This window comes from Olivibacter sp. EAT-5, from assembly GCF_044784325.1.
In the GTDB taxonomy this organism is placed as follows: Bacteria; Bacteroidota; Bacteroidia; order Sphingobacteriales; family Sphingobacteriaceae; genus Olivibacter; species Olivibacter oleidegradans.
This window is the reverse complement of record NZ_CP173028.1, coordinates 634,387-692,057: the sequence shown is the minus strand read 5'-3', so window position 1 is coordinate 692,057 and position 57,671 is coordinate 634,387. Positions and strand designations below refer to the sequence as shown.

At 40.2% G+C, this 57,671-nt stretch carries 47 protein-coding genes and 1 tRNA gene (1 of these 48 running past the window's edge); 17 read left to right on the top strand and 31 right to left on the bottom strand.

The features are described from left to right. Positions 1-53: 53 nt before the first annotated feature. Positions 54-719 (top strand): endonuclease III, encoded by a 666-nt coding sequence (gene nth / locus ACH11B_RS02880; protein WP_013663881.1) that lies wholly within the window; start codon positions 54-56, stop codon positions 717-719. Between the two features lie 71 nt (positions 720-790). Beyond that, positions 791-1,807: a recombinase RecA gene (recA, locus tag ACH11B_RS02875; protein ID WP_130858237.1), complete on the top strand. Its 1,017-nt coding sequence runs from the start codon at positions 791-793 to the stop codon at positions 1,805-1,807. 85 nt (positions 1,808-1,892) lie between these two features. Here the strand turns inward: recA and ACH11B_RS02870 are convergent, their stop codons facing one another. Together ACH11B_RS02870 and tsaD are read right to left on the bottom strand one after the other, a co-directional pair. Beyond that, positions 1,893-2,096, bottom strand: coding sequence for a hypothetical protein (locus tag ACH11B_RS02870; RefSeq protein ID WP_377613093.1), 204 nt, complete (start codon positions 2,094-2,096; stop codon positions 1,893-1,895). Positions 2,097-2,121: 25 nt separating this feature from the next. Further along, positions 2,122-3,126, bottom strand: a complete 1,005-nt coding sequence (gene tsaD / locus ACH11B_RS02865) for a tRNA (adenosine(37)-N6)-threonylcarbamoyltransferase complex transferase subunit TsaD (protein ID WP_130858235.1) — start codon at positions 3,124-3,126, stop codon at positions 2,122-2,124. Between the two features lie 160 nt (positions 3,127-3,286). Between tsaD and ACH11B_RS02860 the strand changes: the two genes are divergently transcribed. Next, positions 3,287-7,570 (top strand): translocation/assembly module TamB domain-containing protein, encoded by a 4,284-nt coding sequence (locus ACH11B_RS02860; protein WP_377613091.1) that lies wholly within the window; start codon positions 3,287-3,289, stop codon positions 7,568-7,570. Between the two features lie 53 nt (positions 7,571-7,623). On the opposite strand, the gene ACH11B_RS02855 is transcribed toward ACH11B_RS02860, so the two are convergent. From ACH11B_RS02855 to ACH11B_RS02845, 3 genes are all read right to left on the bottom strand, one after another. Continuing rightward, positions 7,624-8,838, bottom strand: coding sequence for a bifunctional 3,4-dihydroxy-2-butanone-4-phosphate synthase/GTP cyclohydrolase II (locus ACH11B_RS02855; RefSeq protein ID WP_013663876.1), 1,215 nt, complete (start codon positions 8,836-8,838; stop codon positions 7,624-7,626). A gap of 75 nt (positions 8,839-8,913) precedes the next feature. After that, the gene (locus ACH11B_RS02850; RefSeq protein WP_041387880.1) at positions 8,914-10,389 is read right to left on the bottom strand and encodes an LptF/LptG family permease; all 1,476 of its coding nucleotides are present in this window, start codon (positions 10,387-10,389) and stop codon (positions 8,914-8,916) included. 150 nt (positions 10,390-10,539) lie between these two features. Next, on the bottom strand, positions 10,540-10,917 hold the full coding sequence (locus tag ACH11B_RS02845) for an START-like domain-containing protein (RefSeq protein ID WP_013663874.1): 378 nt from the start codon (positions 10,915-10,917) through the stop codon (positions 10,540-10,542). A gap of 106 nt (positions 10,918-11,023) precedes the next feature. On the opposite strand from ACH11B_RS02845, the gene ACH11B_RS02840 reads away from it, so the two are divergent. Further along, positions 11,024-11,097: transfer RNA gene (locus ACH11B_RS02840), tRNA-Met, on the top strand. 106 nt (positions 11,098-11,203) lie between these two features. Here ACH11B_RS02840 and ACH11B_RS02835 read toward each other — a convergent pair. Together ACH11B_RS02835 and ACH11B_RS02830 are read right to left on the bottom strand one after the other, a co-directional pair. Then, positions 11,204-12,562 (bottom strand): Gfo/Idh/MocA family protein, encoded by a 1,359-nt coding sequence (locus ACH11B_RS02835; RefSeq protein ID WP_013663873.1) that lies wholly within the window; start codon positions 12,560-12,562, stop codon positions 11,204-11,206. Between the two features lie 169 nt (positions 12,563-12,731). Next, entirely contained in the window at positions 12,732-13,634 is a 903-nt protein-coding gene (locus tag ACH11B_RS02830) for a diacylglycerol/lipid kinase family protein (RefSeq protein WP_377613088.1), read from the bottom strand. Between the two features lie 53 nt (positions 13,635-13,687). Here ACH11B_RS02830 and ACH11B_RS02825 point away from each other — a divergent pair, with 53 nt between their 5' ends. Then, positions 13,688-14,692, top strand: a complete 1,005-nt coding sequence (locus tag ACH11B_RS02825; RefSeq protein WP_377613086.1) for an App1 family protein — start codon at positions 13,688-13,690, stop codon at positions 14,690-14,692. Here the strand turns inward: ACH11B_RS02825 and ACH11B_RS02820 are convergent. Beyond that, positions 14,678-15,265: an RNA polymerase sigma factor gene (locus ACH11B_RS02820; RefSeq protein ID WP_013663870.1), complete on the bottom strand. Its 588-nt coding sequence runs from the start codon at positions 15,263-15,265 to the stop codon at positions 14,678-14,680. The genes ACH11B_RS02825 and ACH11B_RS02820 overlap by 15 nt on opposite strands. Positions 15,266-15,534: 269 nt before the next feature. On the opposite strand from ACH11B_RS02820, the gene uvrA reads away from it, so the two are divergent. From uvrA to ACH11B_RS02790, 6 genes are all read left to right on the top strand, one after another. After that, positions 15,535-18,330 (top strand): excinuclease ABC subunit UvrA, encoded by a 2,796-nt coding sequence (uvrA, locus tag ACH11B_RS02815; RefSeq protein WP_377613084.1) that lies wholly within the window; start codon positions 15,535-15,537, stop codon positions 18,328-18,330. Between the two features lie 70 nt (positions 18,331-18,400). Next, positions 18,401-18,838, top strand: a complete 438-nt coding sequence (locus ACH11B_RS02810; RefSeq protein WP_013663868.1) for an Rrf2 family transcriptional regulator — start codon at positions 18,401-18,403, stop codon at positions 18,836-18,838. A gap of 253 nt (positions 18,839-19,091) precedes the next feature. Further along, positions 19,092-19,901, top strand: coding sequence for a uroporphyrinogen-III C-methyltransferase (cobA, locus tag ACH11B_RS02805; RefSeq protein ID WP_130858231.1), 810 nt, complete (start codon positions 19,092-19,094; stop codon positions 19,899-19,901). Between the two features lie 168 nt (positions 19,902-20,069). Further along, positions 20,070-21,239 (top strand): trans-sulfuration enzyme family protein, encoded by a 1,170-nt coding sequence (locus tag ACH11B_RS02800; RefSeq protein WP_377613082.1) that lies wholly within the window; start codon positions 20,070-20,072, stop codon positions 21,237-21,239. 172 nt (positions 21,240-21,411) lie between these two features. Further along, positions 21,412-21,834: an OsmC family protein gene (locus tag ACH11B_RS02795; protein ID WP_013663865.1), complete on the top strand. Its 423-nt coding sequence runs from the start codon at positions 21,412-21,414 to the stop codon at positions 21,832-21,834. Positions 21,835-21,894: 60 nt separating this feature from the next. Beyond that, positions 21,895-22,425: a YceI family protein gene (locus ACH11B_RS02790; RefSeq protein ID WP_013663864.1), complete on the top strand. Its 531-nt coding sequence runs from the start codon at positions 21,895-21,897 to the stop codon at positions 22,423-22,425. Here ACH11B_RS02790 and ACH11B_RS02785 read toward each other — a convergent pair. The 6 genes from ACH11B_RS02785 to ACH11B_RS02760 form a co-directional block, all read right to left on the bottom strand. Continuing rightward, positions 22,420-23,487 (bottom strand): DUF2157 domain-containing protein, encoded by a 1,068-nt coding sequence (locus tag ACH11B_RS02785; RefSeq protein ID WP_377613080.1) that lies wholly within the window; start codon positions 23,485-23,487, stop codon positions 22,420-22,422. The genes ACH11B_RS02790 and ACH11B_RS02785 overlap by 6 nt on opposite strands. 23 nt (positions 23,488-23,510) lie before the next feature. Further along, positions 23,511-24,482: a bifunctional riboflavin kinase/FAD synthetase gene (locus tag ACH11B_RS02780; protein ID WP_013663862.1), complete on the bottom strand. Its 972-nt coding sequence runs from the start codon at positions 24,480-24,482 to the stop codon at positions 23,511-23,513. A gap of 242 nt (positions 24,483-24,724) precedes the next feature. Next, entirely contained in the window at positions 24,725-25,474 is a 750-nt protein-coding gene (gene truB / locus ACH11B_RS02775; RefSeq protein WP_130858227.1) for a tRNA pseudouridine(55) synthase TruB, read from the bottom strand. Then, positions 25,474-26,268, bottom strand: coding sequence for an undecaprenyl-diphosphate phosphatase (locus ACH11B_RS02770; protein WP_013663860.1), 795 nt, complete (start codon positions 26,266-26,268; stop codon positions 25,474-25,476). The genes truB and ACH11B_RS02770 overlap by 1 nt, the downstream gene beginning before the upstream one ends. A 9-nt stretch (positions 26,269-26,277) precedes the next feature. Then, a complete protein-coding gene (locus ACH11B_RS02765; RefSeq protein ID WP_013663859.1) occupies positions 26,278-26,511 on the bottom strand; it encodes a DUF3098 domain-containing protein in 234 nt (77 codons plus the stop codon). A gap of 29 nt (positions 26,512-26,540) precedes the next feature. After that, positions 26,541-27,419: an ABC transporter permease gene (locus ACH11B_RS02760; protein ID WP_013663858.1), complete on the bottom strand. Its 879-nt coding sequence runs from the start codon at positions 27,417-27,419 to the stop codon at positions 26,541-26,543. A 102-nt stretch (positions 27,420-27,521) separates the two neighbouring features. Here ACH11B_RS02760 and leuS point away from each other — a divergent pair, with 102 nt between their 5' ends. Next, positions 27,522-30,305: a leucine--tRNA ligase gene (gene leuS, locus ACH11B_RS02755; protein ID WP_377613078.1), complete on the top strand. Its 2,784-nt coding sequence runs from the start codon at positions 27,522-27,524 to the stop codon at positions 30,303-30,305. Positions 30,306-30,379: 74 nt separating this feature from the next. On the opposite strand, the gene ACH11B_RS02750 is transcribed toward leuS, so the two are convergent. The 6 genes from ACH11B_RS02750 to ACH11B_RS02725 form a co-directional block, all read right to left on the bottom strand. Then, positions 30,380-31,282, bottom strand: a complete 903-nt coding sequence (locus tag ACH11B_RS02750; protein WP_377613076.1) for a DUF1338 domain-containing protein — start codon at positions 31,280-31,282, stop codon at positions 30,380-30,382. A gap of 47 nt (positions 31,283-31,329) precedes the next feature. Then, on the bottom strand, positions 31,330-31,827 hold the full coding sequence (locus tag ACH11B_RS02745; protein ID WP_013663855.1) for a GNAT family N-acetyltransferase: 498 nt from the start codon (positions 31,825-31,827) through the stop codon (positions 31,330-31,332). A 3-nt stretch (positions 31,828-31,830) separates the two neighbouring features. Continuing rightward, positions 31,831-32,319 carry a MarR family transcriptional regulator gene (locus ACH11B_RS02740; protein ID WP_013663854.1) on the bottom strand — a complete coding sequence of 163 codons (489 nt, stop codon included), beginning with the start codon at positions 32,317-32,319 and terminating at the stop codon, positions 31,831-31,833. Further along, positions 32,303-32,812 (bottom strand): GNAT family N-acetyltransferase, encoded by a 510-nt coding sequence (locus tag ACH11B_RS02735; RefSeq protein WP_130858224.1) that lies wholly within the window; start codon positions 32,810-32,812, stop codon positions 32,303-32,305. Before ACH11B_RS02735 ends, ACH11B_RS02740 begins: the two co-directional genes overlap by 17 nt. A gap of 69 nt (positions 32,813-32,881) precedes the next feature. Continuing rightward, positions 32,882-34,015, bottom strand: coding sequence for a redoxin family protein (locus ACH11B_RS02730; protein WP_130858223.1), 1,134 nt, complete (start codon positions 34,013-34,015; stop codon positions 32,882-32,884). A gap of 133 nt (positions 34,016-34,148) precedes the next feature. After that, the gene (locus ACH11B_RS02725) at positions 34,149-34,589 is read right to left on the bottom strand and encodes a carboxymuconolactone decarboxylase family protein (protein ID WP_013663851.1); all 441 of its coding nucleotides are present in this window, start codon (positions 34,587-34,589) and stop codon (positions 34,149-34,151) included. Positions 34,590-34,737: 148 nt separating this feature from the next. Between ACH11B_RS02725 and ACH11B_RS02720 the strand changes: the two genes are divergently transcribed. Further along, positions 34,738-36,171, top strand: a complete 1,434-nt coding sequence (locus tag ACH11B_RS02720; protein WP_165447073.1) for a PLP-dependent aminotransferase family protein — start codon at positions 34,738-34,740, stop codon at positions 36,169-36,171. On the opposite strand, the gene ACH11B_RS02715 is transcribed toward ACH11B_RS02720, so the two are convergent. Then, positions 36,168-37,949: an ABC transporter ATP-binding protein gene (locus ACH11B_RS02715; RefSeq protein ID WP_130858221.1), complete on the bottom strand. Its 1,782-nt coding sequence runs from the start codon at positions 37,947-37,949 to the stop codon at positions 36,168-36,170. The two genes, ACH11B_RS02720 and ACH11B_RS02715, sit on opposite strands and share 4 nt — an antisense overlap. A gap of 223 nt (positions 37,950-38,172) precedes the next feature. Here ACH11B_RS02715 and ACH11B_RS02710 point away from each other — a divergent pair, with 223 nt between their 5' ends. Continuing rightward, the gene (locus ACH11B_RS02710; protein WP_013663847.1) at positions 38,173-39,018 is read left to right on the top strand and encodes a phosphatase PAP2 family protein; all 846 of its coding nucleotides are present in this window, start codon (positions 38,173-38,175) and stop codon (positions 39,016-39,018) included. A 3-nt stretch (positions 39,019-39,021) separates the two neighbouring features. On the opposite strand, the gene ACH11B_RS02705 is transcribed toward ACH11B_RS02710, so the two are convergent. The 5 genes from ACH11B_RS02705 to ACH11B_RS02685 all read right to left on the bottom strand — a co-directional run bounded on the left by ACH11B_RS02705 (position 39,022) and on the right by ACH11B_RS02685 (position 49,193). Then, the gene (locus ACH11B_RS02705) at positions 39,022-41,361 is read right to left on the bottom strand and encodes a GAF domain-containing protein (protein WP_377613073.1); all 2,340 of its coding nucleotides are present in this window, start codon (positions 41,359-41,361) and stop codon (positions 39,022-39,024) included. Between the two features lie 22 nt (positions 41,362-41,383). Next, positions 41,384-45,004 carry a metallophosphoesterase gene (locus ACH11B_RS02700; protein ID WP_377613071.1) on the bottom strand — a complete coding sequence of 1,207 codons (3,621 nt, stop codon included), beginning with the start codon at positions 45,002-45,004 and terminating at the stop codon, positions 41,384-41,386. Between the two features lie 77 nt (positions 45,005-45,081). Further along, positions 45,082-45,930: an SdiA-regulated domain-containing protein gene (locus ACH11B_RS02695; RefSeq protein ID WP_130858217.1), complete on the bottom strand. Its 849-nt coding sequence runs from the start codon at positions 45,928-45,930 to the stop codon at positions 45,082-45,084. A 28-nt stretch (positions 45,931-45,958) separates the two neighbouring features. Beyond that, complete coding sequence (gene ppk1, locus ACH11B_RS02690) at positions 45,959-48,004, bottom strand: polyphosphate kinase 1 (protein WP_377613069.1); 2,046 nt, start codon at positions 48,002-48,004, stop codon at positions 45,959-45,961. A gap of 7 nt (positions 48,005-48,011) precedes the next feature. Then, positions 48,012-49,193 (bottom strand): Pycsar system effector family protein, encoded by a 1,182-nt coding sequence (locus ACH11B_RS02685; protein ID WP_377613067.1) that lies wholly within the window; start codon positions 49,191-49,193, stop codon positions 48,012-48,014. A gap of 325 nt (positions 49,194-49,518) precedes the next feature. Between ACH11B_RS02685 and ACH11B_RS02680 the strand changes: the two genes are divergently transcribed. Further along, positions 49,519-50,046 carry a DinB family protein gene (locus ACH11B_RS02680; protein WP_377613065.1) on the top strand — a complete coding sequence of 176 codons (528 nt, stop codon included), beginning with the start codon at positions 49,519-49,521 and terminating at the stop codon, positions 50,044-50,046. A gap of 8 nt (positions 50,047-50,054) precedes the next feature. On the opposite strand, the gene ACH11B_RS02675 is transcribed toward ACH11B_RS02680, so the two are convergent. Next, entirely contained in the window at positions 50,055-51,011 is a 957-nt protein-coding gene (locus tag ACH11B_RS02675) for an EamA family transporter (RefSeq protein ID WP_013663840.1), read from the bottom strand. Then, positions 50,998-51,486, bottom strand: a complete 489-nt coding sequence (locus tag ACH11B_RS02670; protein ID WP_013663839.1) for an Lrp/AsnC family transcriptional regulator — start codon at positions 51,484-51,486, stop codon at positions 50,998-51,000. The genes ACH11B_RS02675 and ACH11B_RS02670 overlap by 14 nt, the downstream gene beginning before the upstream one ends. 199 nt (positions 51,487-51,685) lie before the next feature. Between ACH11B_RS02670 and ACH11B_RS02665 the strand changes: the two genes are divergently transcribed. Then, entirely contained in the window at positions 51,686-52,729 is a 1,044-nt protein-coding gene (locus tag ACH11B_RS02665) for an isoaspartyl peptidase/L-asparaginase family protein (protein ID WP_377613062.1), read from the top strand. Here ACH11B_RS02665 and ACH11B_RS02660 read toward each other — a convergent pair. Genes ACH11B_RS02660 through ACH11B_RS02650 form a run of 3 tightly spaced genes read right to left on the bottom strand, consistent with a single transcriptional unit; the run spans position 52,726 to position 54,435 of the window. After that, positions 52,726-53,283: an acyl-CoA thioesterase gene (locus ACH11B_RS02660; RefSeq protein WP_013663837.1), complete on the bottom strand. Its 558-nt coding sequence runs from the start codon at positions 53,281-53,283 to the stop codon at positions 52,726-52,728. The genes ACH11B_RS02665 and ACH11B_RS02660 overlap by 4 nt on opposite strands. Positions 53,284-53,286: 3 nt before the next feature. Further along, entirely contained in the window at positions 53,287-53,820 is a 534-nt protein-coding gene (locus ACH11B_RS02655) for a YceI family protein (protein WP_013663836.1), read from the bottom strand. 18 nt (positions 53,821-53,838) lie between these two features. Continuing rightward, a complete protein-coding gene (locus ACH11B_RS02650) occupies positions 53,839-54,435 on the bottom strand; it encodes a short chain dehydrogenase (protein ID WP_013663835.1) in 597 nt (198 codons plus the stop codon). 221 nt (positions 54,436-54,656) lie between these two features. Between ACH11B_RS02650 and ACH11B_RS02645 the strand changes: the two genes are divergently transcribed. Further along, positions 54,657-57,671 carry the 5' portion of a DEAD/DEAH box helicase gene (locus ACH11B_RS02645; protein ID WP_149106281.1) on the top strand. The gene runs 351 nt beyond the window's last position, so only the first 3,015 of its 3,366 coding nucleotides appear in the window; its start codon is at positions 54,657-54,659; its stop codon lies off the right edge, out of view.

Here is a 57,671-nt window from a genome sequence, read left to right as displayed (position 1 = left end):
TCAAAAACCATTTTGGGAATTGGTTAAATGAGGATTTTGTTATAGGTTTGCTTATGCTTAAAAAAGATCGTTTTCGAGAATTCGTTGCCTATTTTTCGTCACACAATCCTGACGCGCAAACTGAACTTCACTATAGCAATGCCTTTGAATTGTTGGTCGCGGTTATTCTATCCGCTCAATGTACGGATAAACGGATTAATCAGATTACACCCAAATTATTTGAACGCTTTCCTGATGCCGAAACATTGGCTGCTGCTTCTGTAGAAGAAGTATTCACTTATATTCGAAGTGTAAGTTACCCAAACAACAAGGCAAAGCACCTCGTTGGAATGGCAAAGATGCTTCTCGAGAAATTTGAAGGCACTATTCCATCGGATATTAACGATTTACAAAAATTACCGGGCGTGGGAAGAAAAACAGCTAACGTCATTGCTTCGGTAGTATATGATGCTCCTGCAATTGCCGTGGATACACATGTTTTCAGGGTATCCAATCGCATTGGCCTAACGAATAACGCTAAAACTCCCTTGGCTGTGGAAAAGCAGTTGGTTCATTATTTGCCCAAAAACACACTTGCTGTTGCACATCATTGGTTGATATTACATGGGCGTTATATTTGCGTAGCAAGAAGACCTAAATGCGACGAATGTCCCATTACCTACCTCTGCAAATATTATGAAAAAGTATATCTGAAGGGCTTGAAGGCAATAAGTGAATAAAAATTGCAAGATATGCTAACATATTTAGTATTTTAGAAATAATATATCTATATTTGATTAAAATTTTGGAGATGAGTAATCAAGATAAACTAAAAGCTTTACAGCTAACGCTGGATAAATTAGAAAAATCATACGGTAAAGGAACGATCATGAAATTGGGTGATTCCGCAGTGGAACCGATTGACTCAATTTCAACAGGTTCCTTAGGTTTGGATATAGCTTTAGGAATTGGTGGTGTACCTAAAGGCAGGGTCATTGAAATTTATGGGCCGGAATCTTCGGGTAAAACAACTTTAGCGACGCATATCATAGCTGAGGCGCAAAAAAAAGGAGGAATTGCCGCTATTATTGACGCTGAGCACGCATTTGATAAATATTATGCACGGAAGCTGGGTGTGGATATTGAAAATTTGTTGATATCGCAGCCGGACAATGGCGAGCAGGCATTGGAAATCGCTGATAACCTTATTCGTTCAGGAGCAATTGATGTAATTGTTATCGACTCGGTAGCTGCTTTAGTTCCAAAGGGTGAGATTGAAGGCGAAATGGGCGATTCCAAGATGGGATTACAAGCTCGACTTATGTCTCAAGCGCTTCGAAAATTAACAGGAACTATTTCTAAAACGAATTGTTGCTGTATATTTATTAACCAATTGCGTGAGAAAATCGGTGTTATGTTCGGAAATCCGGAAACGACAACCGGAGGTAATGCATTAAAATTTTATGCATCCGTGCGCCTAGATATTCGTAGAACCTCTCAGATTAAAGATGCTGATGAAGTGTCGGGAAATAGAGTGAAAGTTAAAATTGTTAAAAATAAAGTGGCACCTCCTTTCAGGGTGGCAGAGTTTGATATTATGTTTGGAGAAGGTATCTCCAAGGTTGGTGAAATTATCGACTTAGGTGTAGACTTTAATGTGATCAAGAAATCAGGATCTTGGTTTAGTTATGGTGATACCAAACTAGGACAAGGGCGCGACGCTGTAAAGAACCTGCTATTAGATAACCCCGACTTGATGGAGGAACTTGAAGCTAAAATTAAAGACATGGTGTCTCCGGAAAAACTGGAAGAGCACAATGCTAATTAATGTTTAATCTATAGAATATGAAAGGTGATGTGGAGACTTTCCTCATCACCTTTTTTGTGTCTTTATAAAATGAAGGCTTGAACTTTTAGCGATCTATTTCTTCATATTTTTGCCTATCCAATTCACTCTTACTCGCTTTTAACGAGGCTGCAATAGCGAAAACAACGAGTATGATCAAAACAATAATACCAAAAATGCCTTTCCTTTTATCCTTTCGCATCAGCCATATGAGAAAAGCGAAAAGAGGAATGGCGAAAATGCCGAAAAAAAATAAACTTGGTGCTCCCATTGTGAACAGTATAATGAGAAATGGCCTAATTACTTACACTCCAGCGAGCAAGTGGGGCAATTTCTTGTGAAACAAAATCGTTATTAAGGTATTTATAATATCCGGCGATTGCAATCATAGCTGCATTATCTGTGCAATATTCAAATTTCGGAATATATACATTCCAATGTTCTTGCTCAGCAAGCGATACTAATGCGCTTCTGAGTCCCGAGTTAGCTGATACACCGCCGGCGATAGCTACATCAACGATCTCAAGCTGATTAGCGGCTAATTTTAGTTTCTTTAATAAGATGCTGATGATGCGATCTTGCACAGAAGCGCAAATATCATTTATGTTTTCTTGTAAAAAATTTGGGTTCTCTTTTGTGTTTTGCTGAACGAAATATAAGATGGCTGTTTTTAAACCACTGAAGCTAAAGTCAAAGTCCTTAATTTGAGGTTCAGGAAATTTGAAACGCGGATTGCCTTCCTTTGCAAGCTTATCTATTAGCGGTCCCCCCGGATAGGGAAGATTTAAGATTTTGGCAGTTTTGTCAAAAGCTTCTCCTGCGGCATCGTCAATTGTTTGACCAACCAATTCCATATCAAAATAATTTTTGACAAGAACAATTTGCGTATGACCTCCTGACACCGTTAAACACAAAAACGGAAACTTCGGTTTGGGATCTTCAATAAAGTGCGCCAGTATATGCCCTTGCATATGGTTAACTTCGATAAGCGGAATATTCCGAGCAAGTGCGAAGGCCTTTGCGAAGGACGTCCCCACAAGTAATGATCCAAGCAGGCCAGGACCTCTTGTAAAAGCTATGGCATCTATCTCATTTTTATGTATTTTTGCCACACGTATAGCTTCGCTAACGGTTGGTATGATATTTTGTTGATGGGCCCTCGAGGCTAATTCCGGAATAACACCACCGAATTTTTCATGTACGGTTTGATTCGAAATAATATTTGATCGTATTTCTCCGTCTATACAAATAGAGGCCGAAGTTTCATCACAGGAGGATTCGATGCCGAGAATGGTTGCCAAAGCACAGATTGTTTAATGTTTTAAATGCAAATTTATTAAAAAAGTAGCAAAAATAGTACTTTATATTTGCACCGGTATATTTGCATTGCTGGTAGGTATATTGTTTGCCTTGCAATTTAGGTCAGTTCAAACTTATGTTGCACGGCAAGTCGCTTCTTATTTGTCCAATGAACTTCATACAAAGATCGAGATTGAAGAAGTATACCTAAAACCCTTTTCTTCTCTATCCCTTCGAAACCTTTATATAGAAGATTTGTCACACGACACTTTGCTGTTTGCACAAGAGCTTAGGGCCGGTATAGATTTGGAGAGTATACGATCAAAGGAGATTACAATAAAAGATTTAACACTGTCGAATAGCCGCTTTTATTTGAAAAAAAAGGCCGATTCGGTTAATAACCTCACTTTTATTTTAGACTACTTCAGTGCACCTAAGCAGCCAAAAAGAAAAAGCTCTTTTATAGTAAACCTGAACAGTCTAAAACTTAATAACATTCATTTCAGGTACAAGAATGAATTAGTGAAGCGTCATACGGCGGGTGTTAACTTTAATGATATAGACATTTTAGGGTTACATGGAGATTTTTCAACGATCGATTTCAAAAACTTTTTGTTAAAAGCCGATATAAAAGGATTGAAGTTTAAAGAAAAAAGTGGTTTTGAACTTAAACGACTTGATGCTTCTTTTAAAATGGATAGCACGTCTATGAATTTCGAAAACCTTTCCGTGCAAACAAATAGAAGCAAATTGGGAAAACAACTCCGGTTTAAATATGCTACTTTGGCAGATTTTGCCAACTTTATCGAGAAGGTAGAAATTTATGCCGAAACAGAGGATACTCGAGTAGATTCTAGAGATATTGCGTTCTTTGCACCCGGTATGAATCAAGTTGCCTTTAATGTTGGTTTAAGTGGAAAACTAAAAGGTACGGTGAGACACTTCAAAGGTGAGCGCTTATTGCTGAAAACGGGAAAAGCAACCTACTTGCGAGGCAATATAAGCGTTGCGGGGCTCCCTGATATTGAGAAAACAATATTTGATCTGGATCTGGAGCAGTTTGCCACAATTAAAACGGATTTGGAACCCTCTATTGCCGGCTTTAGCGGTCAAAAGGATTTTAAATTACCTGCAATATTAACATCCCTGGGTCATGTTAACTATACGGGTAAAGCGAGGGGATTTTATAATGATTTTCAGCTCGACGGGAGTTTAAAGACAGTACTGGGACAGGTCGATGCCAGAGTAGCCATTAACTTGAAGGATGAAAATTCATATGAAGGAAGCCTAAAGGCCGAGCGTTTTAATATTAGCGGCCTGCTTGACAACCGACAAGTCGGGTCGGTTTCTTTGCAGGCGGACATACAGGGTACCGGCTTTTCTTTGAATGAATTGAATGCTAACATAAAGAGCCAGATCGCTTCGGTTATTTACAAGGGTAAAAACTACAGAAACATTCGGTTAGATGGAACTGTCGATGCTCGGGTCTTACATGCTCAAGTCGATGTGAACGATCGGAATTTAAAACTGCAGGGAGAAGCTGCTGTCGACTTTCGTAGCTCGGAAACTTCCTATGATTTTTCGACTATCGTAGAAAAAGCTAATCTCCTGGAGATGGGGCTAATTAAGGACTCCCTCCAGCTGGAAGGCCAGGTGACAGGCAAATTCCAGGGGAATACTATTAATAACATAGTAGGTAATGCGCGTTTGCATCATATTGTTTTGCGGAAGCCATCTTCCTCGATCTCCATTGATTCTATTGTGTTTTTAGCGGAAGGAGAACGGTCGAATCGAAAGATCGCCGTGCAATCCGATATGCTTGATGCGACGATGAATGGAGAGATTGATCTAGCTTCTTTTCCATCCTACTTTAAATCGGTTGCCAAACGATATTTGCCGTCGTGGGAAATTGAGCAAAAATCCAGTAAACAAGTGTTTGACTTTGCTCTTAAGTTAAAACGATCTGAACCGCTGTTGTTGCTTTTCGCACCTTTTATTACGATTCCAGACACCATGTTTGTGAATGGAAAATTCTCTACAGTGGATAGCACGGCCAATTTAAACGCCTATATTCCGATGGTAGAGGTTGGAAAAATCAAAGTCACAGATATTATTGTTGATGGAGTAGCCATGGACGAATCACTTAACTTGACAGTCACAGCCGATCAATTAAACATAACCGATAGCCTTTATGTAAAAAATATCAACATAGCTAATATCCTGAGTGATGATAGTTTGCGTTTTAATATGAAATTATCGGATGTGGATGCGAAAAATCAATTGGATTTGAACGGGTTAGTTGAATTTAATGAAAAGGAGGCAGCAATTCTAAGCTTGTTGCCTTCAAATGTGATCATAAACCGTGAAGATTGGAAACTTGAAGAAAAGGTGAATTTTGACTTTCACGGCGGTAATATACATGTTAATGACTTTGAACTCGCAAATGGCGAACAGCATGTTAAAATTGACGGGTTGATTTCTAAAGATGAAGAAGATGTGTTAAACGTGTCCTTTGATAAATTTAATTTGGTGACGCTTGCAGGAATAATGAATCCACTTGGAATCGAATTGGAGGGTAAATTAAATGGGAATTTCCAACTCTTCTCCTTATTGAAGAATCCCTATATTTCAGCCGACATCAATTCTTCGGATATTTATTATAATGGAAGGGAAATTGGTGATATGACCCTTACCGCAAAAATGGACCCGGCGAGTGATTTAGTCGGAATGAATATGGAGGTGAATCGGCAAGGAACTAAAACCTTACGGATAACGGGATCATACGATGCAAAGGCATCTGAAAACAGCTTGGATTTAATAGCCAATTTGGAAGATAGTGAAATCGTGCTTTTTGAACCATTTCTGAAGAAGCTAGTCTCTGATTTAACAGGGACAGTGTCTGCAGCCATTAGCATCAAGGGAACCCCTTGGAGCCCAATTATAAGTGGAGATTGTGAATTTAGAAATGCTAGCTTCACCGTAAACTATCTTAAAACGCGCTATACCATCAATGATCGAGTTGGTGTAAACAATAGTTCCATTGAGCTGAAAGATTTGGATATCCTCGATAAAAATAACAATAAGGCCGTAGCAAATGGCTCAGTGGATATGAGTAACCCATTAGATCCGGTTATTGATGTTCAGATTAATGCCAAAAAATTCATGGTGTTGAATACAACGGCAAAAGACAATCCGCTTTATTATGGCATCGGCATAGGTACCGGCGATTTTGTGTTTAAGGGACCGACCAGCAATATGGATATTGACATTAAAGCAGCGACAGAAGAGGGGACCAGCTTTAATATACCCCTAAACGCGTCCGGAACGGTGAGCGAGAATGATTTTATCACTTTTGTGTCCAAAGATTCTACCTTCAGCGAAACCAGGGGCTCATATTTTGATGGTTTAACGCTACACATTGATCTGGATATCAGTAGGAATGCACAAGCAACCATCATTACAGACCTTGGCAAATTGTCGGGTGTAGGAAACGGTAATATAACCATGAATATAACCAGTTTGGGCGATTTCGAGATGTTTGGCGAGTATGTGATTCTGCAAGGGAAGTTTACTTTCACTGCACAGGATTTTATTAATAAGATCTTTGAGATCAATCGCGGTGGAACTATTCGTTGGACCGGGAATCCCGCAGAAGCGCTTATCAATTTAACCGCCATGTATGAAGTAAGGACAAGTGTCAGACCGCTCTATACGGCAGCGGGAAGGCAAGGGACAGATCAACGGGTTGTAGCGCAGGCCGAAATGATTTTAGCAGGGAACCTTCTTCATCCTGACATAAGCTTTGCTATTGATTTTCCGGTTGATTCGTATGTAAAAGATGAACTGCAGAGCTACCTTAGCGATGCGAACAACGTAAATCAACAAGCCTTGAGCTTGATTGTTAGAAGAAGCTTTGCTCCCGGAACAGGAACGGATTTGACTACAGAGTTGAATAGTACATTCCTGAGTGCGGGTACTGAACTGGCATTCAATCAGTTGAATAACATTATTTCACAATCGTTGAATTTAAATTTCGTCGATTTTAACATTCGTTCGCTGAATGAAGCCAGTGCTTCCATTCGATTATTGAACAATAGACTTATATTGACTGGAGGGATAACCGATCGCCGTAGCCAGCTAAACGACCTAAACGTATTTGGAAATCAAGTTGCTAGTGATGTTGAAGCATTATACCTGATCCGAAAAAATGGTAATTTATTGTTCAGAGCTTCAAATCGACTGAACAATCGAAATTTTTTGAATCCAACAGATGAATATGTAAGTGCTTTTGGATTGGTATATAGGCAGGATTTCGATACCTTCGGTGAGTTCTTTAAACGGATGTTCATGCTAACCCGTAAGAAGAAAGAAGAGGAAGAAGAAAATCCGAAACCAATTCAGGAAAAAGAGGAAAGTACTTCGGTCAAAGGTTCAAAAGTAAACTAGAACAAAAGATTCAGCTCATTTATTCCAGTTTACTTTGGCGATAATTCGCTCTATTAGGTGTTTTTCATAATCGTATGGCCCATTTTATCTCTTTTAGTACGGAGATAAAGCTCGTTATGCTTATTAGATTGTATTTCTAATGCAACATTTTCAACAACCTCGAGGCCGTAACCAACCAAACCAGCCCGTTTTGTGGGATTGTTTGACATAAGGCGCATTTTAGTGACCCCTAAGTTGCGAAGGATTTGTGCTCCGATGCCATAATCCCTTAAGTCTGGGCTGAAACCAAGTTTAATATTTGCATCGACTGTGTCTAGTCCATTTTCTTGGAGATTGTAAGCATGCAGCTTATTGATCAAGCCGATGCCGCGTCCCTCTTGGTTCATATATACAATAACCCCTTTGCCTTCTTGCTCAATCATTTCCATGGCTTTATGTAACTGGGGCCCGCAATCACAACGACACGATCCGAAAATATCACCTGTTAGACAAGAGCTATGTACTCTAACAAGAATGGGTTCGTCAGGTTCCCAAGAACCTTTAACAAGGGCTAAATGTTGTTCACCTGTATTTTTTTGTTTGTAGGCTACTAAGTTAAAATCCCCCCACTCAGTGGGAAGCTTAACAGATACCTCTTTGTTAATTAAAGAGTCTTTTGTTAAGCGATACTCGATCAAATCTTCTATGGAAATGATCTTTAAATCAAATTTTTTGGCAACTTCTATCAGATCCGGAAGTCTAGCCATCTCGCCATCTTCTTTTAGGATTTCAACCAAAACACCGGCAGGCTCAAGGCCAGCCAATCGGGCCAGATCAACAGCTGCTTCCGTGTGGCCTGTTCTTCGCAAAACGCCACCGTCTTTTGCTATCAATGGAAAGATGTGTCCAGGACGCCCTAATTCTTCCGGTTTAATGTCAGGATTGATTAAAGCTTGAATTGTTTTCGAACGATCAGACGCTGAAATTCCTGTTGTACATCCATATCCCTGAAGGTCGACTGATACGGTAAAATTAGTTTCGTATACCGCCGTGTTTTGCCCTACCATTGGTTTTAATTCAAGCTCTTGACACCGCTGCTCAGTTAAGGGGACGCAGACCAAGCCTCTTCCGTGTGTAATCATAAAGTTGATAACTTCGGGTGTTGCTTTACTTGCCGCGGCTATAAAATCGCCTTCATTCTCGCGGTCTTCGTCGTCTACAACAATGATGACCTTACCGGCTTTAATATCTTCAATCGCTTCTTCGATTGTGTTTAGATGAAAATCCATTCGTGTATTGTAATGTTACGTAATGCAAAGATAAGTGTGTTCATGTACACCTCTATAATTATAGCGTCATGTCTTTTAAGAATGCTGTTTTCGGCCAAATCTTTTTTTGAATAGCTCGCCCATTTTTCCGAAAAATCTGTTGATCGCTAATTTATAGCTTTCTATGTCAAAAATAGATGAGTCGGTTGCCGCTTTGTAGGTTAAAAATATGCCAAGCGGTGTTAAAGCAATAATTGCGGTCCAAGTTCCTAAAACCGGATCGATATTTCCTTCTTTGGCTGATTTTTCTGCAACGGTTGAAATAATGTGATAGATAAGAAAAAATATTATAGCCATTACTACAGGGAGGCCTAATCCGCCTTTTCTGATAATTGCTCCAAGTGGGGCGCCGATCGAAAACAAAAGTAGACAAGAAACCGCTAAGGTAAATTTTTTATGATATTCCAGGATGTATCGAACGATGGAAAGGTCAAAATCCTTGTCAGACTTTGCCTTCATATCCAGTACCTCTTTGATATACCGAATATCATTGAGGGAATTATTAACCGCTACAACACGTTTATCAACAGGAATTATCTCTTCAAACGATTTGTTATAATTTTTTAAAGCTCCAGCGGCCTCAACCGGTTTGTTTTGAGCTGCTTGATAACTATTGAATATTTTATAATTCGACTTGATCTCATTGAAAATCTTGCCTCGTATGCTGTCGAGGATCTTCGTCGTTGAATCGGTATAATAACGAAGCTGCTTTAGATTAAGCATCATCGAGTGGCTTTTGAAGAGATCTTCATCGGTCCTTTTCATCTGAAAGGTGGACATATCAAACTTTTGTTCTGTTTGATCAAAATAGTAGCGGGTAAACTGTTGTCTTGGATTATAAGAGCGATCACCTGCAGTTGTTTCTTCATACCGAACGCCATCTTTTAATTTCAGAATCATATAGTTATTATCGCGGGAATTGTACATGACACCTTCCTTCGCTAACAATACGTTCGTTCCTCGGGAAATATTACCGTGCTGGTATATAATTAAATTATATAATACGGTACCGTCCTTGCTTTTATTTTTTGCACGTATGGAATAGCCCGGTATGCTGTTGTTAAAAATTCCATCCTTAATTAGAAAGTCAGCTTTTTTATTTCTTACGTCATACAAAAGCGAACCCATTTTCAGGTTCGTTACAGGGAGGATATAATCACTAAAGAAGAAGGATCCGATGCTGATAAGACTGACCAGAATAATGAGGGGCATCATTGCTTTACGTAAGGAGATACCTGCCGCCTTTATGGCCACTAATTCGTAGCTTTCACCGAGATTTCCAAAGGTCATAATGGAGGATAAAAGCATAGCCAAGGGCATGGCCATTGAAATTTGAGCGGCTGAAGCATACCATAAAAGCTCTAATATTACATACCACTCAAAGCCTTTACCAATCAGGTCGTCAATGTACTTAAATAGAAATAACATTAACAACACAAACATCACAATGAAAAATGTAACTATAAAAGGTTTAAAAAAAGCCTTTAATACCAGTACATGAACTTTTTTCATTGAACAAAATAGTTTTTCCGGCTTTACCATCTCCAAACAACATTCCTTTCAATTAAAGCGTTTGTTGAATGAGTTAAAAGCCAATAATCTTTCTCCATCTATGCTCGCTCTCGTTAGATTGAAGCGAAACCTTTCACAAAGGTACGAAATTTATGCGCCAAGCACACTTAAAAGATATTTAATCTGATTGTTCCAGATTAGTTTTCTTTCAGCTTCATTCTCCTCGGCAGCGAAGTCGGTAATGGCGAGCGCCACATCGTTTGTTAATTCATCCTGTAAAATCTCTAATTCAAGGTAATAGGGGGAGTCATCCAACCAAGCGAATTTTACGCTTTTGTTTTCGCGAGCTGCCAACAGCTTGGCCGGGTGCGTTTCGTCATCCCATACAAAATGATATTTGTTATCTCGATATATAACGTCGTCGGCAAACCATTGCGCTAATCCATTTGGCTCACTTATAAATGAGTATAATATTTTAGGAGAAGACTTTATTTCATACTCTAACTGCATTTTCCTTTTTTCTGCCATAATGGTTTAGGATAATAATTGTGTTCCAAAATACTTTTTTAACTTTTTTTCTAAAGAAAAGGAAAATAAACTATATTTGCAAACCCAAACGAGAAAGGGTAAAAATGGCGGGGTAGCTCAGATGGTTAGAGCGCAGGATTCATAACCCTGAGGTCGGCAGTTCGATCCTGCTCCCCGCTACTGAAGGAAACACCGTAATGTGGTCGTTTCCTTTTTTTATGTCATTTACGCCTGCATACCGATAGATGGTTGCCCTTTATCTGGTAAATACAATTTGCAGGATCGTTTAAATGTAAGGGTGTTGCCAGGGGCTTCGGTACGGTCTTCTCAGCAATTTTGTCGCTTCCGGATCGTTAACACATATCCTCTTTTGTGGATCGTATGTCAATGGCCGATTCAAATGCATGGAAAGATTAGCTAATATGCAACTGGCGGTTGATATGTGCCCTTCTTCAATATCTGCAACCGGCAGATGGTCGTTTTCAATAGCCGATAGGAGATTCAGCATGTGCCGCCTGGTAGCTGGCGCTGTGTGCAATTCAATGCGAGGCTCATTTAAGTCTGCCGGAAACTCTTCCTTTTCGTAAACCACGTCTTTTACAATGCGATCGCCCGTACCGGTTGGAATAAACTCATACTTCATAACGCTTCCCTTGAGGGTGCCTTTGTCACCATAAATAACAAATGCCCAAGGATATTCGGGGTCAGCTGGATTTCCCCAGGTGCGATGTTGCCATATACAGTTCAATTCATCGTATTCAAAAATAGCCGTTTGCGTATCTGCAATGTTTGACTTTCCCTCTTTTTGAACGTAAATTCCCCCTGTTGCACTGATGCGTTTCGGCCACCTAAGTTGTAATAGCCAACGAACCGTATCAAACATATGAACGCACATATCTCCTGTAATTCCATTTCCATACTCCATAAAGGTTCTCCACCAGCTTCCATGCGGCAAACCGTCATATGGACGTAAAGGAGCCGGGCCCGTCCACATTTCGTAATCGAGGAAATCGGGAACGGGCTCTAACGGTGGATTCCCGTTCTTTCGCATATGATAATAGCAACACATCTCTACGTGAGATATCTTGCCAAGCAAGCCTTTATTGATTACATTCTCTTTCGCATCAATCAAATGAGGAGTGCTTCTTCGCTGTGTGCCTATCTGTACTTTTCTGTTATATTTTCTTGCAGCACTCAGTATTGCCTCCCCTTCAAGTACATCAACGCTAACAGGCTTTTGTAAATAGAGATGCGCGCCTGACATCATCGCATCAATAGCTTGTCGGGCATGCCAGTGATCAGGTGAACCAATAAGAACTAAATCCAATTTATGATCTGCTAACATCTTCCTATAATCGCGGTACAATGCGGGAACCTTCTTAGAAGTCTGCCTTAAACTTATCAATTTACCGGCTTCTTTTAAATGATTGCTGTCCACATCGCATATGGCAACAACGTTAATGTCGCTTACTTGAATGAGTCTGAAGAGATCACTTTTTCCATACCAACCTGCTCCAATTAAACCAACCTGCATCTTATTGGCAGTACCTGCAAAAGTTAGCCCTTTAGCTTGTAATGCAGACAATGTTAAAACAGCGCCAGCGCCTTGAATGAATTCTCTACGATTCAGATTCGAGTTAGCCATAATCTTCGGTTTATTGTTTCTAATGAGGAAAGGAGTGAAGTTAATGTTTTTTAACTAGTTCTCATCAAAGAATTGGTAAAATCTGTGTATCGTAATAGGACGTTTATCATCAGGAGCTTCAGACAACTGTTCCGGAAAGAAACATCAATGCGCCCGAATATTTGTTTGTTTAGGCGTATTCTGATTTGAATTTTTCGTTATTGCAGACGAGAAGTACAGCATCAGTTATAAGTTGAACCTCTACCTGTTTAACCTTCCCAATATATTCGCCGTCTACCTGTAGAGACGTATTTTCTCTTATAGTTAAATTCGCATAGTTGGTAGGTATAATTTCGGTTTTAAAAGGATTAAATTGAGTCTTGAAGCTAAAGCACATTTTTAGTAGTTCCAAAACGGAAAACCACTTGACAATAACAATCTCGAATTGGTCGTCAAATAGGGAACCGGTTTTGTTTATTTTTACACCTGTTCCATAGCTCGTGCCGTTTGCTATTACCACCATTTCGGCTTTTCGCGATTTACTTTTCCCTTGAGCGTTAACGGTAACATGCATTTTTTTGTGTCTTTTGATAGCCTGCCATGCAGCCTTGGCATAGCCTATCATGCCTCGTTCATCCAAGGATTGGAATTTTTTGACAATGCGTGCATTAATGCCTATATCCGCCAAGTGAATGCTAAATTCCCCATTGACCCTTAAAGCATGAATAAGTTTTGGAGTACCGTTTACGGCTAATTCGAGTGCTGCTTTGATGTTGTTTTTGAGGTTGATCTCTTTAGCCATGCCGTTCGCGGAGCCGGTTGGTATAATGGCGAGCGGAATATCTGTTTCGAGCAGACATTCGGCTGCCAACTTAACCGTTCCATCACCACCTACTGCAAGAACCCGATGAGGGCCAAACGCAATTATATCTTGACGAATCTCTTCCACGGAAGATGTTTTTGAAAGCGTGAAGAAATGTAGTACATGCGTACCGCGGTAGAAATCCCGAATAACTTCCTCGAAGTCGTTTTGCTGATTACCGGATCCTCTATTGATAAGGACATATAGTTTTAAGGAAGCAGTTATGTTCATTCATATTTGTGTTGACAACTATAAAACCAATAACTGTTTTATATGTTTGATGGATGATGGGTACATCAGTTGAAATAAAAATATACAATGGATATGGCCATAGTAAAAACTTAGTGGTTTATGGACATGTCCTTAAGCGTAAACCAAAAAAGGCGAGTGATTTTTCAAAGGATGGTTGGAAGCATACCCTTAGTTTATTGAAGCTGTTTTTCGTACGCCCGGTAGGTAGTGTTCGTTTAAGATTGCATTTTTATGATCAAGTAATCGAAACGATAGCGGAACCGGATGGCTTTTTTAAGTTTAAATGGGCCTCAGACATCCATTTAGATCCCGGACTACATGACCTGAAAATTGGATTAGTCGGTAAGGAGGAATTGCATGGCTTTACACAGGGCAAGGTTTATGTGCCGCATTCGACACAGTACGTATTTGTTTCGGATATCGATGATACCGTACTCATATCGCATTCGGCGACTGTGTTAAGGCGTCTTCGTGAACTACTGATTAAGAATGCCCATCGAAGAAAACTCTTTTCAGATCATGTCCTTTGGTACAATTTATTGTCTCGATCAGGAACTGAAATGCGTCACTTAAATCCTTTTTTTTATGTATCAAGCAGTGAATGGAATTTATATGATTATCTCCAAAGTATTTTTGCTCACAATAAACTGCCACATGGCTCCTTTTTGCTAAGCCATTTTAAGCGTTGGTTCGATTTTTTTAAAACAGGAAAAACAGGGCATGATGATAAATACAGAAGAATCAGTAGGCTGCTTCGCGTTTTTCCTAAGCAGAAATTTGTATTAATCGGCGACAATTCACAAAGAGATCCAATCATATATGCCGCACTCGCTAAAGATCTTCCTGATCGAATAGCCGCTATTTATATAAGGAACATAAAACCTAAAAAAGCCGCAATAACATTGCAGCTTTTTAAAAATCTTCAAGAAACAGAAATTCAAACCTGTCTATTTAATACCAATCGAGAGGCTATAAAACATGCTGTTTCCATCGGTTTAATATGCCAAACCGATATGGAAGAATTAACCGGTTTTTAACGCGACCTCAGATGTTGATATCATCTTGCGGAGGTTGTTTAACGCATAACGCATGCGCCCTAATGCCGTGTTTATACTAACATCCGTTACTTCTGCAATCTCTTTAAAACTCATATCTCCGTAATGGCGCATAATCAGCACCTCTTTTTGATCATCAGGCAATAATTGGATCATCTTCCTAAGATCCTTATGTGTTTGCTGTCTGATAATACGCTCTTCAGTACTTTCATCGTAGAACGGCAATACGTCGAATATATCAAATCCATCACTATTGGCGATAAGGGGCGTACGCTTCTCTTTACGATAATAGTCAATCACCAAGTTATGCGCGATTCGCATGGCCCAGGGGAGAAATTTGCCTTCATCATTATATCTCCCAGCTTGCAGCGTACTGATAACTTTGATGAAAGTATCCTGAAAAAGGTCCTCCGCTAAATAAGGATCTTTTACCAATAAGTAAATGGAAGTGTAAATTTTTGATTTATATCGATGTACTAACTCTTCAATTGCAGCCTCATTTCCGGCTAAATACAAATGAATTAGTTGTCGGTCAGTTTTCTTTTGCAGTGTCATGCTATGCTACTTCGTCTTTTTTTTGTTATAAAAAAGTATGTTAAGTAGTTTTTTCCTCTATAGCAGTCCTCCTAAATTTAAGTAAGCCATTGGTTTAACCCAATCGATACATTAATAAATTTTTTCAAAGCAAAACATTTTTTTTAGAAAAACAAAGAAAAAATATGAAAATCGTTTGTTGTTTCTTTATTCTGTATTTTTGTACGCTCGATTTACGTAGGTAACGACGAGGCGGAAATCGTTTAAAAAAAGCAAATTACGAGGTATACATGGCACAAAAGGTTGATTCAAACGCAAAATCTCATATACTTATCAAAGGCGCACGCGTCCATAATTTAAAAAACATTGATGTAACCATACCGAAAAACAGGTTGGTAGTTATCACAGGTATGTCGGGCTCAGGAAAATCATCCCTAGCTTTTGATACACTTTATGCAGAGGGGCAACGCCGGTATGTAGAAAGCTTATCTTCCTACGCTAGACAGTTTATGGGGCGTATGAATAAACCGGAGGTAGATTACATCAAAGGAATTGCCCCGGCAATTGCCATTGAGCAAAAAGTAATTACAAGTAATCCGAGGTCTACAGTGGGAACATCAACAGAAATTTATGACTATTTGAAGTTATTGTTTGCCCGTATAGGAAAGACCATCTCGCCCATATCAGGAAAAGAAGTGCGAAAAGACAGCGTTACAGATGTAGTAAATTTTGTGTCCTCACTGCCTAGTGATACACAAATAACGATTTTAAGCCCCCTTCATCCTCATAATCAGCGGAAACTAAAAGAAGAATTAGCCGTCTTGCTTCAAAAGGGTTTTGTTCGAGTGGAGTACTTAGGCCGAATTGAGAAAATCGAGTCCCTAATCGAAGATAAAAAGGTTGCTAATAGCAGTGTCAACTTAGGTGATTTACGAATCGTTATTGACCGTATTCGTGTGAATCAAGAAGACGAAACTTTAAGTAGAATTGCTGATTCAGTCCAGACGGCCTTCTTTGAGGGAAAGGGGGACTGTTATATTGATGATGGAGAAAAGGAACATTTTTTCTGTGATCGATTTGAGTTAGACGGTATGGCATTTGAAGAACCGACTCCTAACTTTTTCAGCTTTAATAATCCCTATGGAGCTTGTAGCAGGTGTGAAGGGTATGGGAAAGTGATCGGGATAGATCCCGACTTAGTAGTGCCCGATAAGAGCAAATCGGTATACGATGGAGCAATCGCTCCCTGGAGAGGAGAGAAAATGGGAGAATGGTTGAACCGATTTGTTAAAGTGGCCATAAAATTTGACTTTCCGGTGCATAGAGCCTATAAAGATTTATCGCCCCAACAAAGGCAAGTCTTGTGGAGCGGGAATCAATATTTTAGTGGTTTGGATGATTTCTTTAAAGAATTGGAAGAGCAGACCTATAAAATTCAATACCGAGTTATGTTATCACGTTATCGGGGGAAGACGGATTGTCCGGATTGTAAGGGAACCCGACTACGTAAAGATGCAGCCTATGTTAAAGTAGGAGGGAAATCAATTACCGATATGGTGCTTATGCCTCTTGATGATTTGTTAGATTTCTTCAACAATCTATCATTAGATAAGCACGAGGAGACAATTGCAAAAAGGTTATTGATAGAAGTAAAGAACCGCGTGCGTTTTTTAACGGAAGTGGGGCTAGGATATTTAACATTGAACCGCCTTTCAAACACACTTTCGGGCGGCGAATCACAGCGGATTAACTTAGCAACCTCTTTAGGAAGTTCTTTGGTGGGTTCCATATATGTCTTAGACGAACCGAGTATCGGTTTACATCCACGCGATACCCAACGTCTAATCGGGGTGCTTAAATCTTTACGTGATGTTGGCAATACTGTTTTGGTGGTAGAACATGAAGAAGAAATGATGCAGGCTGCGGATTACCTTATTGATATTGGTCCGGAAGCCGGTGTACATGGTGGGCAGCTTGTTTTTTCGGGAACATATCAAGAGATTCTTAAGGACGAGCAGAGTTTGACCGGAAAATACCTAAACGGAATCGAGGCCATTGGTATACCAAGTAGTAGAAGGAAGTGGCAGCACTTTGTAGAGATAAAAGGTGCTCGGGAGAACAATCTGAAAGGGATTGACGTGAAATTTCCGTTGTATACCTTTACGGTAGTATCCGGTGTGTCTGGTTCGGGGAAAACTTCCTTGGTGAAGCGTATATTGTATCCTGCTTTGCAGAAAGCGACCGGTAATTATTCCGGCGAGCAAACCGGTGTTTTTGATGGTTTGGATGGAGATCTTCAGCTTGTTGAACGTGTCGAGATGGTAGATCAGAATCCGATAGGGAGGTCTTCGAGATCGAATCCGGTAACCTACGTAAAGGCGTGGGACGATATACGAGCGCTGTATAGTAGTCAGCCAGCTGCAAAAGCTGCGGGGTTAAAGCCAGCGGCTTTCTCTTTTAACGTAGAAGGAGGACGATGTGATGTTTGCCAAGGAGAAGGGGAAGTGAAAATTGAAATGCAGTTTATGGCCGATATTTATCTTACCTGTGAGGCTTGTGGAGGTAAACGGTTTAAACAACAGGTGCTGGATATAACGTGGCAAGATAAGAATGTTTATGATGTACTGGAATTAACGGTAGAGGAAGCTTTGACTTTTTTCGGCAAACAAGCGAAGATACTCAATAAAATCCAACCGCTGGCGGATGTAGGGTTAGGTTATGTGAAGCTCGGTCAATCGTCGAATACCTTGTCGGGAGGGGAAGCACAACGTATTAAGTTAGCTTCGTTTCTGGTGAAGGGAAACAACAGTAAGAATACACTTTTTATTTTTGATGAACCTACTACCGGGCTTCATTTTCACGATATTCGAAAGTTATTGAAGTCATTTGATGCATTGATTGCTCAGGGTAATACCATCTTAGTCATTGAGCATAACATGGATGTCATCAAATGTGCCGACTGGGTGATAGATATCGGGCCGGAGGGTGGAGAGAAGGGTGGAGAGCTTGTATTTGAAGGAACACCGGAGGATCTTGTCAAGCATTCGCAGTCTTATACCGGTCAGTTCCTCAAAGCACATATGTGATTGCATAGAGGATTGTTGACCTTTATTACTAAAGGAAAATTCGTAATTTTACAAAAAGCAAAGGAATAATATGCTGTCGAAAAAATCAAAATATGCCATTAAAGCTCTTATTGTACTGGGAAAGAACTACGGGAAAGAGCCGATGCAGATTTTAAAAATTGCTGAAGAGGAAAACATTCCGAAGAAATTTCTTGAGCAAATATTACTGGAAATGCGAAATGCGGGTATATTGTATAGCAAAAAGGGAGCGGGCGGAGGATATAGTTTAAACAAAGACCCGGAAGACATTCGCTTATCGCAAGTTATCAGACTCACCGACGGCCCTATAGCCTTGCTACCCTGCGTAAGCTTGAATTTTTATAGGCGATGTGATGAATGCAAAACCGAAGAAACTTGTGGTATCAGAGATACTTTCGTAGATGTTAGAAATGCGATGTTACAGATTTTGAATGATACCAGCATTGCCGATATTATTAAGCGTGAAGAGAATCTAGCTTTAGGTTTGTAATTAATGACCTGATAACCAATATTTTAAAAGAAAAATAAAAATTTTAATAAAAAAGACTACTAAATTGGTATATTTTATATATATTTGTCTCGTTGATTTTTAATTTTGAAAATATGAAACGCTCCATCTGTAAAAATATGAATAATATGTGTTATTTATTAACAAGTTAGGAGAGAGCGTATAGATTTCCAAGAGGCCTCTTCAGTAACCTGCGGAGGCTTTTTTTTTAATTGATATAAATAGGAGGCAATATATGGAAAGGCAGCAACATCCCGAATTTGAGAAGGTATATGTCGAACCAAAAATCACCTTGGTAGGCGCAGGCCCGGGAGATCCCGATTTGATTAGCATAAAAGGTGTTAAAGCACTTAAAACAGCGGATGTCGTAATATACGATGCGTTAGTGGACGAAGCATTATTAAGCTACGCTCCCAAAGAGGCAACCCGCGTTTATGTTGGTAATCCATCAGGAGACGAAAACTTTTCGCAAACAACAGTCAATCGCTTAATGGTTGATTATGCGCTAAATTTTGGACATGTGGTCCGATTGAAAGGAGGCGACCTTTTCGTTTTCGGAAGGGGGTATGAAGAGTTGGAATATGCGGCATCGTACAGCGTGGAAACGGAAATTATACCCGGAATAAGCAGTGCCATTTCTGTGCCCGGTTTGCAGGGGATCCCCGTTACCCATAAGGGAAACAGTGATAGTTTGTGGATTTTAAGCGCCACCGATAGTAATGGTTCGTTTAATTGGGAGATTGAGGAAGCTGCGCGAAGCAGAGCGACTGTTGTCGTGTTATTGGGCTTTGCGCAATTGCCTGAAATCGTATCGATTTATAAAAAACTTGGTAAGGGGCGGTTGCCGGCGGCCGTTATACAGAACGGCTCAATGAAAAATGAAAGATTGGCCATTGGTGTCGTTAATACAATAGAGGAAGTTGCAGAAGAAGTATCCATTGATAACACAGGGCCGGTCCTATTAGTATTTGGTCAGGCAGTTGCTTTGCATAAAGATTTCTCACGGATATTAAATTTCCTGGAACAGGATTTAAATTTGTATTAAGTTTTTTATATTTCCCTATAGATTTGGTTGTTTTTTATGAGGCGTTGGTTCATATACGGATCAACGCTTTTTTGATGCGTTCCGACTTTGTTTATTACAAAACAATTAAAATAAAAGTTTCTAACTAAGTGAATTTTATGGTAGGTTTGAGTCGACAATAGAAATAGAATGGAAGAACAAAGTAAATTAATTCGTAGTCAAACTCAACGTTCACAGAATCGCGAGCATTCTGTACCTTTATATTTAACCTCAAGTTTTATTTTTGATGATGCCGAGCAAGGGCGCGCTGTATTTGCCGGCGAGGAAGAAGGTATTGTATATTCTAGGTATTCTAATCCAAATACGAACGAATTTATACAAAAAGTTTGTGAGCTGGAGGGAGCAGAGGCCGGTTTAGCCTTTTCTTCCGGAATGGCGGCAGTTTTTGCCTCTTTCGCTGCACTGCTGAAAAACGGCGACCATATTGTGGCCTGTAGATCGGTTTTCGGTTCTACTCATCAACTGTTTACGACTTTATTTCCACGATGGGGCATTACTACCTCTTATGTAGATGCAAAGAATCCAGCTGATTGGGAGAAAGCCATTCAGCCTAATACGAAGATGTTTTTTTTGGAAACGCCATCAAATCCAGGCTTGGAATTGGTAGACCTGGAGTGGTTAGGAACCTTTAAAAAAAAATATCCAAATATTATATTAAATGTAGATAACTGTTTTGCGACGCCCTATCTGCAAAAGCCGATACAATATGGTTTTGATTTAGTAAGCCATTCTGCCACGAAATACATGGACGGACAAGGACGTGTTTTAGGCGGGATTGTTGTAGGTAAACAGGAGTTGATCGACGAGATGATGTTTTTTATTCGGCACACCGGGCCGTCTATGTCACCCTTCAATGCTTGGATTATATCAAAAAGTCTTGAAACTCTGGCGCTTCGTATGGACCGCCATTGTGATAATGCGTTGGCAGTAGCGGGCATGTTAGAGTCGCATAATGAGGTCGACTTTGTTCGCTATCCTTTCTTGCCCTCACATCCTCAATATGAGTTGGCCAAAAAACAAATGAAGGCTGGAGGTGGCATTGTTACCTTTGTCATTAAAGGTGGCTTTGAACGTGCTAAACGTTTTCTCGATAATTTGAAGATGATCTTGATCACTTCTAACTTGGGCGATTCACGTACGATTGCAACGCATCCGGCGTCTACGACACATTCAAAATTAACAGATGCGGAGCGTGAACAAATCGGTATCTATCCAGGAACCGTTCGTATTTCGGTCGGATTGGAGGATGTGAACGATATTTTGGTCGATTTGAAGCAGGCTTTGGACGGCAGCAAATAATTGTCGGCTTTCGAAAAGGTCGGAGCTCGACCTTAAACGAGGAATGGAATACCGTTTAAAGCTTAGAGCAAAGCTTAGTATGCATTGCATGATACTTAAAGTATCATTAATTAACAGGAATAATAACGAAATAAAGCTGGCAGCTGATGGCTGAAAGCTAAGAGCTAAGAAAATGAAAGTAACGCTAAACAGGCTAAACCAGGCGGTGCATTTTGAAGGTGAAAGTGCGTCCACCGATGTAAAAGTCCATATTGACGGCTCTCCGGAAATTGGTGGTGAGGCATTAGGTGCACGCCCTATGGAGCTGGTGTTAATGGCTTTGGGTTCTTGTAGTGCACTCGACCTTATAAATATCCTGAAAAAACAAAAGCAGGAAATAGAGGATGTAAAAATTGAGGTTGATGGAAAACGAAAAGATGCGATTCCGGCCGTTTTTACCGATATTCATCTACTATTCAAGTTAAAAGGGCGTATTGACATCGAGAAGGCCAAGAAAGCAGCAGAGCTAGCAGTAAAGAAATATTGTTCGGTACACGATATGTTGGCAGCAGGTGGCGTACAAATTACATATGAGATTGTAACTGAGGCTGTATAGTGTTAGTTGAACCTAAACATTTTACGGTGTTTATTGTTTTCTGTGATAAAAACACATATTATGGCTTCTATATGGAAAGTTGATCCGGCGCATTCAGAAGTGCAATTTAAGGTAAAGCATTTGGTTATTTCCACGGTTGCGGGTAACTTTAATAAGTTTGATGGACAAATTGAGGCAACGAACGAGGATTTTTCTGATGCAACGATTAGATTTATGATTGATGCTGATAGCATTGATACGAATATGAAGGATCGTGATGAACATCTCAGATCAGCCGATTTTTTTGATACGGCGAATTACCCTGAGTTGACCTTTCAGTCAAGCTCGTTTGAAAAAAAAGGAGGCCGCGAATACTTGTTAAGAGGCGATTTAACGATCAAAGGACATACCCAGGCTGTGCAGTTTGAAGTAGAGTTTGGCGGTACTGCTAAAGATTCGTACGGTAATCAAAAAGCGGGCTTTGAAGCAACCGCTAAGATCAGCCGACAGGTTTTTGGGCTGAAATGGAATGATTTGACGGAGGCTGGATCCGTAGTGGTTGGAGATGAAGTGAAAATCGTATTGAATCTGCAATTTATTAAACAATCATAATTTGGGTGGGAACTCCTTCTTTTTTAGGAAGCTTCCACTCCAAATTTTTTCGGCTTTTCGTCCGATAAGCCAAAAGGATAAGGCGAGCAAAGAGAAGAAAATCGCTCGATTTATATTGTCCCATAGATATTCGAAGAATCGCGTATAAAGATTAATTAGAAGGAAGATGATGCCGAATTCACGGGCGATAATATCGTTCTTTTTGAGACCATACCAAGCAAATGCTAAACAAACGACCGTTGAGAGTACTCCCCAATAAAATATATGATATTGCTTGGTAGCTGCCCATTTGTCTAAATCGCTATAGTTTCCGAAAATTGATAGTAACCATAAGGAAATAAGGAGATATAATACTCCCATGATGTAACTTAATTGTTTAAAGCCTCTAATAGCTGCCCATTTATTATGCAGAACCAAGGTGAAAACTGTTAGTAGTATTCCAAATATGGTAAAGCGCAATGGATAATTCATTCCCCAAAATTTAAATCCCCAATTGCTGTGGTAAGCAGTTTCGGTGGCAAACCATATACCTAGTGCGATCAACATAAAAGCCCAAATAGTTTTTGAAGAAAGCTGTATAGCAAGAACGGTATAAATGACTATAGACAATAAAAATAAGAATGAATACATCCCGTCACCTTTGTCGATAACCTTGCCCAGATAGCCAATGAAAGTAGCCGTAGAAAATACACCCAACACAATTAAGCTTTCATTGGTAAATAATTTCTCTGGATGTCGTTTTTTGTTGAAATAACCCAGGTAATAAAATAAAAATGAAAGCAAAGCGCAAAACACGCAGATAATGATATTGGGTGTTTCGTATAGCGTTGACAAAAGTTGAAGAATCTCCTGATCGACAAATAAGGACAGGAAGGCCAGTACAATACAAGAGAGTGCAATCCAAAATGAATATTGTGCTAGACGTCTCCAGTCGAAGCCCTTCACCTCGTACGAGTGCCTAAGTCTGTCCGCCGTTTCTTTGTCAATCAGGCTGTTCTCTTCCCAATGTGCAATGGCGTTTTCAATAGCTTCTTGTTCGTTCTTATCGATATGAAGTTTCATCCGGAAATTTAATATTGGAGAAATTAAGCAAGCAGCTCTTTTATTTTCTTCTCGTCTTCTGCCAATTGCGCCGTCATTGCCTCAATACTATCAAATTTATGATCGTGACGCACAAAGTGTAAAAATTGTATTTGAAGCGTTTTGCCATATAAATCTTCGTTAAGATCAAAAAAATTGATCTCTATACTTCGGTTGACACCTCTTACAGTGGGCCGTGTTCCGATATATCCCATACCTTTTAACGTAGGGCCTTTTTTTGCCGGTATATATTCTCCCGTAGTCATCTCCGCATGTTCAATAAGGGTTGCCTGTACTGCGTAAATACCATAAGCAGGAATTAATTTGTAGCTTTCCGGAACTTCGATATTAGCGGTGGGGTATCCAATGGTTCTGCCTAGCTGCTGTCCTTTAACCACTTTTCCTGTAATGTGGAAAGGATAACCTAAGTACTTGTTGGCAGTGGCAATTTCGCCAATAATGAGTGCTTCGCGTATTTTCGTCGATGAGACAGCCACATCATTGATGTCTTGCTCCGGTATCTCTTGTACCGAATAATGGTACTGTTCTGCATATTTTAGCAAATCGACCAGTGATCCTTTGCGGTCCTTCCCAAAATGATGATCATAACCGATAATGATCCGTTTAGTGCCGATTTTACTGACCAAAATTTCGCGAATATATTCTTCTGCCGATTGATTGGAAAAATCCCGTGTAAACGGCGTGATAATCAGGTGATCGATTCCACTTTCGGCTAGTCGATCGGCTTTTTCCTCAATGGTGTTTATAAGACGCAAGCTATCATCATCCGGATGCAAGATCATCCTTGGATGGGGAAAAAAGGTAAGAAGTACCGTTTCTCCGTTTATCTTTTGCGCATATTCTCTTAAACTGCTTATAATTTTCTGATGTCCTATATGAACGCCATCAAAGGTTCCAATCGTCACCACTGCATTGTCCAATGGTATAAAATCTTCAATGTTTCTATATATTTTCATCCGCAATAAATTGTTTTTTTATCATGAATCTGCTGTTTACCTCATAAGCATTTTACTTTAGCAGCAAATAATCATACTAATCTTTGTTCCAAAGCCATTCCTAAACCCTTATTTGCAATATATCACGCTTTGTGTGTTCCACTGTTTCTGCCTACAGAAAATCTTATGAGATAATTTTATGTACCTTTCTTCCAAGATACGTATTTATTCTAAAAGTGATAATGTATTGAGGTTAAGGTTTTTTATGAATGTTCTCCTTCGTCATTTATTAATAGACCTTGTTCTTTCAAAGACCGAATATGATCGGACAGCTCCAAAACATTCCAGGCATCTCTGACATGAAAATTACCGCTGCGAGTTCTTCTCAATTCACTCAGATAGGCACCGGCGCCCACTGCTTTTCCAAAGTCATGTGCCAACGATCGAATGTAAGTTCCTTTGCTGCAAACGACTCTGAAGTTAACTTCCGGAAGAGCAATACGGGTTAATTCGAACTCATAGATCGTTACACGACGAGGTTTTAGTTCAACGGACTCGCCTCGTCTGGCTTTTTCGTATAATCTTTCGCCTTGCATTTTTACAGCCGAATGTACCGGCGGATATTGTTCAATAGCACCGACGAATGTTAGTGAGGCGCGAAGTAGATCTTGTTCCGTAAGATTTGTGATATCAAAAAAGCTATCCGGAATTGTCTCTAAGTCATAAGACGGCGTTGTTGCTCCGAGTGTGAAGGTTCCTATGTATTCTTTTTCCTGCGCTTGAAGCTCATCAATAGTTTTAGTGCGTTTGCCGGTACAAACAATAAGTAAACCTGTAGCCAGCGGATCGAGTGTGCCTGCATGGCCTACTTTCAATTTCAAAGGCTTTAAAGCATTGCGGATCTTTCCCACTACGTCAAAACTAGTCCATTTGTAAGGCTTATCAATCAGTAAAACCTCACCGGCGGTGAAATCGAAACGAGGGAAAATCGGCTTTTCTTTTTCGTCTTCCATTAAAGCACCGATAAGCTGTGACCGCTTAAAAGCATCACGATAATAATCCCACCTACTATAATTCTATACCATCCAAAAGCTTTGAATCCGTATTTCGTAACGTAACCAATGAAGCTTTTAATGGCTATGATGGCTACGATGAAACCCACCAAGTTACCTATAAAAAGGATATTATATTGGTCTGCGGTAAACTGGTTGCCATCTTTGTAGAAGTCGAGCAGTTTTTTTGCCGTCGCGCCAAACATAGTCGGCACGGCTAAAAAGAAAGAAAATTCAGCTGCGGCTTTCCTTGAAAGTTTCTGCGCCATACCGCCAACAATGGTTGCTCCCGAGCGAGAAGTGCCTGGTATCATTGCTAGACACTGAAAAAAGCCAATTTTCAGGGCGGTAGCGTAAGAAATGTTGTCTGAGTTATCAATGCGAGGTGCATTAAACCATTTATCGACGAATAGGAGCACAATGCCGCCTAAAACTAAGGTGATTGCCACCGTCATTGGGCTCTCTAGCATATTGTCTATTTCGTCGCTAAATAATAAGCCAAAAATGGCTGCCGGAATAAAAGCAACAAATAGTTTTAAATAAAAAGACCACGAACGAAAAAATCGCTTAAAATAAAGAATCACAACCGAGAGGATGGTGCCTAGTTGAATAGCTACTGTAAACAGTTTAACGAAGGCAGATGGTTCGATGCCCATTAAGGCGGTTGCGATGATTAGGTGGCCGGTGGATGAAACAGGTAAGAATTCGGTTAGCCCTTCTACGATGGCTAAAATAATCGCTTCTATTAAAGTCATCTATTGGTGTTATTTAGTAGGGTTCTTTAATATTGCTACAATGCCAAGAGCAAAGCCTGCGACAACCACAATCGGCGCTAAAGTTATTTTAGTGAAACTGTAAATATCTGTTTTACCGGCCATCAAAATAAAGCCAATGATAACAATGGCAATACTTAATAACATTAATTGGTAGTTCAATTTACCGAAAACAAAGTTTGACTTTTGTTCGCCTTGAGCTACTTTCTTTTTTTCTTGCGGCATAATGCTAAATTTAATTAAGTGAATGTATATTACCGATAGAGATCATTTATTCGGAGACGTAAATACTTGCTTACTGCAAAATAAGTGCTGGCCCCCGAGATCAGAATGCCTAAACAGATTACACCTATGAAAATGAGGGCAAATTCAAAATAGTTACGTAAAATAACAATTTCAGGAATTTGCTCTTGCGCAAAATACAATGTCAGCAATAGTAGAATGATTGCAATCAGAGCACCCAAAAGGCCGTGAAGAATACCATAGCCTAAAAATGGACGGCGAATGAAGCCCTTTGTTGCTCCCACCATTTGCATACTTTTTATTAAAAAGCGTTGTGAATAGATTGCCAGCCTTATGGTGTTATTGATTAATGCGACGGCAATAATCAATAAGATAGCTGCGAAGGCAAGTATGATAAGACCAATGACACGAATGTTTTTGTTGACCATATCGATCAGCGAGTCTTGATAAACAACCTCTTTGACCATGCTGTTGCTAGATACCTGCTTTGTAAAGGTCTCTACACCTGCTTTATTTGCATAATCTGCTTTGAGATAGACGTCGATGGACGATAACAGTGGGTTATAACCCAGAAACTTAACAAAATCTTCGCCCAAGTCATTTTGAAGATTTCTAGCTGCTAATTCTTTGCTAACATATTGTGTGCGAAGTACCGCAGGATTTCCGTCCAGCTCTTTTTGTAGACTAAGAATATCGGCTTCTGTTACCCCGTCATTAACGATGATGTTAAGTACAATATTTTCCTTAACATAATTGGAAAGATTTTTAGCATGAACGAGGATCAACCCTAATAGTCCGGTCATGAGTAATACCAGAGCAATACTAATAACCGTGGATATGTAGACGGATTTTGTTTTTCTGGATGACGCACTTACTTCAAATTCTTCCATATGCTACTATTTGAAATGCGAAATTAATAATTAGATATGAGATATAGGACATGAGATGTGAGATTTTTCGTACTTTCGCAAGTCATACTGTAATGTGTTATAATGGACTATCAATTTAAGACTATAGAGAAAAAGTGGCAGCAGTTTTGGGCTTCCAATCAAACATTTAAAGTTAATAATACGTCAGATAAGCCAAAATATTATGTGTTAGACATGTTTCCTTATCCTTCAGGAGCCGGGCTTCATGTTGGTCATCCACTCGGATACATAGCCTCCGACGTTTTTTCGCGATATAAGAGATTACGTGGATATAACGTGTTACATCCCATGGGATATGATTCATTTGGGTTGCCGGCTGAACAATACGCTATTCAAACCGGTCAGCATCCCGCAATAACCACGGAAACCAACATAAAGCGTTATAGGGAGCAGTTAGATAACATTGGTTTTTCATTTGATTGGAGCAGGGAGATACGAACCAGTGATCCATCTTATTATAAATGGACACAATGGATTTTTATGCAGCTCTTCAACTCATTCTATAACACGGATAGCGATAAGGCTGAACCTGTTGACCAATTGATCCGGATTTTTGAAACCAAAGGGAGCAAGGGGATAGAAGCAGTATGTGATGAAGATGTCCTCGAATTTACAGCCGAGGAATGGCACCATTTTTCTGAAGAGCAAAAGGAGACCGAGTTGTTAAAATATCGTCTAGCTTATTTGCGCGAGAGCACCGTCAATTGGTGCCCGGCCTTAGGTACTGTCTTGGCAAACGATGAAGTGAAAGATGGGGTATCAGAGCGTGGTGGTTATCCGGTGATTCAGAAGAAGATGATGCAGTGGAGTATGCGAATTACTGCTTATGCAGAACGATTACTGCAGGGGCTGGACACCGTTGATTGGCCCGAGCCGTTAGTAGAGATGCAGCGCAATTGGATAGGAAAAAGTATAGGAGCAAGTGTAAAATTTGCCTTAGCAGATGGGAGCGATTCCATTGAAGTGTTTACCACACGAGTTGATACGATATATGGCGTAAGTTTTCTGGTATTAGCGCCCGAGCATGATTTAGTTCCGATCATTACAACGAACGTACAGCGGGCACAGGTCGAAAATTATATAGAACAGACCAAAAAGAAATCCGAGCGTGACAGAATGGCCGATACCAAAACCGTTACCGGTGCATTCACAGGTAGTTATGCGATGCATCCTTTGACAGGCAAGCAGGTGCCGATTTGGATTGCCGATTATGTGTTAGCTGGTTATGGTACCGGTGCCGTCATGGCTGTGCCTTCGGGGGATCAACGTGATTACCTGTTCGCAAAGCAATTTCATTTACCTATTATCAAAATTCTTGATATACAAGAAATAGATGAGGAGGCCGATAGTCGGAAGGAGGGTGTTTATATTAACTCCGAATTAATTAATGGTTTATCTTATCAAGAAGCGGTTTCGAAGCTAGTATCTGTACTCGAAGAACGTGGTATCGGAAAAGCCAAAGTCAATTATAGGATGCGCGATGCGATTTTTGGTAGACAACGTTACTGGGGTGAACCGGTGCCTGTTTATTTTAAAGATGGATTGCCTAAACTAATCAAAGAAAACGAGCTCCCGTTGTTATTGCCGGAAGTGGATAAATATCTGCCTACAGAAAGCGGCGAACCGCCTTTGGGACGTGCAACGAATTGGAAATATCAGGGGGGATATGAGTACGAACTTAGTACAATGCCCGGATGGGCAGGATCTAGCTGGTACTGGTATCGTTATATGGATTCGCACAATTCGGAAGCGTTTGCCTCAAAAGAGGCTATTGATTATTGGCAGGCCGTTGATCTATATATTGGCGGTTCAGAGCATGCTACCGGACATTTGCTATACAGCCGCTTCTGGAATAAGTTTTTGAAAGACATTGGAAAGGTAAAGGAAGAAGAACCCTTCAAAAAACTGATCAATCAGGGGATGATACAAGGACGCTCCAATTTTGTGTACCGTGTATTGGATGAGCATGGAGCGGGCACTAATACTTTCGTTTCTTTAGGCCTGAAAGATCAATACAAAACGACTGCACTTCACGTTGACGTTAATATCGTGAACAACGATATTCTACATCTAGAAAAGTTCAGGCTATCCAGACCCGAATATGCAGAAGCTAAGTTTATTTTAGAGGACGGCAAATATGTCTGTGGACATGAGGTAGAAAAGATGTCCAAGTCCAAGTTTAACGTCGTTAATCCGGATGATATAATAGAGCAATATGGCGCTGATACCTTACGCATGTATGAGATGTTTTTGGGCCCTTTAGAGCAAAGTAAACCTTGGAACACAAACGGTATTGAAGGCGTTCACAAATTTCTTCGTAAATTTTGGCGCTTGTTCCATGACGCATCTTCAAATTTTTCCGTATCGGATGAAATACCGACAAAGGCAGAGCTTAAGTCCTTACATAAGATTATCCGTAAGGTGGAGGATGATATCGAACGATTCTCTTTTAATACTTCGGTTTCGAGTTTCATGATTTGCGTAAATGAGTTAACTGATTTGAGGTGTAATAAGCGAGCCATTCTGCGGGATTTGGTAATTGTGTTATCACCCTACGCACCCCATATCTGCGAAGAACTATGGGTGCTTCTTGGAAATGAACCGGGCTCCTTGTCTTACACTTCTTACCCTGTTTTCAACCCGGATTATTTAATAGAGGATGAGTTTGAATACCCTATATCGTTTAACGGTAAAATGCGACTAAAACTCAATCTATCGCTGAGCCTTGAGGGGATCGAGATCGAACAAGCTGTATTAGCGAACGAAGATGTGCAGCGTTACCTTGATGGTAAAACACCTAAGAAGGTGATCGTTGTCAAGGGGAAGATCGTAAATATCGTTGTTTAAGTCGCTTTTGGTTGTCGGAAATCGGCTTTCTGCTTTATTCATTATCGCTGAAAGCCGATTTTCAAAAGCTGATCTTAATCGCCTTTTGTTTGCGAACTATAGGTGCTTTCAAATATTTTATCTGCGTTATTGGCTTCAAAACCGTCTCGACGATGCAGCCTTTTTATTTGTTCTTTTGCTAGGTGAACGTAAGCAGGCAATACCTTTCTTTCTGCAAATTCGACATAAGAACCCGATATATGTTGTTTTTCTCCATCGGCAAAAGTGGCCTCAATCATTTCGGCCACGGTAGCACTTTGAAGTAAGCCTCCATCAGGACTTACCTTAATTTTACCACCGGAGGTATTTAACTTGAAACCATGTTTTTCGAGAAAGTTATTGAAAAGCGCGATATCATTAAATCCTTCTTTCAGATTGTGAATACTGATTGTAAAGTGATTTAAATAATAGCGGTTGTAAATAACCCATGAAGCATATTCACTTTCTTCGGCCAAAATATTGTAATCTTCCAGCGATGGTATTCTCCATAAGGGGCTGTGAAGAAAACGGTCGACTTCCATCGCATTATCAAGATCCAGTTTGTCCACCGGATCGGATGTTACTTCATCGGTATAGCTTTTGATAATATCTTGGGCTTTTTGAGAAAGATCGCTCACGCGAAGCTCACTCACAAAAATTCGGGGATATCGGTCGGCAGGAGGTGCATACCAATAAGCATCTAACTTCTTTCCGGGGAAATTATAATAATCGCGCTTTTCATAACCATAATGCAGAAAGATTTTCTCAAAAGATTTTATACCTAATTGGGATACTCCCATGGTCCTAAAAGCGATATGGTCATTTTCGATCTCATCTGGATGTTGAATAATGCCATCTTGCAGCATCGCTTGGATAATGGCACCGACATCCGGAACACGTTGTTTATAACGGGTCATTAAACCGTCCAAAACGTTGTTTAATGTTTCTATGCGGCTCATAATAGTAGCTTTATCTACAGTAAAGATACAAAAAACACCGGAATTTGTTAGTTGGCGGCAAGCACCAGCTCTTTTACCATCCATACATTACAGGCATAATGCCCGGAATTGCCAAGTGCGTGAGGCAATGAAGAGAAACCCATTTTTTTGTACATGCTTATTGCTGTTTCAAATTGAGGGAAAGACTCCAAGTAGAGATGGGTATAACCTAAGTCGACAGCTTTCTCCAAGCACCGATTAATGAGTGTTTTACCCAAACCTTTACCTCTACTTTTATTAGACAGATACAGTTTGACAAGCTCTGCGTAGCCTGTTGGTAAATTGGCTGTCGGATAAATACCACAACCACCTAAAACCTCCCCATCCTCTTCTACTACATAATAAATACTTCTTGGTTGCTGGAAAAGTGTATACAGATTGTCGGTTGTCGGATCTGTATATACGGTTCCTTCTTTTGGGATATGGTGTTCTTCTAAGGAAGTTCTCAGAATCTGCGCTAAAATCTGATTATCGTTCTGACGGATTGTTCTAATTACAATACTCATAAATTATTTGCTCTTGTTTTCTTTGATTAATTCGGCTCTTTGATAGAAACCTTGTAGTTTTAGTTGGTACTCAACTTCGTCAATAGCTTTCATTAGGTTGTTAGACGTATTAGTAAGTTGTTCTAGGGCTTTAACCATTACATCCCAAATGGGCTGCATCTTTTCGACTAACGTTTCTCCTTCTCTGGTTAGGTATAAAAGCCTCTTCCTTTCATCATCTTTATCTTTCTTTGATTTTATCAGTTTTTTTTTCTCTAATTCTTTGAGAAGGCTGATAGTAGAGGGATGAGTATACCCAATTTCGTTGGCTATTTCCACTACGCTCAATATGGGCTTTTTATGGAGTGTGTAAATCACCGGAAACCATTTCGGTTCGAATTGGATACCATAGGATTCGTAAATTTTTAGTCCGTCTTTTCGCAGCTGATCACTTAAGCGTTGTAGGCGTGTTGATATCGCTAAGAGGCCCGACTCGTCAATCACATTTGTCATCGTTATTCAGAATTAGGTGAAAAAATACATCGTCTACTTCCATAATTGGAAAATGGGAAGGGAGTTGCACTTTTTCAATTTGCATGAAACCGTTCCGTTCATAAAAACGTAAGGCGGCTTTTAATGTATGAAAGGTACCTAAGTATAAATGGCTCATACCGGCCTTTTTGGCATAGCATATCAAATGTTCCAGTAATTTCTGCGCTAACCCTAATTCTCTTCCTCTATACTCCTTGCGGACAAACATTTTTCGTATCACTCCGCCCTGTTCTGCTTCCATCTTTATTAAAGCGATAGTTCCCAAGAGCGTTCCTTGGTGTTTAATTCCCCAAAAAGCGCCACCCTTTTGTTGGTAATGTTTTTCTACATTCAATAAGTCTGGCTGATCTTCAATGGTTACAGGAACTTGATGTTCTTGCTGTTGTATCGGCAAGATAAGCCCGATGATTTCCGGGACATCGGCATTGTTTAAAAGTTCAATTTCAAAAGCCATTTCTTTTTTTAGCAAAACTACGTAGTTAACTACATATTTGCAAATGCTAAAATTTATCAGATAGAATATTTAGAAGTAATATCGGCCTAAATGTTTTAAAATCATCTTTTTCATTTCAAGAGGATCTATTTCCCCTTGTTTACTATAAAGAATTTTTCCGCCCGGAGCTACTAATAGGGTATAAGGAAGCGCGCCTTGCCACGCTTTGTCAATAGCCTCAATCAGGTCGTATTTATTTTTACTTTCGAACAAAAAATTCTGGTTCGCGGCTCCTTTGCTTTTAAGGAAATCTAAAACCGGCTGTGGTTTCTCCGGGTTGTCGGCACTAATACTGATAAATTCAAAAGGCCTATTTCGATACATTCGGTTGATTATAACGAAATCAGGAAATTCTGCAACGCACGGTCCGCACCAGGTAGCCCAGACATTGATTAAGCGAAGTTTATCAGAATTATTTTGTAGTAGGGAGTCGATTTGTGTGATTTGAATGGGGTTAATAGTAACAGGTTCTTTTGCCCATTGTTCGTCAGACTTTTTTACCGCATCTTCTTTGGTTGACCATTTTACACTACATCCAAAAGTTTTTGTCTCTTTTACAGGGATGTCTTTTTTTGCTAGAAGTGCTTCAATTGCTTGAATAGCATTGTGCTCTTTCGTTTCTTTAGGATTTTCGTTGTCATCGAATCGTCCTTTATAACGAAGCTTTCTATTGTTATCGAAAATAAAAATATGAGGTGTCGCAACTGCGCCATATCGTTTTGATGTCAACTGCGTCTCACCATCATATAAGTAAGGGAAATTAAAATTTTTATCGGAAGCCCGTAATTTCATTTCTTCAGGAGAGTCGTTATATTCTGTATAGCCAAGTTCGTCCAAACGTACAGCGTAGGGATTGTTTGGTGATATGGCAATTAGAGCTACTCCTCGCTCACCATATGTTGCCTTTAAATTAATGAGGCGATCTTCGTAGGCCTGTGCAGTTGGGCAATGATTACAAGTAAATGCCACCACTAAAATTGGAAACCTCTCAAAATCCCGGAGTGAATATTGTTTGCCATCTGTCGCGGGCAATGTAAAATCCGGGGCCTGGTCATTGATCTTAAGGCCATTTTGCTTATCTTGGGATAAGGGAGAAATAAAGCTGCTGAGTAGTATTATTATCAAAATACTAAATAGCGAGTAGGAATACTTCGACTGTTGCATTTTGCCATAATTTAGATAATCGGGACTGTTCAGCAATTAATTTGAATTGATTGTTAATCAATTCATTTTTGCTTTCATAGTGTTTATCAAACTTAGGCAAAATGCATGAAACAGAAAAGATATTTTATTAAGATTAGGATTCTATTTCTCGTTGCGTTGTTATTCCTACACGGTTCCATGCATTCATAGCAATAATGCCCATCATAACCTCCGTTGTATATTGCTGTCCCAAAAGCTCAACGGCTTGGTTATAAACCGCATCAGATACGCCATGTGCAGCAATATTGGTCATTTCCTCTGCTAAAGCCAGTATAGCCCGTTCCTCAGGTGAATAGAAGGGAACTTCGCGCCAGGCGCTTAGCAAATAGATGCGTTGTTCGCTTTCACCTGCTTCACGCGCCTCTTTTGTGTGTTTATTAATACAATAGCTACAGCCGTTTATTTGTGATACGCGAATTTTTATAAGCTCTGCATGTGTTTTACTTAGGGAACTTTCGGATAGGTATTTTTCGAAAGCAAGCATCGTTTGGAACGCTTTAGGATCAGCTTCTTGAAGTGTTTTTCTTTTTGCCATTGTCTTATAAATAAATTTTCTTCTCAAAGATATTGTATATTTGGACTCTGTAAGTCGTCCAGTTTGCATAAAATAGGTAGTCCACATGCTTCCGTTTCCCAGCCTTCTAATCATAGATAGAACCTCTTCAACCGCGTTATATTTGCAGGTGTCTAAGCAAATTATTGCATTGATTCGCAAGGGAATATTGAAGCCGGGAATGCGACTACCTAGTACGCGCGAACTTGCCCAATCGTTGATGCTTCATCGTAAGACAGTTGTGGCTGCGTATAATGATATGCTTTTGCAAGGATGGGCAACCACAGTGCCTAAAAAAGGTGTTTTTGTATCCCCGGTTTTACCGGAATTAAATCCGAAAATTTGGGAGCAAAATTTAAAGAAAGTGCCGGACTCCAATACTACTCCTTTTTTTTATCGTAACTCGTTTAGTGTGATCACTGATCTCGGATCTGACGTTGCCGGATATGATATTGTTATTGATGACGGTTTGCCTGATTCCCGTATAGCCCCTTTAGATTTATTGGCTCGCGAATATAGAGCGCGATTAAGAAGGAATTTGCAATTGAAAGGAAGAACGGATTCATTGTCTGTCGGCTCCATCTTACTGAGGGAAGCATTAACCGATTATTTATTTGAAACACGTGGTATACGGGCGAGTGTACACAATCTTCTTACCACCCAGGGTGCGCAAATGGGAGTTTACATAGCCGCACAGTTATTACTGAGAGCGGGCGACGCAGTTATTGTTGGCGAGCCGAATTACTTTATGGCTAACAATGCCTTTTCTTATCAAAACGCACGAATTTTTCGTGTGCCTGTAGACGAGCACGGCTTGGATATGAATAAAGTAGAGGAGATTTGTCTAAGAGAGCGTATTAACATGTTATATGTTATTCCGCACCACCATCACCCAACTACCGTAACCTTAAGCCCCCAGAGGAGAATGCAGCTTATTGCGCTTGCCCAACGTTTCAATTTTATGATCGTAGAGGACGACTACGATTATGATTTTCACTATCAATCCTCGCCCTTTTTGCCTCTGGTAAGTTACTGTCCGGAGCGCGTCATTTACATTGGCTCTTTTACGAAATGCTTAGCCTCGTCTGTCCGCATAGGCTTCATGGTAGCTCCCCAAGAGATGATCAATGAGGCTGCTTATGTCCGAAGGATGATAAATTTGAGAGGCGATTTTATAATGGAAGATGCTTTAGCCTCTTTGATACGGGAAGGTGATGTTGCAAGACACATAAAAAAATCCGTGAATATCTACCGGGAACGACGCGATTACGTATGTGCATTAATGAAAGAGCGGCTATTTGCGTTTTCCTCGTTTGAAATTCCAACAGGAGGCATGGCAGTTTGGCTACGTTTTAGTGAAGCTTATCCATTGATCCATGTGGCTGCGGAGCTTGCCAAGCACCGCATACTGATAAGTGATGGCAGGAAATATAACACCGGTCCGTTTAACTATAACGCGATTCGTTTCGGATTCGCCTCTTTGAATACCCGTGAACTTTCGCGGGTAATAGAGCTCCTTACCGCAGTGTTGTCGAAAGAAGTAAATGGTCGATCGAACGCTTAGTTTGCTTCCATCGTGCTTTCTTCTTTACGCTCTCCGATCTGCTGTCGCCACATTGCATAATAAAGACCTTTAAGCGATAGTAAATCAAAATGGCTTCCTGTTTCCACGATTTTACCCTTTTCCAATACATAAATTTTGTCGGCATGCATGATGGTTGACAAGCGATGGGCAATCATAATGGTCAAATGCGTTCTTTGCGCTGTAATTTCCCGGACAGTATTAGATATCGCTTCCTCTGTAATGGAGTCGAGCGCTGACGTGGCTTCGTCAAAAATAAGAAGGCGTGGTTGCCGTAATAGCGCGCGAGCGATTGATAAACGCTGCCTTTCACCACCGGATAGCTTTAGGCCTCCTTCACCGATCACGGTTTCGAGACCCTTTTCCGCTCTTGCTAAAATATTCTGTCCCGACGCTTTCTTTATTACATCCAAAATCATGTCGTCAGTTGCCGATGGATTGACGAAGAGTAAGTTTTCACGGATAGTACCTGAAAAGAGCTGCGTATCTTGTGTTACAAAACCTATTTGATGTCGTAATTCTTCAAAATCGATCTCATTATCGTTAAAGTCGTTGTAATATACGTGGCCTGAAGTCGGATGGTATAAACCTACGAGTAATTTTACCAGTGTTGTTTTCCCCGAACCGGATGGTCCTACAAAAGCAATGGTTTCACCTTGTGAAACATCGAAGGAAATTCCGTCAAGGGCAGGGCGTGTAGCCGACTGATGTTGAAAACGCACTTCGTTAAAGCGCAACTGCTGAATAGCATCGATCTTCTTTGGTGCAAGGGGCTGGTATTCTACCTTTCGATTCAATAAGCGTTGCAGGTTGTTCAAGGATGCCTCCGCCTCCCGATAGGACATGATTATATTTCCTAACTCCTGTAAAGGGCCAAAAATGAAGAATGAATAAAATTGCATCATCATCATCTGCCCGACCGTAATCTTATCGCGAAAAACGAAGAATAGCAATGCAAACATAATGCATTGTTGAAGGAAATTAACGAAGGTCCCCTGTACAAAGCTTACAGACCGAATACTCTTTACTTTTTTTAGTTCAAGTTTTAGTATTTTCATCGTTGTATCGTTCAGCCTACTTATCTCCTGTTGGGTGAGGCCTAGACTCTTGACCAGTTCTATATTTCGGAGGGATTCCGTAGTAGAGCCGGCAAGTGCAGTCGTTTCGCTTACGATATTTTTTTGAATGAACTTAACTTTTCGACTTAGAACGCTGGTTAGAATAGCAAGAACAATTGCTCCTACCAGGTAAATCAAAGGAAGAAGAGGACTTAATTTAAAAGCAACGATAACAACGAAAACAATACCCACAAGCGTCGCAAATAGCACGTTGACAAAGCTGGTAATAAATTTTTCACAATCGGCTCGCACCTTCTGCAGCACGGAAAGCGTTTCACCACTTCGTTGATCCTCAAAATCCTGAAAGGGAAGCCTGAGTGCATGTCGAAGTCCGTCGGTATAAAGCCGTGCACCAAACTTCTGTATTATAACATTAACAACATAATCTTGGAACGCCTTCGCAATACGTGAAACCATCGCTACACCAATAATCATCAATAAGCCAATGGTAATACCCTTAAAAAAAGCACTATCTGCTCCATCGGATCGGAACTGCTGTGCTTTATTTGCATAAGGGTCAATGATCAGATTCCCAAGAATATAAGGATTCAATAAGGAAAAAACCTGATTGATCGCCGCTAATATCAACGCTAAAAGTATGAGCCATTTATGTCTACTTAAGTACTTAAGGAGTAATCTCATGGTAGGAAAATATATTAGGACGTAAATATAGGCTATCTTTTATTATAAAATTGTTATGAAACAGTAAAAAGCGATCGGCGACGGTTGTATTAGCGGAATATCCTAGAAGCGAAAACTAATGGGTAAGGTTAAATGCAAAGCACACTTCATTTTGAAGAGACGACTATATTTCTGTTTTTTGCTGAAATTCCATATTTTGCAGAAGAATATCCTTTTACAACATATGAATTACCTAAGCAAGGCAGTATTTATACTGATCTTTAGTACCATGGGATTTGCTGCTTATGCGATGAATGATAGCATCTCCGTAGATAGTATAAACAAACAAAAAATTACGTCTGATGCAATCCGTTTTGTGGACGGTGTAGCATATACCGTTTCGAGCCCTATTCGATGGAAAGGATCTGATTGGTTAAAGGTAGGGGCGGTTCTTGGCGGAACCGCGTTATTAACAACCTTAGACAAACCAAACAGGAACTTTTGGCAGGATCGGAATTCTAAAGTGTGGGATGGCATTGAGCGCGCCGGTTTTCATTATGGTAAACCTTATGCGGCCTTTATCATGACCGGCGGCTTTTATTTAACGGGGTTAGTTATTAAAAATGAATGGGCTAGGGAAACGGGGCTCATGTTGGGTGCTGCATACCTGACAAGTGGCGCCTTACAGACCTTGATGAAAACCGCCGTAGGGCGAGCGAGACCGGCAACGGACGTGGGCCCCTGGGCCTTCGATCCTTTCTCTCCGGAAGCAGGTTATCATTCCTTTCCATCCGGACATATGCAGATCGCAACCGTGAGCGCGCTGGTACTGGGGCATCGAGTAAAAAGCCCGCTGTTAAAAGCGCTATTTTACAGTACTGCGGGCGTTACACTGGTAAGTCGTATGTACAGCGATTCCCATTGGCTATCCGATATGGCTTTTGGCGGTGCTATATCTTGGTTCTGTACGAAGGCAATAGTCCGCCGTATGGAGGAGAGTAAGTATAGAAACCCTTTTAAAAAGCAGAACCAAATTACTTGGACCGTTACGCCTGCACGGCGTGGAATTGGCTTAGTAGGCGTTTTTTAGCAATTAAAGTTTTACACCGATTCGTATCGCTTTTAAGCCACTTACGCCTTGTAATTCCTCTAGTTCAAGCTCTTCCATATCGTCTAATAAAATGTCTTTATTTTGGAGATAATTAATATAGCTCATATACTCTTTAATCTCTCTCGCATCGTAATATACCAAAGCAATCTTTCCAGGCTGGGTGAGCCGTTCAAAAGAATCTTTTAAGTGAACTTTATCGATTCTCTTTTTTATGATGTGGTATCGAATGTTATAGGCTCCTTCTACATCAAAACGCCTTTCGTCCACGCGGAAGCTAATGTCTATATCGTTTCCATTGATAAAAATAAGCTGGGTCGTTTCAAGCGGAGTTTCCATCTGTTGAAGTAAGGTGTGCGTTATTTTTGCAATGGAAGCCATTGACGTAAGCTGCCAAAGCCTTACGTTTTTGAGATAGAGCATGTCAAATGGCCTTTCAGGAGCAATAGATTGTCCTATATAAATATCATATTCAACGCCGTCGGTTCTGAACTTCTCAAAATAGCAAGGATAAGAGCGCTGTATTTCATCATTTAATAATTCTAAATAACCGTTAATAGCGGTATTAATGGTGGCGATGGATGATTCGAGCGCGCGTTGATGCTGATGGGCTTTCCCTGTTTCCGCTAGTACTTCTTGTTCATATTTTTCGATGATCGCTGCTAAAGTTGAATTACTGTTTTTGAAGTGCATCAATAACATGTACACTTCTTTCTCCATGAAGTCTTTAACCTTCATTTGTACAACGTCGATTGGACTCGTGTCTAATTGGGTCAACCACTTATCACAATTAAATTCCATTTCATCGAGTAGTGCAATACTATAAACGTTTTTGATGTCTTGTAATACCTGTTTTAATAAACCTAATTGTATTTTATAGTCGGCAACTAAGGCTTTATTGCGCTCAATTGTAGAATTTCTAATATCAATAGCCCCATATAAGGGATAAACATTCTTGAATTGAACGTTTTCAATAATGGGTTTCGGTTTTTCCGGCGCTATCTTTTTCAAGTATTCATATGCAGCTTGATTAAATTTCCATTGGACGGCTGGTTGTAAGGATGTAAACTTTTCTTTTATTACCGCGTCGATGCGAGCGTTGAATCTATGTGCTTGATCATTCAGTAACTGCGCAAGTAAAGGGGCGGCTCGACGCAACTTTGCCAGGACAATCTTGTCAAAGGTATGACCTTCGTTGGTATAAACTTCTAAAAGTCCCGTTACCTTATTGTTATAATATAAGGGGATACATACATAAGAAGTAACACCGAGATCGGAAAGGTCGTTCAGGAATTTGAAGTTGTTATCTCCGAAATCTATCCCGACATTATATACTATGATTTGAGGGTTGAGCAAGTAAGATTCCGTAATGTTAGCTTCCTGGCAGTTTCTTGTTTTCTTCTTCAACAGAGCAGGTAATATACTGGCATGCATATATACCTGATCCAATATTGGTTTGTTGTTCAGTTTCAAGATGGGAGATAAACCAAACTTAATATGTTGATTACCGGTAAGCGTTTGCAAGGATTCTTGCAATACGTCATAAGCGTGCTCAAGTTCTTCGTCTGAGTTTCGACTTACGATATCCCGAATATTCTGGATAACGCGATCGGGTGTGATTTCCTTCACCGTAATAATCGAAAAGCCTGTAAAAGAGAACTGGTTGAGCGGAAGTAATTCACGTAAAAACCTCCATTCAAACTGCTGAACGTTATTCTGTCTAATTTTTTTATAATCCAGTTCCGGTAGCTTCATTTTGGGAGTGATGTCCACAAAGCGTTTATCAATTTGGATGGCATAGTAGCGAGGTAAGCCCGTTACTTCATCTTTCGAAGAAAATTCGATCACTTCGTCTTCCACGGCGGGAATTTCGTAAAAACGTTCTAGAAGTAGGCTATATATGGACTGCTCGAGCAGGTCCTTTTTCTTAGTCTTTTCTTCGATGTCTTTAAAAGTTTCTTCACAAAATTCCTGACGCAACAGATTGTAGAAGCCTTGTGTGCCGTAAAACACATTTTTTCCTAATGGTGTTGCCAGCGCCCAGAGCGTATCGTGTTCGTCTTCGAGTGGAGGTACCAGCAAATTATAGGTATAGAATAAGATTTGCTTGTAACTTGCTAAATTTTCTTCCGTCAACGGTCCATAAGTCTCTCTCGTTTCTAAGAATTTGTGAAGTATAAATTCTAGCATTTCATGCTTCACGTTATCCTGAGTACTTGCGAGCTTTCTTAAATGTGTTATAAAGCTATCGAGGGACAGCTGTATATCGAGCTCGCCTAATAAATCTTTTTTATTTTCCGATAAATCGATTACCTGCGCAAACATTGTTGATCTGAGGAATTAGTAGTTAAAAACGGAATCCCATGGTAAAATAAGGGTACCAACCTTCTTTTGAATGACCTGCTACCAATTGCAAAAGTGCAATTCTTGCGGGGGCATAATATACACCGGCTCCCGTACCCTGATGTATGGAACTGTTATCCAATCCGTCAACCCAAACTTTACCGATATCATAAAAGCCTAGTAGCCCAAGTTGTCCCGGTAAAATATAGCTGCCGATCTGTGCCAGCTTAATCCTGGCTTCAAAATTATTAAAAAATAAATGATCTCCGGCAAATCGATATTGGCGATATCCCCAGAGATTATTTTGTCCACCTAAAAATAGTGCCTGATAAAAGGTCGTTTTTCCCAAGGTTGTCCCGCCACCCAATCGATTAGCCAAGGTTACAGCATTTTGCCAAATGCTTTTATAGACTGCAACTTCAGCTTTTGCCTGAAAGAAAGATTTCGAGTAATCATTCAAACCCGTTAAGCCTTGTATATCTAATTTTAGGTATCCCCCTTCAGTTGTCATTATTTTGCTATTTCTATTATCCTTGAGAAAGGAAGCATTAAATCCCGCAAAAAGCTTGTCTTTGGCGATCGTTAAACTGTCATAGGTATGAAGCTGATCGGTGTTGTTTATAAATCGACCCTCATTATCATCTGAATCATAATAATACAATTGGAAGGAGGGCCCTATTGAAATCGAAGCAGTTTCAGTCGGCGTCCATCGCAATGCTCCATGCATCTCATATAGATTAAATCGAGTTCGGTAATACCTTACTGAATGACTATCTTTATCATAGATGGAATTGTTCCCTAAGCCAAAAAAGTTTTGTGTATTGTTTGGTGCATGTATATTGACGTCTGTTAAAAGATCCGCCTTACCCACTACTTCCTTCCAGGTTCCTTTATATTTTACTTTAACGGCTCCTGTAGCGAAGGCGCCCGACACAAGTAATTGTTGTTGATGGGCAAAGGGACTTTTTCTAAAGCCGCGCTGGTGGGTGTACCTAAATCCGCCTCCAATCAGGATTCCATCATCCGCATTGTAACCTGCGGTTATCAGTGGCATCCAAACATTATATAAATTTACCGGAACAAATGCCGTGTTGGCACTGTCTTTGGAAAGGTGCTTTCTCAATTTCGATACCTGTCCGGAAAAAAGGGACTGCTGACCCGGATCATAAATCTTAACCGGTCGGACAGCGGTGTTTATATGATAGACCTTTTTTCCTTGTCCACCGATAACACGAAGTTTAATGGGAGCATGCTTGTTTTCTATATAAACACTATCATCCCCATCTGCTAAATAAATTCGGATTTCTTTGGTCAAAGTCGGTAAATATTCCTTCTCCATTAGCTTGTCTTTCCGTTCCCCCTCCTTATTTATCTTTCTAACCGTCACCTTTAGGCCTTTATCGTTGTCGTCTTCCACCTCCACCCATTCGTGTTTATCACTTAGTTTTATATCTACAATATTGTTGATAAAGCGGTAATAAGTTTCCATGGCTGCAGGGATAGCATCCCTTCTATTCTTGAGCTCGGCAAAAAGGGAATCGTGACGAATGGCATAAGAAGACGCTGGTAGTCTCTTCAAACCTTCTTCCAGTACGCTATCGGTGATGTTTGCGACAAATTCATGAGCCAATTCCATCCATTCCTCAAAAGTGAACTGATTTTTTGAATGTGCATTTAAGAAGCGTGATTTAAATAAAGAATAGTTAGGTCGATTGATAGTCGCACGAAAGCCCTGTAATGTAGGTAGTGCCCAACTACGAGACATAATATTTGGGAAAAGACCCTCCACTTTTCTAAAAGCCTGATCTCTGTCCCTCGGTATCGGTAGGTAATCTTTGTCTTTACCTTTGCTATCGTCATACCATCGCCATTGATCTTCATGGCGATCCCAATCGCCTACCAAAAGATCTAACATGCGGGCTCGCAGGAAAGTCTTTGCTTTGTAGATGTCATCATTATCGTGATTGATTTTACTGAGCATTTTGAGCGTATTGTCGGAGTCACCCAAAGGTTCGCGCTCTTCTATTAAACATAGCGTGTTGGCAAAAATGTTGTTATAAGCGCCCAAGGCTGTGTCGGGTGCAATAATACCAATGATGGGATTACTATGAGCAACGCCAACGGCATCAGCTAATGGTGGTATCATCAGTGCTGAATAAGGATGCTGTGCACTGTTGGCGTCATCGAGAAAATCACGCGCAAACGTCTGTTGCAGTTCCAGAGGGAGCAAGGCATCGGTGTTCTTATTAACGCTTCGAATAACCCATTCCTTCCCCGACTTGTCCGCCAGTCGTAGTGATACTGTCTGCATACCCCCTCCTCGTTTCAAGGGCGTTAAACCGCCCTGAAAGGAGGAAATTCGGATAACGGGCACTTTTGAGTCGACGGCCCATTCTTGCCTGTAATTTTCACCAAAAAGTTTTCGGTGAAATTTTCCCACTCGATTGTACAAAGGGTTCGCCTGCGTCACGGTACTGTCTATATCGGAGTGACTTAGAAAAAGAGAATCTCCCAAGGGAATGGGATCAACAAAAGACTTTTTGTAGTTGTATGTTTCTTTAAACATGCCGCTATTCGAAGTAAAAAACCGAATCTGCTTGCTTTTATCCATCCATTCGTCGACAATAACAAATCCAGTTTCTTTATTTGTGAATAAAGCCTTTTTGCCATTTTTAATGAAACTTCCCTTTGATCCGCCGCCGCTAACAAGTTGTAACGTGTTGCCATCCGACAAAAGTTGGAGGCCATGTTCATGGCCTGCTACATACAATAGATTAGGAAATTCATCTACTGTATGTTTGATATCTTGTATCATTTGTTGATAGAGTGGGTGGGGGATATCTTCGGGATGTAAGAATACGGTTGATCTTAAAATGGGATACAACGACCCTACCAAAGGCAGGGGAAGATAGAGTTTTTTGCTCAAATTAGTCAGTGGGAAAAGATGATCTTTCCAAGAAAAATATCCCCCATGTACTCCGTAAGAAGAAAAAGGATGATGCGACGCAAGTAATACCGTTTTATTTCTATTTTTATAAAGCAAACTTTCTAGACGCTCCAATACTTCTTCTTTACTGCTACAGTTGCAAGTTGTATCGCGATTTATTTTGTCGAAAGGAAACAACCACCATTCGCTATCGTATGCAATGACCGTCAGGTTCTCTGAAATACTAATTTCTACCGGGTCAGGGCAACCGTTCTCGGGGACCATCCGTAATAAAGAATCCCCAACAGTTTTAAGATAATTTGATTGGGCTTTAAGCTTTCTGAGACCTTGCTTACCTGAACGATCCCAATCGTGATTTCCAGGTAAAAAGTACACAGGTATTTGCTTCGCTCGAAAAGGACTAAATTGTGATTTTAAAATTTCTTCGCCTATTTGTTTTTCAGACGGATTCACCGGCATTCCTTTAGGATAAATATTGTCGCCAAGAAAAAAGACCGTGGTTTTACCGGTAAGCACTTGCCGGGTGGCAGCTTCAATAACGGCATGCTGAGCCGTATTCGATTCTCCGGCATCGCCTATGAATATTGTCCGACTTTTGATAAAAGGTTCCTGTGCATTGGCTGCTATAAAGACAATACAAAGAAGCGTAAAAGAAACAAGTAAAAATTTATTGTTCATATGCCTCCGTCTGTTTTTGAAAGGAAAATATGGATATCTTCTGTCTTATTTAGGCCAAAAGGTAGTCCCTGTTTTTTCTAATGCTTATAATTAAATTTAAGCAAGGTGGCTCTTCCCGAATCACCTGCTTCGTTGCTTATATAAAGATTGTTATCCTTGTCGAAAGCAATACCTTCCGGTTGATTGAATAGCTTTGGATTCAACAGATGCGCTTCTTTTACTTTCCAATCATGATCTGCAATCAATAAAAGCTTATTAATGGACGAAACAATATACCATTCATTTGTTTTTTCGTTTCGCGTCAATGCCGATGGTCTAAAAGCTTTACCTTTTAGTTTTACATATTTACTGATCTCTTCATTATCAATAGAAAAGCTTCCCTCTTTTATAATCTGACTCCCTGACTCAAGTTTAAGAATGTAACCGGTGGTCTGTGATGTTTTTTTGTCGACACTACATTGTTTACATAAAACATATAGACGATTGTTCGTGATAGAAGCAGCTAAGCTTTCATATTCGCCTTTAGGTAAAATTTTTTCGGAAACCATCGCATCGATCTCTGCTTCATATAGTTCTTGAAGCGGAAAGGAAAAAAAAGAACCGTCGCTCCGAAGGAGAACAATACGATCGTTACTGACAGCAATATCTTCATAATCTCCTTTACCGGCAAACTTAACATATTTAGTAGACTTGTCACCTGCTTTTAAATAATATACATGCCCCTGTTCATCTTGCTGCGCAAGCAGTCGGTTCGAATCCCCATTAACAAAGGTTATGCCTGATACTTCTTCTAGTTCAGGTGGAAACTCCATTTGCTGAGGCTCATTTAAGTTATAATGACTTGGTGAGGTAAATGAGGGATCTTTTTTTTGTGCACAAGCCGCACATGCAATTAGTGCTATGTATAACGTAAATAACGATTTCATTGATGTATTATTAATGGTTACATATTAATTATTGATACATAAGGTCACGAAATGATGCATGAATTAATTTATGTATCTCCTCCTGCGAGCGAGTGGTCCCTTCGGCCAACTCCACGTTTTGGGCGTTTTTATCTAACTGGACAGCCGCTATATCATCCTGTAGTTGCAGAGTCAGCATTTGCTTAATCTGCTGTTTTAGTTCTTCGTTATAAATCGGGAAACACACTTCGATACGACGGTAAATATTTCGATCCATCCAATCCGATGAGCCGAGAAATACGCGTTCATTTCCACCATTGTGGAAAACAAATATCCGTCCGTGTTCAAGATAGCGATCAACGATACGGACAATACGTATGTTTTCGCTTAATCCGGGTATTCCGGGCCGAATTCTACAAATACTTCGTACGATTAGATGAATTTTAACGCCTGCCTGACTAGCTTCGTACAACTTATGAATTAACTTTTCTTCTTCCAAGTTGTTTAGTTTAATAATAATCGCGGCTTCTTCACCGTTCAAAGCCCGATTGATTTCATTATTTATGTGATGTAAAAAGGTCGGAAGTAAGTTAAATTTGGCTACAAGTAAGTGTTGAAAAGGCAAAGCCGGATATTCCTTTCCAAAGCTTGTGCTGCTCAAATAAGTAAAGAGTAGATCTAATTCGCCGGTTATAAAAGATGAGGAAGTGAACAACGAATGATCCGTATAGGTCTTCGCGGTATTTTCGTTAAAATTACCGGTTGAGAGTAGCGCTATTGCGTTTAGAGGTGCATTAGCGCGAAGTTTGACTAACGAAATTTTGGCATGGACTTTTAGCTTCTGATCGCTATATATAATTCGGATTCCTGCATTTTCCATCCTTTTTGCCCATTTGATATTATTAGCTTCATCAAAACGAGCTTTCAATTCCACAAATACGGTTACCCTTTTGCCGTTTTTTGCTGCGCTTATCAAGGCATGTACAATTTGAGAATTGGTGGCTACCCGATAAAGTGTAATGAAAATTTCTTCTACTTCCGGGTTGAGAACTGCCTCGTTAAAAAAGCGCAAAATGGGGTCATAAGAGTGGTATGGTGTGTGAAGCAACAGGTCACGGTGTTTTATTTCCTCAAATAAGCTTGCATGTTGGTAGGTGATTTCCGCAACAGGCAATTTCGCGTATTGAAGCTGTTGGTCTCTTATCGGGAAAGCAAAAAAATCCTTTAAGTTATGGTAAACTCCCCCTTCAATATGATTGGCATGCTCGAGTTGCAAACACCTAATCAAATGATTTAGCGTTGGCTGTGGAACGCCTGGTGCATATAGGAATCGAGTGGCCATTCCATAATCTCTTAAAACCAACAATTTTTCGATTTCATTAGCTAGGTCACCATTAAATTCGTCCTGTAGGTCAAGCTCGGCATCACGTGTTACTTTGAAAGAAAAAACACACTGAGGGATTTGCGTAAAAATATATTTTAGATTGGCTCTTATAATGTCGTCAATTAATACAACGTAGTGCGTATTCTCAATCTGTGTGTGAAAAAATCTAGGTATCTCATCAGAGGGAATGCTTACAAGCGCCAGTCCTTTGTTCGCATCGCCGAAATCAGCTGCCAAATAAAGCTGGTTGTTCTTTGGAGAAAACGCTTTTTGTTCAGGGTGAATGATTTCGAGGAAAGCAGCAATGGTATCAAAAAAGAAGCGATCCGTTTTTTTCTTAATACAATCGGGGATGTCCTCATTATATACTAAGTGGATATTTTTATTTTTTAGATCGGGAATAATATGCTGCTTTAAAATACTTCCGAAATAAGCCTGTTGTGTCTCAATAATTTTTTTGGTTTTCTTTAGTATACCCTTCTTTATGAGCTTTTGCGAGGCGATGGCTCGTTTCTTTAATTCTTTCAATGCCATTAAGACGGGAATTCTTACACGATAAAATTCGTCTAGATTAGAAGAATAGATCGCTAAGAATTTTAAACGCTCCAGCAGAGGAACTTCATCTTTTGCCGCTTCCTCAAGCACTCGACCATTGAAAGAAAGCCAACTTATGTCTCGACTATTTAAAAGCTTCTCTCGTTTTTTGAGCATGGTAGTATTATTGAATGGTGACAATGACCGCAATAAATGATAGAACAGACGCAATTAAGCCATACATAAATATGTTGTACGCGATTCGCAGTAATCGATATTTCCTGCCCAGCACCACACCCTGTGAGTAAACGTCTTTAATTAAGGTCCCGTATAGAAAATCACGGTCTTCCATTACCGTACGCATACCTTCGTTGTATTCTTGCAACCCCATTCTGTAAAAATTACCGAAAAAGAGAAGGTTTACTTTCTTCTCTTTCATATCTTCGGGCGAAAAAATGCCGTTAGGTATATAAGGGCGAGTGGCTAAGATCGCAACTACCATGGTTGATAAACTAACGGCAAGCAAGACAAAAGTAGGTAAAACAAGATGCTCATTACTGTCGAGTTTTCTCAAAAGTAAGGCTATAATAACCGAAAGAATAATGGAGTTGACGGTTATAAGGATGTTACTTTTGTTATCTGCCATGTCACTTAAACGTTGATTATTGGTAGATGTGACCCTAAACATGGTCTCGATCCCTCTGTCGGGACGTTTATCTTTGTCTTTATCTTTATCTTTCTTTTGTTTTTTTTCTTCTTCCATGGACGTATGGTTGGCTTTTGATTTAAGTGACGCTAAATTTTCAAGTTTCTTATCTTTTAGAAAAAGATTCGCATATTCGGTATGGTAGTGGTGCCTTTCCATCAAGGCGATCGTTCCGTTACGCCAGGTTTCTTTGTCAATTGATTTGCCTTGGCAACCTTCTGCTTCTTTACGCATGAGTTTGTTCCTTTCATTGAAGCCATCGCTTCCCAAATGGAATAGGTCCGCGTCACAAACAATTTTTTCTAGCAAGCTTTGTGGATTTTGCGGCATGCGGGTAGCAACAATGCATTTTTTTATGGATTCAATAACAGATGCTTCCACCTGCCTTTCCTGCAAAAAATTTTCAGCAATTTCGGCGCTGCGTAATTCGTGATTTTGGGGAGGTCCTGTATAATATCCCACGTCGTGAAAATAAGCAGCTACCTGAACAATGAAATTGTCTTCCGCTGATAGCTGATAATATTCGCCGATTTTCCTACTGGCATCAACTACCTGATGTATATGTTCTATGTCGTGAAAACATAAATTGGTGTTATTTCTCGCTTTGATATAATCCTTTATCCAGCTGGCAGATTCTTGAATAATAGCCTGATAATCCATTTAATCTTCTTTGGCATTTCTAAACAAACTTAATTAAATTGATAGTATAATACAATGCATAAAACAGCCATTTTAATGTACTATTTGCTCCGGTAATTCAAACGATATGATAAGACTGGTTAGCTAAGTCTCAGCGATTGCTCACATAGCCCCTTAAAGCACTGCTAACGTCTGTTTTTTAACATGCTGTAAAGCCTGATTGCCGTTATAAGATTTTTAAGTTGCCAAGTTATAAAAGATTGTTTGCGGGCTCGCAAAAATAAAAGAGGATGACATACTGTTGTCACTGGCGCATCCTTTCTTTGTTCTATAAAACTAGGCGATTATGGTAAAAGAAAACTTGATCTTCGAACTCGAAACAGTAGGACTCACTAATCTGATAAGAAATTATGTAGACTACAATTTGTGGACTAACATTACATTAGTTAACTGGTTAAAAACAAAGCCGAAGAAACTTCTTGAAAAAGAGGTTATTTCCAGTTTCCCAAGTGTTCTATTAACATTGAAACATATGTATAAAACACAGGGTTATTGGTTTGCTATCATTAATGAGAAATATGACTTCGATCCGGAAAAAGATCTTTTTACGATTGACGAAGTAATGAGCTGCTTGGTGGAGCAGTCGGCTCAAATCGCAGATTATGTAAGTGCCTTGACGGTTAAAGAATTACAAGAGCCGGTTTTAGTCGAAAGTCCGTGGTTTAACTGCGAATTTTCGGCTTTAGAGTACATCATGCAGTTTGTAAATCACAACACGTACCATCGGGGACAAGTGGTAAGCATTGGTCGGCAGCTCGGATTCACGGATGCTCCAATGACGGATTATAATTTTTACAACATAATGGCTAAGTGAAAATCTTCCTATTGATCGGGGCACAGTGGCTTCATTTGCTTGCCCTTCTTTGCCTTGACGAAATTTATCATGGCAACGCCGCACAAAATAATAGCAAGGCCTATAATTTGAATCAAAGTTACCTGTTCGTTGGCGAAGGTGCTGCCCAGAAAGACAGCCACCAATGGATTGACATAGGCATGGGTACTAACCTCTGTTGCCGGACGTACTTTCAATAACCAAATATAACTTGTGAAGGCCAGAATGGAACCAAAGATAATCAGGTATCCGATGGCTAGCCAAGAAGAGATAGGTGTGGCCTGCATATGAAATTGCTGTACATCGCCATGTGCAAAGGCGGCACCCCAAAATAATATGCCTGCTATTAGCATCTGCCAAGCGGCATTAGCAAAGGTAACACCGCTAGGTAATACGCTGTATTTCGAATATACCGAGCCTGATGCCCACGAAAGTGTTCCTAGTATGAGTAAGCACATACCGATTGCTTTATTGGATAAGCCGGTTTCAGTAAAGGAGGCAGCTAATTGTTCACTAAAGAGTAGAATGACACCTACAAATCCTACTATGACACCCACAACGGTATTCCAGTTCCGGAAATTAACTTTCCACATTTTTTTATCGAGCAGCAAAATCCAGATGGCGGTAGAAGCTGCTACAATAGCAATTAGGCTGCTTGGTAAATATTGTTGAGCCTTCATGACTAAACCCATATCGATGAACAAAAGGAGTATACCCGTAACAGCTGCCGTTTTTAGCAGTTGTTTATTCCAAATGGGCTCTTTCATTTTGTTGCACCAGATCAACAACAACGTACCTGCGATCGTAAATCGTATGGCTCCCAAAAGAAAGGGAGTAAAGCCCTGAAGAGCAATGTGAATGAAAAAATAGGTGGAACCCCAGACAATGTAAATTAACAAATAAGCGATAATAATGGCCGCTGTAGATGTATTCTTAGCTTTCGTCATTTTCTGTGTCTCTTTTGATAACGATGTGCTGATTTTCTTTAACTGTTTCCAGCACGATGGTAGTTCTTGTTGATACAATATTTGGAATATTCCTCAGCGAAGTTTTCATGAATTGCATCAATTCCCCCGAGCTGGAGACTCTGATTTTTACCAAATAGCAATCTTCGCCCGTGATATGATGAACCTCTTGGATCGCTTCGATTTCGCTAAGCAGTTTGTCAGCTTCATCGCAGCCTAAACCATCTGCCACTTTAATAAAGATAAAGGCTAACAGGTTCTGATTAACGGCCTCGGGATTGACCCGTGCGGTATATTGTACTAATGCTCCCTTTTGTTCAAGTTTGCGAACACGTTCTAAGATACCGGATGGCGCCATGCCTAATTCCCGAGCTAAATCGGCATTTGTCATCCTCGAGTTTTTCTGTAAATAATCTAATATTTCCAGATCGATGCGATCTAGTTGTATATCATGCATAGTTACATTTGTTGAAAAAGCTGACAAAAATACAGAATATTATAGTTTTTATCGAATAATGTTCATTAATAAAATGTAAGATTTGAATAATATTCGATGGTTCGCTTCTGTTGGAAACGATGTATGTCCGTGAGCTGGTTATAGGTCCGATGATTCTAATGAAAATCTGTACTTTTACATAAATAAATCCAACAAAAAAATGGCATTACCTTTAAGACTCATTCTAATATTCTCCTTACTACCGGTCCTTGTACATGCACAACAGCAGATAAAAAAGTATGTACTTGTCATACATGGTGGTGCGGGAACCATCGAGCCTAGCCGTATGACGCCTAAATTGGAACAAGCGTATAAGGCAAAATTGAAGGAAGCATTAACAGTCGGCTATGAAATTATTCAGAAAGATGGAAGCGCTTTAGATGCGGTCGAGAAAACCATACAAGTGTTGGAGGATTCTCCCTTATTCAATGCCGGAAAGGGCGCCGTCTTTACCCACGAAGGCAAAAATGAATTGGACGCAGCTATTATGGATGGAGAGAGCTTACGTGCAGGAGCAGTTGCAGGCGTAAAGATTGTTCGGAATCCAATAAGTGCCGCACGTGCAGTTATGGAAAAATCAGAACATGTGTTGTTGGCGAGAGATGGTGCAGAGGACTTCGCTCGACAAGTAGGCCTAACAATGGTAGATCCGTCGTATTTCTATACGAAGGAGCGATGGGATGGGCTTCAAAAGGCTCTTCAGCAAGAAGCTGCCCAAAAAAAGGCGAATGAGACCGCTGTGACGCTGGGTGGTGGTCATCATGATTATAAATTCGGAACAGTGGGTTGTGTTGCCCTTGATAATCAAGGCAACTTAGCGGCAGGAACCTCAACGGGTGGAATGACTAATAAAAAGTTTGGACGAATAGGTGATTCCCCCATTATAGGTGCAGGTACCTACGCTAATAACGCGTCGGTTGCCGTATCCTGCACAGGTTGGGGCGAATTTTATATTCGGAATGTAGTAGCTTATGATGTGGCAGCCCTGATGGATTATAGGGGTTTGACAGTAGAGGAAGCTGCGGAAACCGCGCTCGCAAAAGTAGCAAAAAGCGGGGGGAACGGCGGTCTGATCGCCCTGGATAAAGAGGGCAATCTTGCTATGCCCTTCAATACTTCAGGGATGTACCGTGGCGCTATTTCGGCGGAGGGAGAGCTGGAAGTAGCAATCTTTAAAGATGGAGGGCATGTACCTTCAAACTAATACGATTGTTTTAAAATGCATCGCTCTTTTTTTAGTACTTCAATAAAATCTTGATTCCTAAAATCAGCTTTGATACGCTCGCCTTCTTGCTTATAATAGCGGTTTAATTCCTTTCTGTGCATCGCCGTAATAAAGCGCTGTATCTCCGTTTCGTTTTCCAGAATCAAGCCCGGAACTTGGACCGGTTTGTGGGTTTCCTCATCTAAAGCAACCATTGAAAAATAGCTCGAGTTTGTATGCTTAACAGCATGCGTCTTCACATTTTCGGCCAACACTTTTATACCCACTACAAGTGAAGAGTTACCTACATAATTTACAGAAGCAAGTAATGAAATAATCTCGCCCACTTCCACCGAAGCTCTAAAGTCAACTGTGTCGATCGACGCGGTGACGCAATAAGTTTCGGCATGTTTTGCGGCACATACATATGCAACTTTATCCATTAACGATAAGATGACCCCGCCGTGTATTTTGCCCCCAAAGTTAGAATAGGAGGGAATCATGAGCTCGGTCATTACCGTTTGAGAATCGGCCACCGTTTTAAAGTTATTCATACATCAAGATATTTTAATTAGTTCAATGTTGGCGGCCAGTTCGATTTCTTCTGACACAACCATTCCTCCTGCTTCCATTAATGGGTTATAAGTTAGACCAAAGTGTTTCCTGTTGATAATTCCTGATACCTGAAAGCCTGCTTTTAATCGACCGTTCTCTTCTGCCGTCCCGCCAAATGAAACATGGAATTGTACTTCTTTAACCATGTCTTTTATGTCGAGCATGCCTCTTAACACAAATGTGCTTGCGTTGTCGTCATCCTTGCTTAGCTCCGTGGATCGAAAAGTAATGTACGGATGCTTATCAACGTCAAAAAACGCGGATGATTTAAGGTGTTCATCGCGGTAAGATTCATTCGTGTACACACTATCGACGTCGATAGACAAATGGATCGATGCTTGAACGAAATCATTAGGTTCCAGGGTGTCTACGGTTCCTTCAAATTTGGTGAATAAGCCAGTTACGGTAGATATAAGCATGTGTTTTGCCCGAAAGTGGATTTCTGAATGCTTTGGGTCAATTTCCCATTTAGTCATATATCAATTGAAAAGAAATTAGAATACTCGGATTGTTTCTCCTGTCAACGCACCCATTACGCTTTTATAGTAAGCATTTGCTACTCGTTCCATTTTTACGGGGATGTGGCCCGGAAAAACTTCAAAAAAAGAAGGCGAATCTTCCACAACGCCGGGACTCACAGCATTTATGCGCACATCATTTTTTAGCTCGATTGCTGCTCCTTTTACAAAAGCATTGATAGCACCATTCACTGTACTAAGTGCAGATCCTCCTGGAACGGGGTCTTCAGATAGAATACCTGATGTCAGTGTAAACGAGCCGGCCGGGTTAATGTAGTGTTGTCCAATGAGTACCAAACTGATTTGGCCTAAGAGCTTATTGTCCAAACCAAGTCGGAAATCGGCGTTGCTTAAGTCTTTCAATGACTTAAAAGCAGCTTTGCCGGTCGTGCTAATGAGCGCATCAAAGGGGCCAATAGTTTCAAAAAAAATCTTTATTGATTGCTCGGAACAAATATCTATTTGGTAATCTCCTTTCGTAGTCCCCACTTTAATGAGTTCATGTTTGCCTTCAAAAAGTGTTGCCACATGTCTGCCAATCGTCCCTGTCGCACCGATAATAATAATTTTCATCTGTATGTAATTATTTGTTACTATAGATTCCTAAAAGCACTAATGAGTTTGCAAGCGATTTATTCATCGCCTTAACCCCTCTCTATATTTTCCAATAAAAAGCGCTCCTGAACATTTCTTGATATTATTCATTCTTTATTGCAAATCTTAATTTGCTTATGAATAGCTTTGTTGAAGATAGACAATATTTGCGGGAAGTATATTCATAAGAATGTTATAAAATGACCTTTACAGATAAAATAATTGATTCAGAAGAGGCTTCTTATACAATTGAAGGTTTTGCGGATGAGCAATTGTCAGAAATCTTGATGTACAAACACTCGTCTGATCAACTCGTTCCGAATGCATCAGTTCATGTTAAACAACTATCCATCGACAGAGGCGTCTTTGATTATTCGCACCCTAACTTACATACTGCACAGATAAGGGTATGGACAGATCGGATTGAAAAGCGTCTCCATTTTCACTGCACTTGCTTAGAAACACCGCTTCGAATGTGCCAACATAGCAATCGGGTTCTTTATGAAATAATAAAAAACACAGATATCCGATTTTTTTTTGACGGAATTTCACGACATGTGAGAGTACGGCAAGTTGCGCGAGATTATGGTCTGGAAGACGAAGCAGACATCACTTCGCATTTCCATATGCATTATGTGGAGAATAAATTAATACTTACGCCAAAAATACAAGGCTTATTGAAAATAACGGATGAAAATGTACGGTATCTTAAAGGTAAGCTTTTACCGGATGTTAAACCGGCGTTCCGTGAACAAAATTTGGAGGGGAAAGTGATTCTTATTTATCCCCACAGACATTATGGCCACCTTACAATTCAGCTTGGGGAATTAGCGTTTGCCGTTAACGGGAAGGTTAAGGCCTTGGTTAATACCATTGATGCAACAACGTTATTGTGGCATGAAAAGCGGCCGGAATATATTCGCTTTTTGGCAGCGCTCAGTCGATTTCCCCAACCAACCAAGGAACCGTATAACGAAGATGATATTCGGGCCTTACACGAAATAGTGAAAAATCCCTTTGATATGCCCGTTTACTATCAAGGGAATTCAAAACAATTTCAGGCAAAGAATTTTAGTAGAGTGAACCTGCAAGTAATAGGGGCTGACCAATTTACGCTTGGAATTCGGAAAAAAGATAGCCTCTACCAAATAAGCCCGCTATTGCAGATAGCAGATCAATGGTACAGCATGCAAGAGCTCGTCTTTGCCTTTGATTGTTTTCTGCACATAGGGAAAACTTTTTATGCATTTAAGAACCATAATGTGTGGAGAGTATGCCGATTTTTTAAGAATCTAGGGACTGATCTGATCGTGCATGCATCGAAATATCATCTCTTGCAAAGTGAATTGTTGGATAAGGTAAGCGATACCTTAAAGGTGAACTACGCATTTCTTACAGAGGGGTACGATCAGTCATCTATGGAAACGCCGGTACAGGCTACCGAGCGAATCATTTATTTGTCAGAGTCTGAAAATTACATCGTGATAGAACCTGTTATGCGCTACGGGACAGTCGAAATTCCCATTCGTTCGAAACGACCCGTTTATGGGAAAGACGATTATGGAAATTCATTTTTGATTCGTCGTAACGATGAGCAGGAGTTGCAGTTCTTATCTTTTATCCTCAAACAACACCCTTATTTTCCGGAACAGTTAGATGACGATTTACTGTATTTTTATTTACATCAAGATCGGTTTTTCGACGGAAATTGGTTTTTAGAGGCTTTTGAGCAATGGCAAATCGAAAAAATAGCGGTCATGGGTTATGATAAGCTATCGATAAGCAAGCGAAGTCCGTATAAGGCTGCAATAAATATAGAAGTTACCAGCGGTATTAATTGGTTTAATACAAGGGTGAAGATTTCTTACGGCTCAAAGGTAGCTCGACTGCGCGACCTTGAAAAAGCGGTTAGAAATAAATCAAACTACGTACTCTTAGACGATGGAACCTATGGTATATTGCCTGCCGAGTGGCTTCACAAGTTTGAACAGTTCTTTAGCTTGGGAAGACGGGAGGGAGATTTACTTAAAACGGCCAAGATAAATTTTCAGGCTTTGCAAAGTGCCTACGAAACCGACATGTTCGACTCCGGTGTAAAGCAAGAGTTGCTTCTTTTTAAACAGTGGAGCAATCAGGAAGAGGATCCGTCGCTAAAGATTCCAGAGGGATTTATCGGCAAGTTAAGGCCTTATCAATTGGATGGTGTAAAATGGCTTCATAGTTTAAGTCGGCTAGGCTTCGGCGGTTGTTTGGCGGATGATATGGGGTTAGGAAAATCCATTCAGATTATCGCTTTTTTGCTACTAAAGAAAGAGGAAGGAAAATCAGGTACGAATTTGATTGTTGTTCCGGCAACTTTATTGACTAATTGGTTGCAGGAATTCGAAAAATTTGCACCTTCATTGCGGATTTTTCTTTGGCATGGAGGACAACGGGATCAAAACCATACAATAGATTCTTGGGATGTCGTGTTAACTACTTACGGCACCATGGTAAGTGACCTGGATCGTTTTCAGGAAATAGAATTCGATCACCTATTTCTAGATGAGTCCCAACATATAAAAAATCCGCTATCTCAGCGATACCGAGCGGCCAATCGATTGAAGGCAAAGATTAAGATAGCGGTAACGGGAACACCTTTGGAAAACAATACTTTTGATTTATTTGGGCAGTTGTCGTTCGCTTGTCCAGGCCTACTAGGTAACAAAAGATATTTCCGTGATGTTTATTCTACGCCTATTGATAAATTCGGTGAAAATAGGCGTCTGGAAGAGCTTTTACATAAAATTAAACCTTTTGTTTTACGAAGGACAAAAGCAGAAGTAATGGATGATTTGCCCGAGAAAACAGAAATGGTTATGTACTGTGAAATGGGCGAAGAACAAAGAAGGATATACGACGTATATGAAAAGGAATTTCGATCTTATATATCGGCACAAACGGAGGAAGAGCTAAGTAATAAAAGTGCAGTCGTATTAAAGGGCTTGATGCGACTACGCCAGATTTGCAATTCGCCGCTTTTGTTGAAAGATAAGTATAGCAATGTACCGAACGCCGCCAAAATTGAGTGGCTGATAGAAGAGATCGGGCAGAGGAGTGTTCAGCATAAGATTTTATTGTTTTCCCAATACGTGCATATGTTGGATTTGGTAGAAGATCAGTTGCATAAACAAGGATTGCAAACCCTTAAGATGACCGGAAGTACAAAGGTAAAG

Coding starts and splice junctions, on each gene's coding strand:
- ACH11B_RS02680 (WP_377613065.1), top strand. CDS start 49,519: ATGGTAAAAGAAAACTTGATCTTCGAACTCGAAACAGTAGGACTCACT.
- ACH11B_RS02675 (WP_013663840.1), bottom strand. CDS start 51,011: ATGACGAAAGCTAAGAATACATCTACAGCGGCCATTATTATCGCTTAT.
- ACH11B_RS02820 (WP_013663870.1), bottom strand. CDS start 15,265: ATGACACTGCAAAAGAAAACTGACCGACAACTAATTCATTTGTATTTA.
- ACH11B_RS02650 (WP_013663835.1), bottom strand. CDS start 54,435: ATGAAAATTATTATTATCGGTGCGACAGGGACGATTGGCAGACATGTG.
- ACH11B_RS02715 (WP_130858221.1), bottom strand. CDS start 37,949: ATGAGATTACTCCTTAAGTACTTAAGTAGACATAAATGGCTCATACTT.
- ACH11B_RS02760 (WP_013663858.1), bottom strand. CDS start 27,419: ATGGAAGAATTTGAAGTAAGTGCGTCATCCAGAAAAACAAAATCCGTC.
- ACH11B_RS02660 (WP_013663837.1), bottom strand. CDS start 53,283: ATGAATAACTTTAAAACGGTGGCCGATTCTCAAACGGTAATGACCGAG.
- ACH11B_RS02695 (WP_130858217.1), bottom strand. CDS start 45,930: ATGAAATCGTTATTTACGTTATACATAGCACTAATTGCATGTGCGGCT.
- ACH11B_RS02780 (WP_013663862.1), bottom strand. CDS start 24,482: ATGAAAATATATAGAAACATTGAAGATTTTATACCATTGGACAATGCA.
- ACH11B_RS02835 (WP_013663873.1), bottom strand. CDS start 12,562: ATGGCTAACTCGAATCTGAATCGTAGAGAATTCATTCAAGGCGCTGGC.
- ACH11B_RS02870 (WP_377613093.1), bottom strand. CDS start 2,096: ATGGGAGCACCAAGTTTATTTTTTTTCGGCATTTTCGCCATTCCTCTT.
- ACH11B_RS02740 (WP_013663854.1), bottom strand. CDS start 32,319: ATGACAAATGTGATTGACGAGTCGGGCCTCTTAGCGATATCAACACGC.
- ACH11B_RS02665 (WP_377613062.1), top strand. CDS start 51,686: ATGGCATTACCTTTAAGACTCATTCTAATATTCTCCTTACTACCGGTC.
- ACH11B_RS02810 (WP_013663868.1), top strand. CDS start 18,401: ATGCTGTCGAAAAAATCAAAATATGCCATTAAAGCTCTTATTGTACTG.
- ACH11B_RS02685 (WP_377613067.1), bottom strand. CDS start 49,193: ATGGATTATCAGGCTATTATTCAAGAATCTGCCAGCTGGATAAAGGAT.
- ACH11B_RS02850 (WP_041387880.1), bottom strand. CDS start 10,389: ATGAAAAAAGTTCATGTACTGGTATTAAAGGCTTTTTTTAAACCTTTT.
- recA (WP_130858237.1), top strand. CDS start 791: ATGAGTAATCAAGATAAACTAAAAGCTTTACAGCTAACGCTGGATAAA.
- ACH11B_RS02700 (WP_377613071.1), bottom strand. CDS start 45,004: ATGAACAATAAATTTTTACTTGTTTCTTTTACGCTTCTTTGTATTGTC.
- ACH11B_RS02825 (WP_377613086.1), top strand. CDS start 13,688: ATGATGGGTACATCAGTTGAAATAAAAATATACAATGGATATGGCCAT.
- ACH11B_RS02745 (WP_013663855.1), bottom strand. CDS start 31,827: ATGAGTATTGTAATTAGAACAATCCGTCAGAACGATAATCAGATTTTA.
- ACH11B_RS02830 (WP_377613088.1), bottom strand. CDS start 13,634: ATGAACATAACTGCTTCCTTAAAACTATATGTCCTTATCAATAGAGGA.
- ACH11B_RS02855 (WP_013663876.1), bottom strand. CDS start 8,838: ATGGATTTTCATCTAAACACAATCGAAGAAGCGATTGAAGATATTAAA.
- nth (WP_013663881.1), top strand. CDS start 54: ATGCTTAAAAAAGATCGTTTTCGAGAATTCGTTGCCTATTTTTCGTCA.
- ppk1 (WP_377613069.1), bottom strand. CDS start 48,004: ATGCTCAAAAAACGAGAGAAGCTTTTAAATAGTCGAGACATAAGTTGG.
- ACH11B_RS02790 (WP_013663864.1), top strand. CDS start 21,895: ATGGCTTCTATATGGAAAGTTGATCCGGCGCATTCAGAAGTGCAATTT.
- ACH11B_RS02725 (WP_013663851.1), bottom strand. CDS start 34,589: ATGGCAAAAAGAAAAACACTTCAAGAAGCTGATCCTAAAGCGTTCCAA.
- ACH11B_RS02735 (WP_130858224.1), bottom strand. CDS start 32,812: ATGGCTTTTGAAATTGAACTTTTAAACAATGCCGATGTCCCGGAAATC.
- ACH11B_RS02750 (WP_377613076.1), bottom strand. CDS start 31,282: ATGAGCCGCATAGAAACATTAAACAACGTTTTGGACGGTTTAATGACC.
- truB (WP_130858227.1), bottom strand. CDS start 25,474: ATGGAAGACGAAAAAGAAAAGCCGATTTTCCCTCGTTTCGATTTCACC.
- ACH11B_RS02845 (WP_013663874.1), bottom strand. CDS start 10,917: ATGGCAGAAAAAAGGAAAATGCAGTTAGAGTATGAAATAAAGTCTTCT.
- ACH11B_RS02765 (WP_013663859.1), bottom strand. CDS start 26,511: ATGCCGCAAGAAAAAAAGAAAGTAGCTCAAGGCGAACAAAAGTCAAAC.
- ACH11B_RS02800 (WP_377613082.1), top strand. CDS start 20,070: ATGGAAGAACAAAGTAAATTAATTCGTAGTCAAACTCAACGTTCACAG.
- ACH11B_RS02710 (WP_013663847.1), top strand. CDS start 38,173: ATGAATTACCTAAGCAAGGCAGTATTTATACTGATCTTTAGTACCATG.
- ACH11B_RS02670 (WP_013663839.1), bottom strand. CDS start 51,486: ATGCATGATATACAACTAGATCGCATCGATCTGGAAATATTAGATTAT.
- cobA (WP_130858231.1), top strand. CDS start 19,092: ATGGAAAGGCAGCAACATCCCGAATTTGAGAAGGTATATGTCGAACCA.
- leuS (WP_377613078.1), top strand. CDS start 27,522: ATGGACTATCAATTTAAGACTATAGAGAAAAAGTGGCAGCAGTTTTGG.
- ACH11B_RS02655 (WP_013663836.1), bottom strand. CDS start 53,820: ATGACTAAATGGGAAATTGACCCAAAGCATTCAGAAATCCACTTTCGG.
- ACH11B_RS02730 (WP_130858223.1), bottom strand. CDS start 34,015: ATGCAACAGTCGAAGTATTCCTACTCGCTATTTAGTATTTTGATAATA.
- ACH11B_RS02770 (WP_013663860.1), bottom strand. CDS start 26,268: ATGACTTTAATAGAAGCGATTATTTTAGCCATCGTAGAAGGGCTAACC.
- ACH11B_RS02795 (WP_013663865.1), top strand. CDS start 21,412: ATGAAAGTAACGCTAAACAGGCTAAACCAGGCGGTGCATTTTGAAGGT.
- ACH11B_RS02785 (WP_377613080.1), bottom strand. CDS start 23,487: ATGAAACTTCATATCGATAAGAACGAACAAGAAGCTATTGAAAACGCC.
- uvrA (WP_377613084.1), top strand. CDS start 15,535: ATGGCACAAAAGGTTGATTCAAACGCAAAATCTCATATACTTATCAAA.
- ACH11B_RS02705 (WP_377613073.1), bottom strand. CDS start 41,361: ATGTTTGCGCAGGTAATCGATTTATCGGAAAATAAAAAAGATTTATTA.